This window comes from Pseudomonas sp. SDO5532_S415 (assembly GCF_054071155.1).
In genome coordinates, this window is the sequence record NZ_JBSVWS010000017.1 from 1 (window position 1) to 56,653 (window position 56,653).

Here is a 56,653-nt window from a genome sequence, read left to right on the forward strand (position 1 = left end):
TACAGGGAAATGCAATCTCATGTAGGAGCTGCCGAAGGCTGCGATCTTTTGCTTTTAGGTATTCAGACGCGCGTGCTGATCCAGGATACGAGCAGTGCCAAGCCAAGGCAGGCGAAGCCGAAGCGGTAGAAAAACCGGTTCATGCGCAGGGTCGCCCAATCCAGCGTGGGTTCTTCGCTGGGACGTTTCTGGCGTTGAGCCTGCAGACTGGCCATCGCCCGTTGTTCGCGACGACGGGTGGCGTGCAGCAGCCAGCCGCCCGGAAAGGCAAAGAACAAGGCCAGCAGGTTGATCAATTTGGCGGGATGGGCGGAAAACAGCGTCATCAAATGCAGCGACATCACGAGCCTCAAGCAAATCAGGTGTGGCAGACGCCGAACGGACGACCGCGGCGCGGATTCTACCGAAAGCCTTCATACCTGCCCTCCCTTTCCGACAAAAAACGAAGCAATTGACCAAAGGCTGTCCGGCGTCACGGCTTCGTCATCTGAATAGGCCAGTCTGTGCCCCCTCGAAACCGACACGGACTGCGTCATGCTCCACGCCGAAAACCAGGATCGCCTTTACCTCATCAGTCACAGTGAAGAACAACAAACCCTCGTCGGCAGTCTCGCCTTCAACGTTCAAGACCGTCATTGGCTGGTGTATTGCGCACTGGGCGGCCATCAGCATGCGGATTTGCCGGAAGCGGATCTGCTGACGGGTGTGAGCGTGCTGGACTTTTACTCGCAGGCCGCCTGACCCATGCGCCCCTTTGTAGGAGCGAGCTTGCTCGCGATGGACTTGAGAACACCGCGTGGCATCAGATGCCCCGCGCAATCGTTAACGACCATCGCGAGCAAGCTCGCTCCTACAGTCGAGTGCCAGCAGATAAGAAAAAGCCCGGGACCATCGCTGGCACCGGGCTTTTTTTTATCTTGCGAAAGGTTACTCGCCGAGAATCTGACCTACGGTCGGATCCTTGAACAGGCGGGTCAATGCGTCGCTCAACACGTCGCTGACCAGCTTGGTGTTGGTTTCCTGGTTCGGTGCCATGCCGAAGCGCTGGTCCAGAGATGCGCCGTAACGACCGCTGTAACGACGGTTGGCATTCTGCACATCGGAGCGGAATGTCGCGCCGATGGTGGCTTCGGTCACATACATGCCCTCTTTAGGCGACTGATATTTCAGCTCGGCCAGGGTCACGGTCAGTTGTGGAGCGTTCATCGCATTGGCCGTCGGGGTGAAACCCAACAGGCGCACGGCGGCTTCGGCCTGGGCCTGCAGCTTCGGCAGAATCTGCGCGCCCTGTACGGTAATCGCGCTGGTTTCCGGGTACAGACCACCACGGGTGCCCAGGGTTGGCGACGGACGACCGTCCACCACACGCACCACAACCGGCTGACCGCGTCCTACCGGTGCCAGTTGCGCCGTCAGCTTGGGTTCCGGGTTCAGTTGTTGCGGGCTGTGGGCGCAGCCGACCAGCGTCAAGCTGGTCACAGTGATCAAACCGAACAACAGGCGTTGCAACATGCTCTTCTCTCCAGAATCAGGCACAAACAGGCCGGCAGTATAGCGGTGCGCCACTGCGGCGAACTAGCGTCTCGCAACGATGACTGAAATATCTGACAAATCCTGTAGATCGGGGTTCGATGTCACAGATCGTTCACCCTCCTTTCACCTGCACGTCACGACTTGCTGACAACGTAAGCGGCAATTACCCACAAGGTCATTCGCCATGCGCCATCTCATCTCATTGTTCGCGCCACGCCCGCTGCATCGTTGCTTCGCCCTGCTCGACCGCAACGGCCATTGCCAGGCCTTCAAGCAATGCAGCCTCCAGCCCATGGGCGATGGCTGGGTCGAAATCGAGGAAATTCGCCTGAACTGGCTGCACCAGCCCCTGCCCGCCAGCGCCCGCGTCGCCCAACATCAACCCCACTCACGGGCGCAGCAAGTGTTGACCACCTGACCAGACGCCTAATAAAAGTCATTAAACACGACCAATTCCCCACGTTTCTTCGCTACAATCTCCCCCCGATTATAAGGACGTCTCCTGATCGGGCCTCGCAGCATCGTCAATGCCCTGGTATTGACACCCCGCACCGCCCACAGAGAGCCGCCCACACAGATCGAGTGAAGCTGGCGCGCTTGCTGTTTCTCAAGCAAAACCTCCACTTTTCGCGAATCTGCAGAGCTGTCATTACGCTCGGTCACTGAGCTGTTTGCCCGATTTGCCGCCTTGTATCTCCTGGCGGCAGACCATCCGGGCACGGTGCCAGGCTGTGACAGCCCTTTTTGAGGTTCACGTCTTCAAAAGAGCGTGAAAAAAACGGGTTTTCACAACTTCACAAGAGTGTGGCGAGCAAATGAATAGTTTTGCGTCTGAACATGCACCATTAGCGTCTACAACAGCCCGACGACACAGGACCGAGTACACCTCGAATACCGGAGCCTGAAGCCTGTCCGCTACGGATTTGGTTGCACAAACGGATGTATCGACCATAAGTCGAATTGCCAGCTGCTCGTTGAAATGAGTTCATGGGACTCTGATTAGACCCGGCAGGCAGCGTCCGTCGAAGTTGCGAAAAATTGCGAAGATTCGGACATGGCGATCCTGCCATGAGTTCGAGGGGCATCACTGACTCGCCCCGGAACGCCTGGCAGCCATGCCGTCAATTTGGTGCTGCAGATTTTGGAGACGCGTTAAATGGCGCATAACGAAGCAGTCGACGTAGTACTGGTTGGGGCCGGCATCATGAGTGCCACCCTCGCGGTACTGCTCAAAGAGCTCGACCCTGCGATCAAGCTGGAAGTCGTCGAGCTGATGGATTCCGGTGCCGCCGAGAGTTCCAACCCATGGAACAACGCCGGTACCGGTCACGCCGGCCTGTGCGAGCTGAACTACACGCCGCAGGCTGCCGATGGCACCGTCGACATCAAGAAAGCCGTGCACATCAACACCCAGTTCGAGGTGTCGAAGCAGTTCTGGTCGTACCTGACCAAAAAAGGCACCTTCGGTTCGTGCAAGTCCTTCATCAGCCCGGTGCCGCACCTGAGCTTCGTCCAAGGCGACAGCGGCGTGTCCTTCCTCAAGGAACGCTTCAAGGTGCTAAGCAAGCACCACGCCTTCGCGGACATGGAATACACCGAAGACAAGGCAAAGATGGCCGAGTGGATGCCATTGATGATGCCGGGGCGTGACGCTGGCGAAACCCTCGCCGCCACCCGCGTGATCAATGGCACCGACGTCAACTTCGGCGCCCTGACCAACCAGTTGCTCAAGCACCTGACCAGCGCTCCCGATGCCCAGGTCAAGTACTGCAAGCGCGTCACCGGCCTGAAGCGCAACAAGGGCGGCTGGACCGTCAGCATCAAGGACGTGAACAGCGGCAACACCCGTGACGTCGACGCCAAGTTCGTCTTCCTCGGCGCTGGCGGCGCGGCATTGCCGCTGCTGCAGGCTTCGGGCATCGAAGAGAGCAAAGGCTTCGGCGGTTTCCCGATCAGCGGCCAATGGCTGCGTTGCGACAACCCGGAAGTGGTCAAGCACCACCAGGCCAAGGTGTACAGCCAGGCTGCAGTGGGTTCGCCACCGATGTCCGTGCCGCACCTGGACACCCGCGTCGTCGACGGCAAGAAATCCCTGCTGTTCGGACCTTACGCCGGTTTCACCACCAAGTTCCTCAAGCACGGCTCCTTCATGGACCTGCCGATGTCGGTTCGCGCCGGCAACATCGGCCCGATGCTGGCCGTGGCGAAAAACAACATGGACCTGACCAAATACCTGGTCAGCGAAGTGATGCAATCGATGGAACAGCGCCTGGAATCCCTGCGTCGTTTCTACCCGGAAGCGAAAGCCGAAGACTGGCGCCTGGAAGTGGCCGGCCAGCGGGTGCAGATCATCAAGAAAGACCCGAAAAAAGGCGGCGTCCTGCAGTTCGGTACCGAACTGGTCGCGGCCAAGGACGGCTCACTGGCTGCCCTGCTCGGTGCTTCGCCAGGTGCCTCGGTGACCGTTTCGATCATGCTGGAACTGATCGAAAAATGCTTCCCGGGCAAAGCCAAAGGCGAATGGGCTGCCAAACTGGCGGAAATCTTCCCCGCCCGCGAGAAAGTCCTGGAAACCGACGCTGCGCTGTATCGCAAGATCAACACGCAGAACAACGTCGCCCTGGAACTGGTTGAAGCCAGCAGCGAAACCGAAAGCTACGCTTGATCCAGCCCCAATAAAAACGCCCCGCTCTCAATGAGAGCGGGGCGTTTTTATTGGCCGGAGATTAGCATTGCTTGAACACCGACCTCTGTGGCGAGGGAGCTTGCTCCCGTTGGACTGCGAAGCGGTCCCAAAAATCTTGTGAGCGCTGCGCACTCAAGCGGGAGCAAGCTCCCTCGCCACAGGTATGGTTATGCTCTCAAGAATGGATCAGCCGCGAGCCTTTTCGATCAGCTCGATGTAATCCGGTGCATTGCGCTGATCCTTGATCAGGGCAACGAAGTCATTGCCGTGCTCATCCTTGCCGTCCAGATCGTAGCCCGCCTCGACGAAGAACGTCAGGAAACGCTCGAAATCATCGATACGCAGACCACGGTAGGCCTTGATCAGTTTGTGCAACGAAGGCGAAGTGGCGTCGACCGGTTCGAAATCGAGGAACAACTTGATCTGCTCATCACCGATCTCGTCACCAATCACTTGTTTCTTATCTTTACGCATTGCCGACTCCAGCTCGCAGACATTTCACGGGCGGGCAGTTTACCCCTGCGCAGGCCCGGCACTCAACGCGGACGAATGCTGCCGGTGTGCAGATCGGCCCAGACATGGCCGTTGGCGTAACTGAGGAACTGGCAATACACCGTGTCATTGCGCAACAAGTCGATGACCACCCGGTACTGCGCCAATGGGTAAAAAAGCGTCAGGGTTTTGCTCTGCTCGTCGTAGACCGGCTTTTTCAGGCTTTTGCTTTCGCCATCGAAGTTGACCAGCACCTGAGTGATGGTTGCGCCCTTGTTCAAGGATTTACCCTTGAGGCGGATCAACAGCGGCGAAGTGACCGGGATCGGCTGCTGATTGGATTGACGCTGACTGCCGACCACCACCGAATACTCGGTGACCTGCAACAGTTGTTGCTGCTCGGGTTGCGCGTCACGCAGGGTCAAGTCATCCGGCGGCAGGAACTGGGCGTGCATCGGCGCCGGAGCGGCGGCCAGGGGCAGGCTGAGGGTCAGCAACAGGGCGGCGCAGCAGCGGATCAACAGGCTCATGACAGGCTCCGGAAACGGGGCCGAGCACTCTAGCATGGCTATCCGAAAGCACATGAAACCATTGTGGGAGCGAGCCTGCTCGCGAATGCGGTGTGCCAGCCCCATTAATCTGACTGACACGACGCCTTCGCGAGCAGGCTCGCTCCACAGGGACTTGCGGCGGGGGGTTACATGCCTTTAACGGCAAAAATCCCGTTGGCGTTGCGCCAGTAGCCTTTGTAATCCATGCCGTAACCGAAGATGTAACGGTCGATGCACGGCAGACCGACGAAATCGGCCTTCAGGTCAGGACGAGCCTTGCGGTCGTGATCTTTATCGATCAGCACGGCGGTATGCACTTTGCGCGCGCCGGCGTGTTTGCAGAAGTCGATGATCGCGCCCAGGGTGTGACCTTCGTCGAGGATGTCGTCGATGATCAGCACGTCACGGTCAATGAACGACACTTCCGGCTTGGCTTTCCAGAACAGCTCGCCGCCGCTGGTTTCGTTGCGATAGCGGGTGGCGTGCAGGTAGGACGCTTCCAGCGGGAAGTGCAGATGGGTCAGCAGTTTGCCGGAGAAAATCAGCCCGCCGTTCATCACACAGAACACCACCGGGTTGCTGTCCGCCAGTTGATCGTTGATTTGTGCACCGACGCGGGCGATGGCTGCCTCGACTTCAGCTTCGGTGTACAGGCAGTCAGCCTCTCGCATGATTTGACGGATATGCTCGAGATCAGCGGACATGGCGCTCTCCAGGGATGGCGGTTTCGGAAAAGCCGGCAAAGGTACGCATCAAGCGAGGCCAGATCAAGCGATTGTGGACTAACGTACTCTATGTCTATAGGACATCACCCTCGGATAGATTAATCTAGGCCGGTTTTTTTGCCCGCCGCCGGAGCCTTTCCCCATGCCCATCCTCGAGATCCGCCATCCGCTGATCCGTCACAAACTTGGCCTAATGCGCCGCGCAGACATCAGCACCAAGAATTTCCGTGAGCTCGCTCAGGAAGTCGGCGCCCTGCTGACCTATGAAGCCACCAAAGACCTGCCACTGGAAACCTACGATATCGAGGGTTGGTGCGGCACGGTGTCGGTCGAGAAAATCGCCGGCAAGAAGATTACCGTGGTGCCGATCCTGCGCGCCGGTATCGGCATGCTCGAAGGCGTGCTCAGCCTGATCCCGGGCGCCAAAGTCAGCGCTGTGGGCGTGGCCCGCAACGAGGAAACCCTCGAAGCCCACACCTATCTTGAGAAACTGGTACCGGAAATCGACGAGCGCCTGGCAATGATCATCGACCCGATGCTCGCCACCGGCGGTTCGATGGTCGCCACCATCGACCTGTTGAAGAAAGCCGGCTGCAAGGACATCCGCGCCATGGTGCTGGTCGCCGCGCCGGAAGGTATTGCCGTGGTCGAGAAGGCCCACCCGGACGTAATCATCTACACCGCTTCCATCGACCAGAAGCTCAACGAACACGGTTACATCATCCCGGGCCTGGGCGATGCTGGCGACAAGATCTTCGGCACCAAGCAGAAGGACGCGTGAGCATGCAGCAAGAGTTCAACGATCCGCTCTGGCGCACGGTGTTGTCTGGCGCCCAGATGCTGTTCGTGGCCTTCGGCGCCCTGGTATTGATGCCGCTGATCACGGGGCTCGACCCGAATGTGGCATTATTCACCGCGGGCCTGGGGACAATCCTGTTCCAGGTCGTCACCGGGCGTCAGGTGCCGGTGTTCCTGGCGTCGAGCTTCGCGTTCATCACCCCGATCATTCTCGCCAAGGGCCAGTTCGGCCTAGCCGCGACCATGGGCGGCGTGATGGCGGCCGGTTTCGTCTACACCTTCCTCGGCCTTGCCGTGAAGATCAAAGGCACCGGCTTCATCGACCGCCTGCTGCCACCGGTGGTGATCGGTCCGGTGATCATCTCCATTGGCCTGGCGATGGCGCCGATTGCCGCCAACATGGCGATGGGCAAGGCGGGTGACGGTTCCGAGCTGATTCATTACCAGACGGCGATGCTGATCTCGATGCCGGCCTTGCTGACCACCCTGATCGTCGCAGTGTTCGGCAAAGGCATTTTCCGCCTGGTGCCGATCATCTCCGGCGTGCTGGTGGGTTTTGGCATGTCGTTCTACTTCGGCGTGGTCGACACCGCCAAGATTGCCGCTGCACCGTGGTTCGCCCTGCCGAACTTCACAGCACCGGAATTCAACTGGCAAGCGATCCTGTTCATCGTTCCGGTAGCCCTGGCTCCGGCCATCGAGCATATCGGCGGCGTGATTGCCGTGGGTAGCGTGACCGGACGCGATTACCTGAAAAAACCGGGTCTGCACCGCACCTTGCTGGGCGACGGCATTGCCACCACCGCAGCCGGCCTGTTCGGCGGTCCGCCCAACACCACCTATGCCGAAGTTACCGGCGCGGTGATGCTGACCAAGAACTACAACCCGAAAATCATGACTTGGGCGGCGATTTTCGCCATCTGCCTGGCGTTCATCGGCAAATTCGGTGCGCTGCTGCAAAGCATTCCGGTGCCGGTGATGGGCGGGATTCTCTGCCTGTTGTTCGGTTCGATCGCAGCGGTAGGCATGAATACGCTGATTCGCCACAAGATCGATCTGGGCGAGGCACGCAATCTGGTGATCGTGTCGGTGACCCTGGTGTTCGGGATTGGCGGCGTACTGGTCGGCACCGGCACCGGTCCCGACGATTTCGGCCTCAAAGGCATCGCGCTGTGCGCGGTGGTGGCGATTGCGCTGAACCTGATCCTGCCGGGCAATGACAGCTGGAAACACAAGAAGGCGGATGAGCCGCTGTTATAAACAAGCGACTCAATTCCCTGTGGCGAGGGAGCTTGCTCCCGCTTGAGTGCGCAGCACTCACAAAATCTGCATCGACCGTGAGGATTTTGGGGCTGTTTCGCAACCCAACGGGAGCAAGCTCCCTCGCCACAATTTGTGTTTCTACAATGCCAACGGCGCTCGCTCACACAGCGTATTCAAGGCCTTCGCCCACTGCGGATCATCGTTGAGGCACGGCACCAGCACCAACTCCTCCCCTCCCGCTTCGCGGAACTGCTCCAGCCCGCGATCACCGATCTCTTCCAGCGTCTCGATGCAATCGGCAACGAATGCCGGGCACATCACCAGCACCTTCTTCACGCCACTTTTGGCCAATTCATCGAGGCGTGCTTCGGTGTAGGGTTCGATCCACTTGGCGCGGCCCAGACGCGACTGGAACGACACCGACCACTTGCCGTCCGGCAAGCCCATGCGCTTGGCAAACTCCTTGGCGGTGCGCAGGCACTGGCCGCGATAACAGGTGGCGACCACCTCCGGCGGCGCACCGGCGCAGCAATCACCGCCGCCTTCGAAGCTGTGGCCCGGGTTGAGTTTTTTCAGGTGTCGCTCCGGCAGACCGTGGAAGCTCAGCAACAAATGATCGTAGTCCTGTTGCAGATGCGGTTTGGCCGTGGCCACCAGCGCATCGAGATATTCCGGTTGATCGTAGAACGGCTGGAGCACCGACAGCTGCACATCGAGTTTCTTTTCGCGCACTACCCGCTTGGCCTCCTCGATCACCGTCGTGGTGGTGCTGTCGGCGAATTGTGGATAAAGCGGCGCCAGGGTGATCTTTTTGTGGCCCTGGGCTGACAGGCGCTGCAGCGTCGATTCAATGGACGGTTCGCCGTAACGCATCGCCAGTTCCACCGGACCGTGATGCCATTGGGCAGTCATGGCCTGTTGCAGACGGCGACTGAGCACCACCAGTGGCGAGCCCTCCTCCCACCAGATCGAGGCGTAGGCATGGGCCGACTGCTCGGGACGCTTGATCAGAATCAACGACACCAACAGACGTCGTACCGGCCATGGCAGGTCAATCACGTACGGGTCCATCAGAAACTGATTGAGGTAGCTGCGCACATCCGCCACCGAGGTGGAGGCAGGTGAGCCCAGGTTGACCAGAAGCAACGCGTGATCGGTCATGCAACGTCCTATTTCAGAGGCGGCTGGACAGATCGTCCAGGGCCGCGCGCAAATCAGTGAACTGGAAAGTGAAACCCGCTTTGAGCAAGCGCGCCGGCGTGGCCCGCTGGCCACCCAGCAACAATAACGACAATTCGCCCAGCCCGACCTTCAACACAAGGGCCGGCATCGGCATGAACGAGGGGCGGTGCAACACGCTGCCCAGGGTTTTGGCGAACTCGCGATTGCGCACCGGCTTCGGTGCGCAGGCATTATATGGACCGCTGGCTTCATTGCGATGCAGAAGAAAATCAATCAGGGCGATTTGATCGTTGATATGGATCCACGGCATCCATTGCCGACCATTGCCGATCGGCCCGCCCAACCCCAGTTTGAACGGCAGTAACAGCCGCGACAAAAAGCCGCCGTCGGCGGACAACACCAACCCGGTGCGGATGAGCACCACGCGGATACCCAAGGCTTCGGCGCGCTGGGCTGTCTCCTCCCAAGCGATGCACAGCTGGCTGGCAAAATCGTCGATAACCGGTGGCGAGTCCTCGGTCAACTCACGCTCACCGCCGTCGCCGTACCAGCCGACAGCGGAACCGGAAATCAATACCTGCGGTTTCTGCTCACGAGTTTCGAGCCAGGCCAGCAATTTTTCCGTCAGGGTGATGCGGCTGCTCCAGAGCAGCGCCTTGCGTTTGGTCGTCCAGGGGCGGTCGGCGATCGGCGCACCGGCGAGATTGATAATGGCGTCGACAGGCTCCTGCCCCACGTCCTCGAGTCGAGCGACACCACGCACTTGAGCACCACAGACTTTAGCTACCTTTGCAGGCGTCCGGCTCCAGACCGTCAGACGATGGCCTTGGCTCAACCAGTGACGGCAGAGCTGACGTCCTATCAAACCAGTACCGCCGGTCAGCAATATGTGCATGACTTCTTCCTCGCGTGGCGTTTTACCCTGATCACTAGTCTATTTTTATAAGCAAGGGATCTTTGATATCGGGCAGACTCTGTGTTTAACAATAGGCCAAGCTGTCGGAACGAGAACGCTAAAAGTTATACCGAAAAACATCATTGTACAGGTTTAAACCCCGGCGTAGTCTGTACAGAAAGGTAAACGAGGCCCTTATGACTGTACCTATCGCAATCATCGGCACCGGCATTGCCGGACTCTCAGCCGCACAAGCCCTGACAGACGCAGGGCATGTCGTGCAACTTTTCGATAAAAGCCGCGGCAGTGGCGGACGCATGTCGAGCAAGCGCAGCGATGCGGGTGCTCTGGATATGGGCGCGCAATATTTCACTGCCCGGGATCGCCGCTTCGTCACCGAAGTCCAGCGCTGGCAAGCCAACGGCTGGGTCGCTGAGTGGACACCGCAGCTGTACACCTACCATGGCGGCCAACTGAACCTGTCGCCGGACGAACAGACGCGCTGGGTGGGTACCCCACACATGAGCGCCATCACCCGCGCCTTGATCGGCGATCTTGAAGTGCATTTCGCCTGCCGGATCACCGAGGTCTATCGTGGTGAAGAACACTGGCATCTGCAGGATGCCGAAGGCTTTACCCACGGCCCGTTCAGCCACGTGGTGATCGCCACGCCGGCGCCGCAGGCAACGGCGTTGCTGGCTTCCGCGCCGAAGCTGGCCGGCGCTGCCGCGGGGGTAAAAATGGACCCTACCTGGGCCGTCGCACTGGCGTTCGAAACTCCGCTGGATACGCCCATGGAAGGCTGCTTCGTGCAAGACAGCCCACTGGACTGGCTGGCGCGCAACCGCAGCAAACCGGGGCGCGACAACACCCTCGACACCTGGGTGCTGCATGCCACCAGCGCCTGGAGCCGCCAGCACATCGATCTGCCAAAAGAAGCGGTGATCGAGCAGTTGCACGGTGCGTTTGCCGAATTGCTGCACGACGCCATGCCGGCGCCATCCTTCAGCCTTGCCCACCGCTGGCTCTACGCCCGCCCGGCCAGCAGCCATGAATGGGGCACCCTGGCCGATGCCGACCTGGGCCTGTACGCCTGTGGCGACTGGTGCCTGTCAGGACGTGTCGAAGGGGCTTGGCTCAGTGGCCAGGAAGCCGCTCGCCGTCTGCACGCGCATCTGCAGTGAATCCCGCGTCATTTGCTGCTGTCGACATGGACAGCAGCCCGCCCCTTAAACAACGAATACAGTGATGCCGGGCGATTGCGTTCACTACGCCCCGAAAAACCTATACAAAAAAATTGACTTGTACACCTTTGAATCTAAGATGAACTCATGCCGTACAGATTTTGTTTCTGTACAGGCTCTGATTCCGAGGTGCTTCAATGCTCGTTCCCGCCGCGAAACCGAAAATCGCCATCAGCGCCTGCCTGATGGGCGCCGAGGTGCGCTACAACGGCGGGCACAAGGCATCGCGACTGTGCAGCCGCATCCTCACCGATTACTTTGATTTCGTGCCGGTCTGCCCGGAAGTCGCCATTGGCCTGGGCATTCCTCGCGAGCCGATCCGGTTGGTGGGTGATCCGAATCAGCCCGAAGCCGTCGGCACGGTCGATCGCCAACTGAACGTTACCCGACTACTGGCCGAGTACGGTCAACAGATGGCGGCGGAACTGGGCGATATCTGCGGCTATATCTTCATGCAGAGGTCCCCCTCCTGTGGCATGGAACGGGTCAAGGTCTATCATGCCAACGGCGCACCGCAGGATAGCGGCGGCCAGGGTATCTATGCGCGGGCGTTCTGCGCCTTGCATCCTGACCTGCCGGTGGAAGAAGACGGTCGGCTCAACGATCCGGTACTGCGAGAAAACTTCCTTACCCGCGTATTCGCCTACAGCGCCTGGCAGCACCTGCTGAAAGAAGGCCTGAGCCGTCGCGGCCTGACGGACTTTCATTCGCGCTACAAATATTTGCTGATGGCCCACAACCCGGTGCAATACAAAATCCTGGGCAATCTGTTGGGCAATATGGGACACACCGATCCGCGAGAGCTTGGCCCACGCTACTTCAGTGAGCTGATGGCCGCGCTGAAAAAATGCGCCACGCGCCGCACCCACACCAATGTCTTGCAGCATCTGAGCGGCTATCTCAAACAGGCGATCAGCGCCGAGGACAAGCAGGAAGTGCAGCACGTCATCGGCCAGTATCGCCACGGCATCGTGCCTTTGGTGGTGCCATTGACGCTGCTCAAGCATCACTTTCGTCAACACCCCGATCCTTACATTGCGCAACAGGTTTACCTGCAACCGCACCCGGAAAACCTCAGTTTGCGAAACACCATCTGATGAAAGCCCCCCTCGACAGCAGCGCCAGCGAAGACCACGGCATGGACTTCAAGAAAGCCCTCGACGAAGGCTGGCTGCCGATTCGTGAAGTGGCCCGGCAGACCGGGGTCAACGCCATCACCTTACGTGCCTGGGAGCGGCGGTATGGCCTGATCGTGCCGCAACGCACGCCCAAAGGGCATCGACTGTTCTCCACCGAGCATGTGCAGCGCATCCTGATGATCCTCACCTGGCTCAACCGCGGTGTCGCTGTCAGCCAGGTCAAGCAATTGCTCGAAACCCCACAAGCCTTCAGCGAACCCGTGGAAAACGATTGGCACCTGCTGCGCCAGACCTTGCTGAACGCGGTTACGCAATTGAAAGAACGTACGCTGGACGACACCGTCAATCAGGCCATGGCGTTGTACCCGCCGCGCACCTTGTGCGAGCAACTGCTGATGCCTTTACTGGCGGAACTGGAGCAGCGCTGGCAGGGCCAGTTCGGCGCCCAGATGGAGCGCGTGTTTTTTTATTCCTGGTTACGCAGCAAATTCGGCGCGCGCATCTACCATAACAACCGTCAGCTAAACGCCGCCCCACTGCTGCTGATCAATCACTCGGATTTGCCACTGGAACCTCATCTGTGGCTCACCGCATGGTTGATCAGTAGCACCGATTGCCCGGTGGAGGTGTTCGACTGGCCGCTGCCTGTCGGCGAACTTTCGCTGGCGGTCGACCGTCTGCAAGCCCGAGGCGTACTGCTGTATTCCAGCAAAGCCATAAACCTTTCGCAGCTGACGAAACTTTTGAATGGCGTCAGTTGCCCAAAAATGATCGCCGGACCAACGGTGTGCATTCACCATACCGAGTTGTCCGTCAGAACTTTCGTAATCGCTGATCTGTACCTGGCCGAAGATCCGTTGTTGGCACACCAGGCACTCGTTCAGCGTGGGCTGATTTAATGGACACCTCCATGCAATTGATCTGGCTGCGCAGCGATTTGCGCATACACGACAACACCGCCCTCGCCACCGCTGCGGCGGTGGGGCCGAGTGTGGCGGTATATCTGCTGAGTCCGGAACAATGGCTGGCACACGACGATGCACCGTGCAAAGTGGACTTCTGGCTGCGCAACCTGGGTGAAATGAAACAGGCACTGGGCGAACTGAACATCCCCCTGCTGATCCGCAACGCTCCGCGCTGGAATGACGCGCCGCAGGTGTTGCTGGATATTTGCCAACGGCTGAACATCGGTGCCGTGCACCTCAATGAGGAATACGGCATTCATGAAACCCGCCGGGATGCGGCGGTAGCCGAGACGCTGAAATCCCAAGGCATCGATGTTCACAGCTATCTCGATCAGTTGCTGTTCAAGCCTGGCAGCGTATTGACCAAAACCGGGACCTACTTCCAGGTCTTCAGTCAGTTCCGCAAGGTCTGCTACGAACGCCTGCACCGGTCGCTGCCCCGCCTGGTCAGCGCTCCCATGGCGCAAACGCCGCTGAACATTGCCAGCGATGAGATTCCAACCCGCATCCCAGGGTTCACCCCACCCACCGAGCGCTTGCGTGCATTGTGGCCAGCCGGCGAAGCCGAGGCCCGACGCCGCCTCGACAGCTTCACCGATGCCCAGATCGACTACTACCAAAGCGAACGGGACTTCCCGGCGAAACCCGGTACCAGCCAACTGTCAGCCTATCTCGCCGCCGGGGTGATATCCCCGCGTCGATGCCTGCACGCTGCGCTGCAAAGCAATCAAGGCGAATTCGAAAGCGGCAAGGTCGGTGCCGTGACCTGGATCAATGAACTGCTGTGGCGCGAGTTCTATAAACACATATTGGTGGGTTACCCGAGGGTTTCGCGCCACCGTGCTTTCCGTCCGGAAACCGAGGCCCTGGCCTGGCGCGATGCACCGGAAGAACTCGTGGCCTGGCAACAGGCCCGCACAGGCTTGCCGATCATCGACGCGGCCATGCGACAGCTGTTGGAGACCGGCTGGATGCACAACCGCCTGCGCATGGTGGTAGCGATGTTCCTGACCAAAAACCTGTTGATCGATTGGCGCGAAGGCGAACGCTTTTTCATGCGTCACCTGATCGATGGTGATCTGGCTGCGAATAATGGCGGCTGGCAATGGAGCTCGTCGACCGGCACCGACTCGGCGCCCTACTTCCGGATTTTCAATCCGTTGAGCCAGTCGGAAAAATTCGACGCCGAAGGTGTATTCATCAAGCACTGGTTGCCGGAATTGGCAGGCTTGAACAAAAAGGAAGTGCACAACCCGGCGAGCCTCGTCGGACTGTTCGGGGTCGCGGATTATCCACCCCCGATTGTCGACTTGCACGCGTCCCGCACACGGGCCCTCGCTGCGTTCAAAAATCTGCCACAACGACAAGGCACAGGAGGCTACCATGAGTAGTTGGCTGGGCCGGACGATTTTCTGGCCAAAAAGGAGATGGGGATGAGTCTTACGCCGCCACGACGATATTGGCTGACCGGCGCCAGCAGCGGCATTGGCGCGGCGTTGGCCGAAGAAATACTGAAATCCGGTGCTCACCTGGCAGTCAGCTCACGTTCGGTAGCGCCGTTGAAAGTCTTGTCCCAGCGATATCCGGGCCAGGTACTGGTGCTGGCCGGCGACCTGACCAACAGTCAGACCGTGCGTGAAATCGGCGAGCAGATCGCTGAACAGTGGGGCTCGCTGGACACGGTGATCCTCAATGCTGGCACCTGTGAATATGTGGATGCCAAGCAGTTCGATGCCTCGATCGTCGAGCACGTGGTGCGGACCAATCTGCTCGCCAGCAGCTATTGCATCGAAGCTGCCTCGCCGTTATTGCGGGCCGGCATCGCCCCGCACTTGGTCGGCATGGCCAGTTCGGTAACCTATCTGCCGCTGCCCAGGGCTGAATCCTACGGCGCTTCGAAGGCGGGGATGCGAACGCTGTTTGAGTCCCAGCGCATTGCGCTGGCACCTGAGGGCATCGAAGTTACCGTGATCGGCCCCGGGTTTGTGGATACTCCGCTGAAAGTCAGACACGATCTCCCCATGCCATTGAGTTGGCCGGCGGATAAGGCCGCAAAGCACATTTTCGCCAAACTCAAGGATCGCCCGCTGGAAATCGCCTTCCCGGGATTGTTCATGGCAGCCCTCTGGCCGCTCTCGCCGATGCCCGAGCAGGTGAAGTTGGCCATCGGCAAGCGCATGGTGCGCAGCAGTCCGCCGATCAAGGACTAGACGCGCAGGTTGCCATTCCAGGCCGCACGACAAACCCTGTCGTCTGCGGCCGAGCGTCCGTCCGAGCTTTCACACAGTACCGGCCGACTGCCTTACACTGCGCGCCATGAATACCATTCCCCACCTTCAAATTGCCGAGCCGGCCGTGACGTGTTCGAGTTGTGCAGCTTGCTGCTGCCAGCTTGAAGTCATGTTGATCACCGACACAGGCGTGCCCGAGCGTTATATCGATACCGATGACTGGGGCGGGGAAGTCATGTTGCGCCTGGATGATGGCTGGTGCGCCGCGCTCGATCGCGACACGATGATGTGCACCATCTACGAAAAACGCCCGCTGATTTGCCGGGAATTCGAGATGGGCGCACCGGAATGCATTGATGAGCGACAGGGTATTTCGACGGCTTACCGCTAATTTCAAACTTCACCGAAGCCACATGTGGGAGCGAGCCTGCTCGCGAAAGCGGAGTGTCAGTCAACTCACATGTTGAATGTTAAACCGTTTTCGCGAGCAGGCTCGCTCCCACATTTGACTGTTTCACTGGCTACAACGGCATCGTGTAATGCAACGCGTAGCTTTCTATACCATTGTTCGGGCTGCTGATACCGGCATTGGAGTAATGCGTCGCACGAATGCCGACTTCATGACCACCGGTAAAACGCAGCCCCACTCCGAAGCGGTCTTCGAACTGAAAGGAACTGCCGAGATTGTTGTTTTCGATTTCAGTGTCGGAGAAAAACGCCACACCAACCCCCAGTTCGACGTATGGCTTGACGTTCTGGCCGGCAAACTCATAGACAAACACGGGAGAGAACGACAGGCTGTTGTTGCCGGAGGTTTTGTCACCTTCCCAGTAGGTGTAGGCACCGCTCCAGTAACCGGTCAGTCGACCCACGTCGCTCTGCCACCAGCTCTTGTCCCAATCGAATTGCATGCCCAGACGATAAGTCATGGTCGATTCGCCGGTCTGGCCAATCCCGAACTCCACGCCTGCCGCTTGTGCGGTAAAACTGTGCCCCATCAGTGCGGCCGCAATCGCGGCCAAGCAGAATAGTCGCTTCATAGAAACTTCCTTTTCCGAACGATTTCGTTTGGTTTTTTTGTTGCTCGACGCACACAGCTATAGAAGTCGGCGATTTATCAGAAGTTCACCCCAATGTTTACGACGCCCCAAAGCTTTCTTACTCCTCAAAGCTTCGCACAACGCCAGCGTTATTCCACAAGATCGGCAATATATTTGTGAAATGCTGCGGATCGGCACTGGTCCAGAACTGCGCAGTCCGTGCTGGACCATCGGCGAGCAACTCGCGTTCGCCCAACAAGCGTTGAAGTTGCCGTGCAACAGCGGCGCCAGTATCGATCAGGCTGATGTCGTCAGGAATCATCGGCTTGAGCAGTGGCTTGAGAAAGGGGTAATGGGTACAACCCAGGATGATGGTGTCCGCGCCCGCGCCAAGCAGCGGTCCAACATAACTTTCAAGCAGCTGGCGAAGGGCTGGACTGTGCAGATCGCCCTTCTCGATCAGCTCCACCAACCCGGGACAAGGTTGGGTGATCACCCGCACATCGGTGGCGAAACGGTCGAGCAACGCTGCAAATTTGGCGCTCTGCAGCGTGCCGGTCGTGGCCAGCACCCCGACCACTCCACTGCGGGTAGCGGCCGCTGCCGGTTTGACCGCGGGCTCCATGCCGACGATGGGCCATTCGGGGTAATCGCGGCGCAGGTCTGCAACGCCGGCGACGGTAGCGGTATTACAGGCCAGCACCAGGGCCTTGGCGCCCTGCTGCTGGAAAAAGCCGGCCATGACGCTGCAACGCTGTTGGATAAACTCAGGGGTTTTCTCGCCGTAGGGAATGTTCCCGCAATCGGCGACGTACAAAAGAGACTCATTGGGCAGTAGCCGCTGGATCTCGGCCAGCACCGAAAGCCCACCGACACCCGAGTCGAACACGCCAATCGGCGCGTCACGCATGCTTCGGCCCACAGACGCTGCAGCCCGGATCACGTTTGACCCGCAACTCACGGAAACGCGAGCCCAACGCATCGATCAACAACAGGCGTCCTACCAGCGGTTCGCCGAAGCCCGCCAGCAACTTCAGCGCTTCGAGCGCCTGCAAGCTACCGACCAGTCCCACCAACGGACCGACCACCCCGGCTTCACTGCAGGTCAATTCGGCCTCGCTGCCGTGCCCGTATAAACAGTGGTAGCACGGACTTTCCGGCCGACGTGGGTCGAACACCGACAATTGCCCTTCGAGACGAATCGCCGCGCCACTGACCAGCGGTTTGCCCGCCAACACGCACGCGGCATTGACCGCTTCGCGGGTGGAAAAATTGTCGGAACAGTCAAGGACCAGATCCACCCCGGCCACGGCAGCAGCCAAAGAGTCTTCATCCAGTGCCGTACGATGGGCGACCAGTTGAATCTCAGGATTGATGGCCGCCAGGCGCTTGATCGCCGAGTCGACTTTGCTCATGCCGACGCTGTCGGTGTCGTGGATGATCTGGCGTTGCAGATTGGTCAGATCGACCGTGTCAAAATCCGCCAGATGCAACTCACCGACGCCCGCAGCCGCGAGGTACAGCGCCACTGGCGCACCGAGACCGCCCAGACCGACGATCAGCACACGGCTGTCTTTGAGCCGCAATTGACCCTCGATGTCGATGTGAGCCAGCAGTATTTGCCGACTGTAACGCAGCAATTCCTGATCATTCAGCATGGCAAGCGCCCCAGACTGATGCGTTGGTGACCGCCCAGGTCAGTGCGGCTGTGGACGTCTTCAAAGCCACGGGTCAGCAGCAGATCGCGCACCGCTTCGGCTTGATCGTAACCGTGTTCGAGCATCAACCAGCCCCCGGCCTCCAGATGATCCGGTGCCTGGGCGACGATCAGGCGCAGATCGTCGAGCCCGTCGGCTCCGGCCACCAAGGCGCTGGCCGGCTCGAAGCGCACATCACCTTCCACCAGGTGCGGGTCGGTCGCGGCAATATAAGGCGGGTTGCTGATGATCAGCTCAAAGCGCTGGCCTTCCAGGGCGCTGAACCAATGACTGCTGAGCACCCTGGCGTTATTCAGATGCAAGCGCTGGCGATTGCGCTCGGCCAGGGCCACGGCTTCGAGCACGCGATCCACGGCGGTGACCTGCCATGCCGGACGCTCGCTGGCCAGGGCCAGTGCAATGGCGCCGCTGCCGGTACCAAGGTCGAGTACTTTCGCCGCAGTAGCCGGCAACAATTCGAGTGCGGTTTCCACCAGCAACTCGGTGTCCGGGCGCGGGATCAGCGTGTGCGGCGCCACTTCCAGGTCGAGCTTCCAGAAACCTTGTTGACCGAGAATGTAAGCCACCGGCTCACCACTGCGACGACGCTGCAAATAGTCGGCGAACGTCAACGCCGCTTCGCTCGGGACGATGCGCTCCGGCCAGGTGTGCAAAAAGCTGCGGGACTTGCCCAACGCCGCCGCCAGCAACAATTCGGCATCCAGACGTGCCGTAGGCGAGTCGGGCAAATCGGCGGCACGCAACAAACTGGCAATGATCGTCATTTACTCACCTATCGCTGCCAGTTGATCGGCCTGGTACTCGGCCAGCAGCGGCTCGATCACTGCATCGACGCCACCGGCAAGGATTTCGTCGAGGGAGTACAGCGTCAGGTTGACCCGGTGATCGGTCACCCGGCCCTGGGCAAAGTTGTACGTGCGGATGCGCTCGGAACGGTCGCCGGAACCCACCAGCAATTTACGCTCGCTGGCGATGGCATTGGCGGCGGCGCTGGTCTGCTGATCATTGAGCTTGGCCGACAGCCAGGCCATCGCCCGCGCGCGGTTCTTGTGTTGCGAACGCTCTTCCTGGCACTCAACGACAATGCCGGATGGCAAGTGAGTGATGCGGATCGCCGAGTCGGTCTTGTTGACGTGCTGACCGCCGGCACCGGAGGAGCGGTAGGTGTCGATCCGCAGGTCCGCCGGGTTGATTTCAATCGCTTCCTGTTCGTCCGGCTCGGGCAATACCGCCACGGTGCAGGCCGAGGTGTGGATGCGCCCTTGGGATTCTGTCGCCGGAACCCGTTGCACACGGTGGGCACCGGACTCGAATTTCAGCTTGCCGTAGACGTTATCGCCTTCGACCCGGGCGATCACTTCTTTGTAGCCGCCGTGCTCACCCTCGTTTTCCGAGAGGATCTCTACCCGCCAACCGCGACGTTCTGCATAACGCGAATACATGCGGAACAGGTCGCCGGAGAAGATCGCCGCCTCGTCACCACCGGTGCCGGCCCGGATCTCGAGGAACACGTTGCGCCCGTCGTTCGGGTCCTTGGGCAAAAGCATGCGTTGCAGACTGGCTTCCAGTTCGACCAGGCGCTCCTTGGCTTCGCGGACTTCTTCCACGGCCATTTCACGCATGTCCGGGTCGCTGTCCTTGAGCAACGCCTGGGCGCCTTCGAGGTCACCCTGCACTTTGAGCAACTGTTTATAGGTGTCGACAATCGGCTCGACTTCCGCGTACTCCTTGGAATAGGTGCGGAATTTGTTCTGATCGGAAATGACCTCGCCATCGCCGAGCAAGGCGGTCAGTTCTTCGAAACGGTCCTGGAGGATGTCCAGCTTATTGAGCAGTGACGCTTTCATTGCGGTTTCTTATCCGAAAAGCTTTCCGATGAGCCCTCATTGAGGGCAAAGAGTTCCTGGGCCATCGCCAGCGCATCGAGGCGACCTTCGGCAGAGAGCTTTTTCAACTGCACACTCGGTGCGTGCAACAGTTTATTGGTCAGGCCACGGGCCAACTGCACCAACACTTCTTCAGCGCTGCCACCATTGGCCAGCAGGCGTTGGGCCTTTTGCAGTTCTTCGTCGCGCAAGCGTTCGCTTTGTTGACGATAGGCCTTGAGTACATCGACTGCCGCCAACTCCCGCAGGCGGACCATGAAGTCCTCGGCACCGACCGACACCATCTCTTCCGCTGCCTGGGCAGCGCCCTGTCGACTCTTGAGGTTCTCGGCGACCACTTCGTGGAGATCGTCGACGCTATACAGGTAAACGTCGTCCAACTCGCCAACTTCAGGTTCGATATCGCGCGGAACGGCGATATCCACCATGAAAATAGGCTTGTGCTTGCGCAGCTTCAGGGCGCTTTCCACCGCCCCCTTGCCGAGGATCGGCAATTGGCTGGCGGTCGAACTGATCACGATGTCACTGCGCACCAGCTCGGCCGGAATGTCCGACAACAACACCGCATGGGCACCGAATTGCTCGGCCAAGGTGCTTGCACGCTCCAGCGTGCGGTTGGCCACCACGATGCGCTTGACCCCCAGATCATGCAGATGACGGGCGACCAGGGTAATGGTCTCGCCGGCGCCGATCAGCAAGGCCTGGCTGCGTTGCAGGTCGCTGAAAATCTGTTTCGCCAGGCTGACCGCGGCAAATGCCACGGACACCGGGTTCTCGCCGATGGCGGTGTCGGTGCGCACTTGCTTGGCCGCATTGAACGTGGCCTGGAACAGCCGCCCGAGCAACGGACCGATGGTGCCGGCCTCCCGGGCCACGGCGTAGGCCGATTTCATCTGACCGAGAATCTGCGGCTCGCCCAACACCAGCGAATCGAGCCCGGAAGCCACCCGCATCATGTGACGAACTGCCGCATCATCTTCGTGCACATAGGCGCTCTCGCGCAGCTCATCGAGACTCAAATGATGATATTCGGCCAGCCAGCGCAGCACGATATCCGCCGACAGGTGATCCTGTTCTATATAGAGTTCACTGCGATTGCAGGTGGAGAGGATCGCAGCTTCGCGGCTGTCGGTCAGTCGGCAGAGCTGCTGCAAGGCCTCAACCAGCTGCTCAGGGGTAAAGGCCACGCGCTCGCGGACGTCTACTGAAGCAGTCTTGTGGTTAATACCGAGTGCGAGGAAGGCCATTCAAAGTCGCTGATGGTGACGTGAAGCCGGCAATTGTCCTACTTCGTCAGATTCAGAACAACTACTCGATATCTATTGAGCCAGTAGGCGGCACCTGTGTTTGCGAGCAGTTCTCGTTTACACGGACTCGACCTCTGCCTGTACAGGAGCAGCGGGTAAATTGGCGGCCCGGTTATGTTTGCCCCAAGGCTTGTGTCATGATGATCCGACCGCAGGTTAGTCGTCCTCTTCCTATATGAATAGATCTTCCGCGTTGCTTCTCGCTTTAGTCTTCCTCAGCGGCTGCCAGGCCTTGGCACCGGTGTCGTCGGACGGTACGCCGCCGGCCGAAGACAGCACCCCGGCACCTGAAAAGCCCAAGGTTTACAGCTCGTTCAGTGAAGACACGATCTTCAGCCTGTTGAGCGCCGAACTGGCTGGCCAGCGCAATCGTTTCGACATTGCCCTGGACAACTACGTCACCCAGGCGATCAACACTCAGGATCCGGGCATCTCCGAACGGGCATTCCGCATCGCCGAATACCTGGGCGCCGATCAGGCGGCTCTGGATACCGCGCTGATCTGGGCGAAAAACGCCCCGGACGACCTCGAGGCGCAACGGGCCGCCGCCGTGCAACTGGCACGGGCCGGGCGCTACGACGACTCCATGGCCTATATGGAAAAAGTCCTGCAAGGCAAAGGCGACACCCATTTCGACTTCCTCGCCCTGTCCGCGGCCGATACCGACCAGGACACGCGCAACGGCTTGATGAAGAGTTTCGACCGTTTGCTGCAGCGCCACCCGAACAACAGCCAGCTGATTTTCGGCAAGGCCCTGCTGCTGCAACAGGACGGCGACTCCCGAGGCGCATTGACCCTGCTGGAAGACAACCCGCCGGACGATGGCGAAATCGCCCCGATCCTGCTGCGCGCGCGCCTGCTGCAATCCCTTGATCGCGGCGATGAGGCCTTGCCGCTGCTGCAAAAAAGCATCAAGAAATACCCGGACGACAAGCGCCTGCGCCTGACCTACGCGCGCATGCTGGTCGAACAGGACCGCATGGATGACGCCAAGGCCGAATTCTCGAGCCTGGTCCAGCAATACCCGGAAGATGACGAACTGCGTTATTCCCTGGCGCTGGTGTGCCTGGAAGCCAAGGCCTGGGACGAGGCCAAAGGCTATCTTGAGGACCTGATCGCCCGCGAAAGCCACGTCGATTCGGCGCACCTGAACCTCGGGCGCATCGCCGAAGAGCGCAACGATCCACAAGGTGCGCTGATCGAGTACGGTCAGGTCGGCCCGGGCAACGACTACCTGCCGGCTCAATTGCGTCAGGCCGATATCCTGATGAACAACGGCAAGACCGCCGAAGCCCAGAGCAAACTCGCCGCCGAGCGCGACGAGCAACCGGACTACGCAATTCAGCTGTACCTGATCGAAGCCGAAACCCTGTCTGCCAACAAACAGGGCGACAAAGCCTGGAATGTCCTGCAAAAAGCCCTGCAGCAGTACCCGGACGATCTGAACCTGCTTTACACCCGCGCCATGCAAGCGGAAAAACGCAATGACCTGGCGCAGATGGAAAAAGACCTGCGCCTAATCATCAAGCGTGACCCGGACAATGCGATGGCGCTGAACGCCCTCGGCTACACCTTGTCCGACCGCACCACGCGCTACGTCGAGGCCAAGGCCCTGATCGAACAGGCACACAAGATCAATCCGGAAGACCCGGCGGTCCTCGACAGCCTCGGCTGGGTGAATTTCCGCCTGGGTAATCTCGACGAAGCGGAACGCCTGCTGCGGCAAGCGCTGGAGCGCTTTCCCGACCAGGAAGTCGCCGCGCATCTGGGTGAAGTCCTGTGGGCCAATGGCAAGCAGCGTGAAGCCAAGCAAATCTGGGGCAAGTTCCTCAAGGAACAACCCGACAGCCCTATCCTGCGCAGCACCATCAAGCGCCTGACCGGATCAGAGACTCTTTAAGATTATGTTTTTGCGCCACATCATCGTTTTCAGCTTCATCGCCCTGCTCGCCGGTTGCGCGGGTTTCGGTGCCCGCGAATCGCTCGAGGGTCACGGCAACCCCGCCCAATGGCGCGAACACAAACAGCAACTGACGGGGCTTGATGGCTGGCAGATCGACGGCAAGATCGGCATTCGCGCACCAAAGGACTCGGGCAGCGGCACGCTGTTCTGGTTGCAGCGCCAGGATTACTACGACATCCGCCTTTCGGGCCCCTTGGGTCGCGGTGCGGCACGCCTGACCGGACGCCCCGGGAAGGTTTCCCTGGAAGTCGCCAACCAGGGACGCTACGAAGCGCCGAGCCCGGATGCATTGCTTGAAGAGCAAATGGGCTGGAAACTGCCTGTCTCCAATCTGGCCTGGTGGGTCCGCGGACTCCCGGCTCCGGACAGCAAAAGCCGCCTGACCCTCGACGGCGACAGTCGTCTGGCCAGTCTCGAACAGGACGGCTGGCAGGTGGAATACACCGCCTATACCGAACAAAACGGTTACTGGCTACCCGAGCGGATCAAACTGCATGGCACCGACCTTGATGTCACGCTGGTGATCAAGGCCTGGCAACCACGCAAGCTGGGGATATGACATGCCGGCCAATCGCCTGACGCTGCCCTCCCCGGCCAAGCTCAACCTGATGCTGCACATTCTCGGTCGCCGGGAAGACGGCTACCACGAACTGCAGACGCTGTTTCAGTTTCTCGATTACGGCGACGAAATCACTTTCGCCGTGCGCGATGACGGCGTCATTCGTCTGCACACCGAATTCGAAGGCGTCCCACACGACAGCAATCTGATCGTCAAAGCCGCCAGACAACTCCAGGCGCAGTCCGGCTGCTCGCTCGGCATCGATATCTGGATCGAAAAGATCCTGCCCATGGGTGGCGGGATCGGTGGCGGAAGCTCCAATGCCGCCACGACCCTGCTCGGCCTGAATCACCTGTGGCAACTGGGATGGGACGAGGATCGGCTGGCCAAACTGGGGTTGACGCTGGGCGCCGATGTCCCGGTTTTCGTACGCGGCCATGCCGCTTTTGCGGAGGGTGTGGGAGAGAAACTTACGCCCGTTGAGCCTGAAGAACCGTGGTACCTCGTACTGGTACCGCAAGTCTCTGTTAGCACAGCAGAAATTTTTTCAGATCCGTTGTTGACACGTAACTCGCCGCCCATTAAAGTGCGCCCCGTTCCCAAGGGAAACAGTCGAAATGACTGCTTGCCGGTGGTAGCAAGACGTTATCCAGAGGTACGTAACGCCTTGAATTTGCTAGGTAAATTTACCGAAGCAAAACTCACCGGAACTGGAAGTTGTGTGTTTGGGGGCTTCCCAAGCAAAGCTGAAGCTGATAAAGTCTCGGCCCTTCTGACAGAGACCCTTACAGGTTTTGTAGCAAAAGGAAGCAACGTTTCGATGTTGCATCGCAAGCTGCAAAGTCTGCTCTAAAGGAACCGAGTACAGGGTACTCGTTGCAACAGATACAGGGGCGTCGCCAAGCGGTAAGGCAGCAGGTTTTGATCCTGCCATGCGTTGGTTCGAATCCAGCCGCCCCTGCCATTTTCCTATACTCATCCAGGTATACCCTCAGCCTTCAGGTACTGCGCGTGTCCAAGATGATGGTCTTTACGGGGAACGCTAACCCCGATCTGGCTCGGCGTGTCGTACGTCAGCTGCATATCCCTCTCGGTGACATTTCTGTCGGTAAGTTTTCCGACGGCGAAATCACTGCCGAGATCAATGAAAACGTCCGCGGTAAAGATGTCTTCATTATTCAGCCGACTTGCGCTCCGACCAACGATAACCTGATGGAACTGGTAGTGATGGCTGATGCCTTCCGCCGCTCCTCGGCTACTCGTATCACTGCTGTTATTCCTTACTTTGGTTATGCCCGTCAGGATCGCCGTCCGCGTTCCGCACGTGTGGCTATCAGCGCGAAAGTCGTTGCTGACATGCTTACCGTAGTCGGCATCGACCGTGTTCTCACGGTTGATCTGCATGCTGACCAGATTCAGGGTTTCTTCGATATTCCGGTAGATAACATCTACGGCTCCCCGGTTCTGGTGGATGACATTGAAGATCAGCGCTTCGAAAACCTGATGATCGTGTCCCCGGACATTGGCGGCGTCGTGCGTGCACGTGCCGTTGCCAAATCCCTGGGCGTGGATCTCGGGATCATCGACAAACGCCGTGAGAAAGCCAATCACTCTGAAGTGATGCATATCATCGGTGATGTCGAAGGGCGTACCTGTATCCTGGTCGATGACATGGTCGATACCGCCGGCACCCTGTGCCACGCGGCCAAGGCCTTGAAAGAGCATGGCGCTGCCAAGGTTTTCGCCTACTGCACACACCCTGTGCTGTCGGGTCGGGCGATCGAAAACATCGAAAATTCCGTGCTGGACGAGCTGGTGGTGACCAACACCATCCCGCTGTCCGCTGCAGCACAAGCCTGTGCGCGTATCCGTCAACTGGATATCGCACCGGTAGTTGCCGAGGCGGTTCGCCGCATCAGCAATGAAGAATCGATCAGCGCGATGTTCCGCTAAGGGCCCTGCCCTTTTCGAACATTTCGTTGACGAAAAGCGCCCCGCCCCGGCATTCCTGTCGGGGCGGGGCTTTTTTGCCCATATCGCCTTTAGCGCTGGTCGCAAACGCTGGGGCGAATGTGGTTATTTTGGAGATACAACATGAACGATTTTACTCTGAATGCTGAAGTGCGTTCCGACCTGGGGAAAGGTGCGAGCCGCCGCCTGCGTCGTCTCGCAAGCCTGGTTCCAGCTGTAGTTTACGGTGGCGACAAAGCCCCTGAATCCATCAGCATGCTGGCCAAAGAAGTTGCCAAACTGCTCGAAAACGAAGCGGCTTACAGCCACATCATCGAGCTGAACGTTGGTGGCACCAAGCAAAACGTCGTTATCAAAGCTCTGCAACGTCACCCGGCCAAAGGCCACGTGATGCACGCTGACTTCGTACGCGTAGTAGCCGGCCAGAAACTGACCGCTATCGTTCCAGTGCACTTCATCAACGAAGAAGCACCGATCAAGAAAGGCGGCGAAATCTCGCACGTAACTTCGGAAATCGAAGTGTCCTGCCTGCCGAAAGACCTGCCTGAATTCATCGAAGTCGACCTGGCTAACGCCGAGATCGGTTCGATCATTCACCTGTCCGACCTCAAAGCCCCTAAAGGCGTTGAGTTCGTTGCTCTGGCACACGGTGATGACAAGGCTGTTGCCAACGTCCACGCTCCACGTGTTGCTCCAGAAGCTACCGAAGGCGCTGCAGAGTAATTTCACTCTGTACGCCGGAGTGACCGGAAACATCGCGGACTAGAGCGTAGCGAGAAAGCGGGCGAGAACGCGAAGTTTACATCATGGTAAATGAGCAATTTTCGTCCACTTTCGCCGCTTCCCCTGGTTGCGGCGATGTTATCCACCACTCCTAGGAAGGGCCCCTATCGTGACTGCCATCAAACTGATCGTTGGCCTGGGAAATCCAGGCGCTGAATACGAACAGACCCGGCATAACGCAGGGGCCCTTTTTGTTGAGCGCGTCGCGCACGCACAAGGCGTAAACCTTGTGGCCGATCGCAAGTATTTCGGCCTGACCGGGCGCTATTCGCACCAGGGTCAGGATGTTCGTCTGCTGATTCCCACCACCTACATGAACCGTAGCGGCCAGGCCGTAGCGGCACTCGCCGGTTTCTTCCGCATCAAGCCTGAAGAAATCCTGGTGGCGCACGACGAACTCGACCTGCCTCCGGGCGTTGCCAAACTCAAGCAGGGCGGCGGCCATGGCGGTCATAACGGGTTGCGCGACATCATTGCGCAGCTGGGCAATCAGAATACCTTTCACCGCCTGCGGCTTGGCATTGGCCACCCAGGCGTTGCCAGTATGGTTTCAAATTTCGTCCTGGGTCGTGCGCCACGCGCCGAACAGGAAAAACTCGATGCCAGCATCGACTTTGCCCTCGGCGTGCTGCCGGATATCCTCGCCGGGGAATGGAACCGCGCGATGAAAAACCTGCACAGCCAGAAGGCCTGACTTTTACCCGAGGGGAAACACCATGGGATTCAATTGCGGCATCGTCGGCTTGCCTAACGTCGGCAAGTCCACCCTGTTCAACGCCCTGACCAAATCCGGTATCGCGGCCGAAAACTTCCCCTTCTGCACCATCGAGCCCAACAGCGGTATCGTGCCGATGCCGGATCCGCGTCTGGATGCCCTGGCAGCCATCGTCAATCCAAAGCGCATCCTGCCGACCACCATGGAATTCGTCGACATCGCCGGCCTGGTAGCCGGTGCTTCGAAAGGTGAAGGCCTGGGCAACAAGTTCCTGGCCAACATCCGCGAAACCGATGCCATCGCCCACGTGGTCCGCTGCTTCGAAGACGAAAACGTGATTCACGTCTCCAACAGCGTCGACCCGAAACGCGACATCGAAATCATCGACCTGGAACTGATCTTCGCCGACCTCGACAGCTGCGAGAAGCAACTGCAGAAAGTCGCGCGCAACGCCAAGGGCGGTGACAAGGACGCCGTGGTTCAGAAAGGCCTGCTGGAGCAACTGATCGCTCACTTCACCGAAGGCAAGCCTGCGCGCAGCCTGATGAAGAACATGAGCACTGACGAGAAGCAGGTGATCAAGGGCTTCCACCTGCTGACCACCAAGCCGGTCATGTATATCGCCAACGTGGCGGAAGACGGCTTCGAGAACAACCCGCACCTGGACGTGGTCAAGGCCATCGCCGAAGAAGAAGGCGCAGTGGTTGTACCAGTGTGCAACAAGATCGAAGCTGAAATCGCCGAACTCGACGATGGCGAAGAAAAGGACATGTTCCTGGAGGCCCTGGGCCTTGAAGAACCTGGCCTGAACCGCGTGATCCGTGCCGGCTACGAGATGCTGCACCTGCAGACCTACTTCACCGCCGGTGTCGAAGAAGTCCGCGCCTGGACCGTTCGCGTCGGTGCCACCGCACCACAAGCTGCCGGCGTGATCCATACCGACTTCGAAAAAGGCTTCATCCGCGCCGAAGTCATCGCCTACAACGACTTCATCCAGTACAAGGGTGAAGCCGGTACCAAGGAAGCCGGCAAATGGCGCCTGGAAGGCAAGGACTACATCGTTAAAGACGGCGACGTGATGCACTTCCGCTTCAACGTCTAAGTTTTGTAAAGCGAAGCACCCGTCCAAGAAAAAGCCGCGTTTGATACGCGGCTTTTTTGTGCCTGCAATTCCACCCGCCATACCGCCAAACAACTGTGGGAGCGAGCCTGCTCGCGAAGAGGGCGTGTCAGTCGACACATGTCCAACTGACAGTCCGCCTTCGCGAGCAGGCTCGCTCCCACAAGGGAGATGCGTGAGACTCAGGCCTTTCTGGTGCGAGGCAAAAAGATCGCCAGCACGCCCAGCAACGGCAAGAACGAGCACAGAAAATACACGTACTCGATGCCGTGAATATCCGCCAGATGTCCCAGCAGCGCCGCGCCGATCCCGCCGAAGCCGAACATCAGGCCGAAGAACACTCCAGCGATCATCCCGACATTACCCGGCACCAGTTCCTGGGCGTACACCACGATGGCCGAGAACGCCGACGCCAGGATGAAACCGATGACCACGCTGAGAATGCTCGTCCAGAACAGGTCAACGTGTGGCAGGATCAGGGTGAATGGCGCAACGCCGAGGATCGAGAACCAGATCACCGCCTTACGTCCGATTTTGTCGCCGATCGGCCCGCCAAAGAAGGTCCCCGCCGCTACCGCGCCGAGAAACAGGAACAGGTGCAACTGCGAACTGGCCACCGAGAGATCGAATTTCTCGATCAGGTAAAAGGTGAAGTAACTGGTGATACTGGACATGTAAAAGTACTTGGAAAACACCAATAGCCCGAGAACCACCAGTGCGCTGATCACCCGCCCCTTGGACAAGCCGTGAGTCGCCGCCTGGCCTTGTTTGAGCTTGAACAGGTTCAAGTGATTGGCGTACCAGCGACTGATCCGGTACAGCACGAACAGCGCGAACACCGCAAACAATCCGAACCAGGCCACGTGCCCCTGGCCGTAGGGAATGACGATCGCCGCCGCCAGCAACGGACCAAAGGCCGAACCCGCGTTGCCGCCGACCTGAAAGGTCGATTGTGCCAGCCCGAAACGCCCGCCCGAGGCCAGTCGCGCCACGCGAGAGGCTTCCGGGTGAAATGTCGACGAACCGATACCGATCAGCCCCGCCGCCAACAGAATCAGCGGAAAGCTCCCCACCACCGACATCATCAGAATCCCGATCAAGGTGCAGACCGTGCCTGCGGGTAACAACCAAGGCTTGGGATGGCGATCCGTGTGATAACCGACCCAGGGTTGCAGCAACGAGGCCGTCAGTTGAAAGGTCAGGGTGATCAGGCCGACCTGGGTGAACGTCAGGCCATAGCTGGCCTTGAGCATCGGATAGATCGACGGCAGCACTGATTGAATCAGGTCGTTGATCAAGTGCGCCAGCGCCACCGCGCCGATGATGCGCATGACCAGCGGACTGCTTTGCGAAGGAGCGGACGCCGACGTAGCGGCAGACTGAACGTTGCTGAGAGCCATGAGGAATTCCGGACAACAGAGAGGTGCACACGGGCAGGTGCGCCAATGTGCCATTTTTCGGTGCGGCAGCGCTATCCCCTTAGCCTGCTAACGACCTCGATTTTCATCGCCGAACAGGTGATAGCGCATAGCCATGGTCTGAATCTTGCCTTGCTTATCCGCTTCAACGCGGCCGCCTTACAAAGGGGACCGAGAATGGGAAGTTTCGCTACAGAGTCGGCCTACAGAGCTGGCAAAGGTGAACTTTCGAGGCCTTTTAAAGGGCACAAGTCGAGGTCGCAGCACCTCGACGCACGCCGATGGTGCGTGGTGTCCAAAGGAGTCATGGGGCATGCAGGCTTTTTTATCACCGGGGATCGGACTGCTGGGGCGTTTTGGCTTTGCGCGTAAATTCCAGCTGTTGTTTCTGCTGTTTATCCTGCCGCTGGCCGGCAGCCTGTGGATGATTAGTCAGGACTATCGCGACAAATTGAACCTGATCTCCGGCGAACGTGCAGGGGTTCGTCAACTGCTCGCCCTCGATGCGCTCGACAACCTGTTGGCGGCACAGCGTGATCGTGCAGCGCGTTGGCGCGCGACCGAAACCAATCGCCAGCCAACCCCGGCAACCCTTGCCGCCATGGCCGCGTTCGATGCGGTCCAGCCTGCTGTCGCCCAGGCCACTTCGGATCTGAACAACGCACTGCAAAAGGAAGGCGCCGAGGGCGAAACCCTGGCCCGCTATCAAGCGCTACAAAATGCCCTCAACGGTCTGGACTCAAAGAGTCTGAGCAGCGTCGGCTGGTGGCCGGACGGCTATGACCGCTTCACAAGCGCCTTGAGCGCCGTACAAGCCTTGCGCGAACAGATCGCCATGGACAACCGCCTGACGCTGGCACCGTGGCTGGAGACTTATTTGCTGACGCAAATCTCCACCCAGCACGCGCCCGATTTGATTGAACGGGTCGGCCGCCTGGCGAGTGTCGGCCAAGCCTCGGTGGTATCCGGGCAATTCACGCTGCAAAGCCGTCTGCAATTGCGTGACTTGCGCAGCCGGATCGGCGACGCGCGGGAGCAGTTGGTGAAAACCGCGGGGCTGCTCGAAGCGCGATTGCCCAGCGCTTTGCAAGCCTGGGCCGGGCAGTACCATGACAGCCTCAAGCACCTTGATGCCGGTTTGAAAGTCCTCGATGACGGCGTGTTCGGCGGCAGCATCAACCTCAAGCCGGAAGACTTCGAGCGTAGCCTGGACGCCCTGCTCGCCGACCTCGCCGCACTGCGCCAGCAATCACTGGTGTCGCTGGATCAGCGCCTGGATTACTACCATGACTCGGCGATTCGCCAGTTCATCATCGTGGCGAGTATTTTCAGTGTCCTGCTGCTGGCCGCGCTGTATCTGTTCATCTGTTTGCAGGCGTCGATCCGCCGCAGTGCCAGCGGTATCACCTTGCTCGCAGAAGCCCTGCGCGACGGCAATCTCGGCCTTCAAGTGCCGGTGCAAGGGCGGGACGAACTGGCGGCCATCAGCACCGCCCTCAATGTCGCCGTCCTGCAACTGCGCACCAGCCTGCTGGGTGTCGATCACGAAACCTTGCAACTGAGCAATGCGGTGCAAACCCTCAATCACCACTCCAGCGACGCCCTTGGCGAAGTTGAAGCGCAGCAACTGCAGATCAGTCAGATCGCCGCGGCGGCAACGCAATTGGCCGCCACCTCCCAAGGGGTAGCCGCGAGCTGTGAACGGGCCTCTGGCAGCGCTCAGCACACCCAGCGCATTGCCGCCGACAGCAGCCGTGACAGCCAACGTACGACAGCGAGCATTCAGCAGCTCAATCAGCGCTTGAACGACACTGCTGCGGCCCTGGGCCGGGTCAGTGAACAAGGGCAACAGATTCAACTGGTAGTCGACACCATTCGCGGCGTCGCGGAGCAGACCAATCTGTTGGCACTCAATGCCGCCATCGAGGCCGCTCGCGCGGGGGAACAGGGTCGCGGTTTTGCGGTGGTCGCCGACGAGGTGCGCAGCCTGTCGCAACGCACCCAGTCCTCGACCGCGCAGATCGCTGGCACGGTCGATAGCCTGCGCAGCACCGTGAACGAAGCGGTGAGCTTGATGCAAGCGGCTTGCGGCCAGGCACAATCCGATGCACAAGCTGTCACCGGCCTCGGTGAACGCCTGGGTGAAATTGCCAGCGCCGTTCAGGGCGTCACCGACACCCTGGCGCAGATCGCCACGGCGGTCGACGAACAGGCGAGCACCGCCGACGAAGTCAGCGGCAACATCCAGCAAGTCGATCAGGCGGCGCTCCGCTTGCTCGAAGGCGCACGGGCAGTGAACCTTGCAGCCGACACCTTGAGCCAGGGCAGCAAGGCCTTGAGTGCCAATACCGGCAGGTTTCAGCTCAATTGACGCCCTCCCCTGAGCCGTTTTTTCGGCTCAGGGTGATAAGCGGTTGAAAGTGTAGAGAAATATTTTAGATTTACGCTTGACGCATCTGCATTACCGGTGAATAATGCGCGCCACTTGGCTACATAGCTCAGTTGGTTAGAGCATAGCATTCATAATGCTGGGGTCCGGGGTTCAAGTCCCTGTGTAGCCACCAAGTACTAAAAACGGCTTACCGAAAGGTAGGCCGTTTTTTTATGCCTCGAGAAAAGCGACTGCTCGCTCCTGCACGAAACGGCCTCAGCCACGAATCGTCGGCAACGCCGACAACGCCCGCTCCCAGATCTGCCAGGTCCGCAGCCAGACCATGGCCTGCCAATCGCTATCGGCCGGGTAGAACTGCTCAAACAGATTCAGTTTGATTTCACGCCCTGCGGCATCATTTGGGTTGCCATGCAAATGCAGCCAGTGGTCGTCACGCAAATGACGATGCACATCCGCCCCCGGATAGGTCCCGCACTCAATGACGAACGGCATCAACCGCACTTGCGGCAACGCATTGATCAACGCCTGCGAGGTATAACCGGTGGCGGTGGCTGCAACGCCGGTCTCGCTCAGGGTGTCGGCACCGGTGTGTAAGGTGTAGAGCCACGGGCCATAAATGGCCTGGGCATCGGCCAGCGCCGGATACGCCGCTTCGGTGATCGTCAGCAACATGGGATGACCGTACTCGCCGGCACCGGTGTGCAGGTCAAAGCACATGGCGACATCGGCATGCGCTACATGCGTTTGAATGATCCGGTGCAAGGTGCGATTCGACCAACTCGGCGCCAGCCCGCCGTAAAACAATCCATCGGGATGTGCATGCTGCCCGCCCTCGACAATCGACATCACCGCCGGCCAGCCATGCTCGCGGATCTGCGCATCAAGCAAGGCATCGGCGCGATCACGCTCAGGACCGTGCAATTGTGCGCACGCATAGATTTCGTGCAGTGCGTCATAGGCCTGATTGTCCGGCAATGGACCGTCGAAGTTCAGATGATTGCGGTTCAGGTCGATGTTGTCTTCGTTGACCCGGCGCAACCAGGCCATGCCCCAGGGATTGATCGAATGGATTATCACCACGGCGACATCGGCCGGCAGCGAGCGCTTGCCCAATTCCTGCAGCCACTTGATCTGGCAACCCGAGCCATAGAAGCCCTCGACACCATGGGTGCCGCTCAACGCAACCAGCAAGCGTTTGGCGGCAGGATCGCCAAGCACCGCCACATCAGTGCTCAAGTGCTCGCCGAATGGCCCCCTGAGCGGGTGCGGATACTCGGTCAGCGTCGCCCCGGCCGCAGTCGCCGCCACAAGGAATTGTTCGCGCTGGGAACGGTAGCTTGGCTGAGTCGGAAACTCGGTCTGCATGGTTGCCTCTTGTTGGTTTTCTGACCTGACTATTGGCAACGACCCTACAGAAATTCCACCCATTCATGAAGGACAAAAGCGTCTTTTAACGGGACCCGGTTTGCGTCACCCCGTAGGGGTCGATAAAGTCCGCTGACCCTTTATCCAACGGACGGAGTGCCCAACGTGCTTTCAGCCTTCCACTTGAGCCGCTTTCGCCTGACAGCACTGTCGCTGATCGCCACTGCTTTAGCCTTGGCTGCCTGCAGCGCCCCGCCCTCCTCGCCATCGTCGACGCTGCCGCTCGCACCGGAAAGCGCTTCTGGCTATCGCACCGATCTGCAGACCCGACACGCCACGCATCACATGGCGGCAGCGGCCAACCCGCTCGCGGCCGAAGCCGGACGGGAGATGCTGCGTCGCGGTGGTTCGGCCATCGATGCGGCGATTGCGATGCAGGCGGTTCTTACGCTGGTCGAGCCGCAATCGTCAGGTATCGGCGGTGGCGCATTGATCGTGCTCTGGGATGGCAAGACCGTACGCACTTACGATGGTCGCGAAACGGCGCCGGCGGGCGCTACCGAGAAACTGTTCCTGCAAGCCGACGGGCAACCGATGCCGTTCACCCAGGCGCAGATCGGCGGGCGTTCGGTGGGTACGCCAGGGGTATTGCGCGCACTCGAACTGGCCCATCAAAAACACGGACGCTTGCCATGGGCGCAGCTGTTTGAACCGGCCATCGAACTCGCCGAGCAAGGTTTCGCCATCTCGCCGCGCCTTCACTTACTGATCGCCTCAGACTCGAAGTTGCGCAATTCACCCGAGATGGCGGCGTACTTCCTGAATACCGATGGCAGCCCGAAAGCCATAGGCACACGTCTGAAAAACCCGGCTTTGGCCGTCGTGTTCCAGCGCATTGCCAAAGAAGGCGCGGATGCCTTGTACAAAGGCGCTATCGCCCAAGAGATCGTGGCCAAGGTTCAGGGCCATGCCAACCCGGGCAGTCTGTCGCTGAACGACCTTCAACACTACCGCGCCAAGGAGCGCGCCCCTCTGTGCACCGACTACAAACGCTGGCAGGTTTGCGGCATGTCGCCGCCGTCATCGGGGGGGATTGCCGTGGCGCAGATACTCGGCACGCTGCAAGCCCTGGAGACACGCGACAAACGCTTTGCCCTGGCGCCCATGAAACCGGTCAAGTCCAATGCTCCCGCCGGCATCGAACCTGCCGCCCAAGCAGTGCACCTGATATCGGAAGCCGAGCGGCTGGCCTATGCCGATCGCGCCCAATACGTGGCCGATACAGACTTTGTGCCGGTGCCCGTCAAGGGTCTGGTCGACCCGACGTATCTGGCGAGTCGCGCCGCTCTGATCGGTGAACGCAGCATGGGCACGGCTCAACCGGGTACGCCACCGGGCATTCAGGTGGCTTACGCGCCGGATCGGTCGCCGCTGCGAATCTCCACCTCGCAAGTGGTGGCCGTCGATGACCAGGGTGGCGCCGTCTCCATGACCACCACCATCGAATCCGCCTTCGGCTCCCACCTGATGGTTCAAGGCTTCCTGCTCAATAACGAGATGACCGACTTTTCGTTCATCCCCGAAGAGAATGGGCAAAAAGTGGCCAACCGCGTCGAACCGGGCAAGCGCCCTCGTTCGTCCATGGCCCCCACGTTAATTTTCGACCGCCAGAGCGGTGAATTCGTCGCCAGCGTCGGCTCACCCGGCGGCTCGCAAATCATCGAATACGTCGCCAAAACCACCGTCGGCCTGCTCGACTGGAACCTTGATGCACAAGCGGCCATCAACCTGCCCAACTTCGGCAGCCGCAACGGCCCCACCGAACTGGAACGCGGGCAGTTCAGCCCGGCACTGATCCGGGAGTTGAAAGACAAAGGCCACAGCGTGAGCGAGATCGACATGACCAGCGGCACCCAGGCGATCGTTCGAGTCAAGGATGCGCAGGGCAAAGCATCACTGGCAGGAGGCGCCGACCCTCGGCGCGAGGGTGAAGCGTTGGGGGATTGAGCGGTCAATGTAAGGGCTTGCAGCGTGGCAAGCCCTCTTATCAATAACCCGAAATCACACAGCCTTTAACGACTGATTTTCAGCGTCCGTCGAGCCTGATGTTTTTCCAAGGCCAGTTCGATCAACCGTGTGACCAATTCACTGTAGGTCATTCCAGTGGCTTGCCACAGTTTCGGGTACATGCTGATGCGGGTGAAGCCCGGCAGCGAATTGATTTCGTTGATCAGCACTTCGCCGTTGTCGGTCAGAAACACATCGACCCGCGCCAGCCCGGAGCATCCCAGCACCTGAAACGCCTCGACGGCCATGGCACGGATGCGCTCGCTGGCCTCTGCGCTGATATTGGCCGGGACCACCACCTCAGCGGCCTTGTCGTCGATGTACTTGCTGTCGTAGGAATAGAACCCGCCATGCACCACGATCTCGCCGCAACCGCTGGCGATGGCGTCGTCATTGCCGAGCACAGCACATTCGATCTCGCGGCCACTGACGGCTGACTCGACCAGCACTTTTTCATCAAAGCCCAGTGCCAGTGCGACAGCCGCCGTGTATTCGGCTTCGTCGGTGACCTTGCTCACGCCAACGGATGAGCCCTGGTTTGCCGGTTTGACGAACAGTGGCAGGCCTAATTTGCCCACTACCTCATCGAATCGGCTGCGCGCTGCGGTGGTGCGGGTCAGGGTAACGAACGGCGTGACGGCCAGTCCGGCGTCCCTTAGCAGGCGCTTGCTGATGTCCTTGTCCATGCACACTGCCGAACCCAGCACATCGGAACCGACAAATGGTAGATCAGCCATACGCAGCAGACCTTGCAGGCAACCGTCCTCACCCAGGGTGCCGTGGACAATCGGGAAAATCACATCGACGTGTCCCAACAGCTCCTGACTGGAAGTATCCACCAGCTGCTGACTTGCCTTGCCCGGTACGACCGCCAATTCGCGGTTCGATTGATTGAGGGCAATCAAGGCCGGATTTTCCTGGTTCAGAAGGAAGTTCGAAGGGTCGTTGAGGTGCCAATGCCCCTGTTTGTCGATGCCGATCAACACCGGTTCGAAACGCGAACGATCCAGGGCATCGACGATATTTTTCGCCGACTGCAGCGACACTTCATGCTCTGCCGAGCGGCCGCCAAAGATAATGCCTACACGCAATTTACTCATTGCCAAACCTCGATGTGATTGTGCAAACGGCTCTCGTCTTCGCCACCTTACGGTTGCATCGTCTTGCCGTCCACCGGCTCGCCAATGGTCAAAAAGTGCCCACCCGCCACATGGTGCAAGGTGCGCAACGCGTCTTGCCCTTCGAAGTGCCACCGCCCGTCACTGAACACGCGCTCGTCGGCCTGAGCGGCAATCACTTCGGCCAGGAACAGATCATATTGTTGATGGTTATCCGGCTCCGGCAGCAGTCGGCATTCCAGCCAGGCGACGCAGCCATCGAGCATCGGCGCGTCGATCAAGTCGGCATTGAAGGTCTGCAAGGCATAGGTCTGGAACTTGTCACGTCCCTGATCCCGAGTCAGCTCCAGACCGGACGTCGAACCGACTGTTTGCACGATATCGGCCTGTGCGGCGCAGGGAACGTTCAGCACGAAGGTGCCCGAGGCCTCCAGCAATCGGCGGGTCCAGGTGGACTTGTCCAGCACCACGGCGATTTTCGGTGGTTCGAAATCCAGCGGCATGGCCCAGGCCGCCGCCATGATATTGCGCTCCCCTCCATGAGCTGCGCTGACCAGCACGGTTGGCCCGTGGTTGAGCAAACGATAAGCCTTGGGCAAAGGGACCGGGCGGCGGTGGGAAACGCTCATGGATGTCTGCTCCTTGGGAAAAAAGCCGATTGTAGCGGCATAAAAACCCAAAAAACCTGTAGGAGCGATGCTTGCTCCGGGCGGCGTTCCGACGATGGACGTCAACGACAACGCGTGCTGCTTGAATGCTCGCGCTGACCAGACGATCTTCGCGAGCAAGCATCGCTCCTACAGGGAAATGCAGCGCTGACTCAAGTCGACAACTGATTGGCGAACTGTCCTACCGCATTCACGACTTTCTGGGCGCCGTCCTGGATCTCGACAATCACCGTGCCCGCTTCTGCTGCCAGCGCCAGCCCCTGTTCCGCCTGAAGCTTGCCGTCGGTCATCAGGGCCACGGCGTTGCGGGCCATGTCCTGGTTTTGACGCACCACCAGCACAATCTCATCGGTGGCCTGGCTGGTGCGCGAGGCCAGTTGCCGAACCTCGTCCGCCACCACCGCAAAACCTCGCCCTTGCTCACCGGCGCGCGCGGCTTCGATAGCGGCATTGAGCGCCAGCAGGTTGGTTTGTTCGGCGATGCCGCTGATGGTTTTGACGATGGTGCCGATCACCAGCGACTGTTCGTTCAGGGCTTCGATACCGTCGCCAGCGGTTTGCATATGCTTGGCCAGGTCACGCATCACGTCCACCGCCTGCGTCACCACGGCGTTGCCACGCTGGGCGCTCTGGTCAGTTTGCTGCGACGTGCTGTAGGCAATGTTCGCGGCGTCGGCGACGGCTTGTTCCTGATTGACCTGATCGGTAATCACTGTGGCGAACTTCACTACTTTGTAGAGTTTGTTGTTGGCATCGACCACTGGGTTGTAGGACGCCTCCAGCCAAACCGTACGACCATGGCTGTCGATACGCTTGAACCGGCCTGCCACGTACTCACCCGCATTCAGGCGACGCCAGAAATTCTGGTATTCCGAACTGTTGTACTCCTCCGGCAGACAGAAGGTACGGTGATGCTTGCCTTTGATCTGCGCCAGGCCGTAACCCATGCCGGAGAGAAACCGGTCGTTGGCTGTCAACACGTTGCCATTGAGGTCGAACTCAATCACTGCGGTCGAACGCACCAACGCACCGATCAGGTTTTCATGTTCACGGGAGGCTTCGATGGTGCGGGTCAGGTCGCTGGAGAAAATCGAGAAATGCTTGATCCGGCCATCTGCCGAGCGCACGGGCTGCAGGATCGAACGCAACCACGCCTCCTGACCCGTCCCGCGCAACAGGCGCACGGCACCGGCGAAGTGTTCGCCACGGTTCATTGCAGTTTTGAAGCGCTGCTGGAATTCGTCGGTTTTCACATGATCCGGAACGAGGTCTTCGATGTGTCTTCCGATCAGCTCGTTGCTCTTGTAGTGCATCTCACTGAGAAAGTTCTGGTTGACCGATTGCACCCGCCCATCTGGATCGAGAGTCAGCACGAGCATCTCGCTTTCCAGGCTTTCCTTCACTTGCTGAAGGCTGGAGAGTTCTTCACGGAGAGCCGACAGCTCCTGCTTCAAGCGTTTATTGAACATGGGACGCACCGATGGACTGGGAAAGAAAGCGATATGCAGCCTAGCCATCGGCACTGTGAGTCGTTTCTGAAGAGCGCTTCAGCTTTGTCCTACAAAAATAGTTACGGCGTACCAGCCGCCACTGTTGCTCACATGGCGCCAGCAGTCGAACAACTGGACACTCTGGGCATCCGCGCGCCGAAATACACTGCACTGCTCACGCCGACCGCGCCCATCACCGCGCAGAAAATCACACAGATCCACGGGCTCCACGGCATCAGACCGATCAACAGCAACGGCGTGATGCTCGCCCAAGCGGCATAGGCGATGTTGTAGGTAAAGGAAATGCCCGAAACACGAATCCGCGCCGGGAACAGGCTGACCATCACTGACGGCACCGCACCGACCACTCCGCAACAGAGGCCGGCGACCGCGTAGGCCAGACCGACCCAGTTACCACCGCTGATCAGGCAGGTGTAGAGCACGCCAATGCCCAGCGGCAGCAGCAGGCTATAGAGCATGACGGTGCGCCAGGCGCCGATGCGGTCGACCAGTAACCCGGCAAGCACGCAACCGATGTTCAGGAATACGATGCCCAAGGCGCTCAAGGCGAACGTGTGGCTGGCGGTCATGCCGAAGGTTTTCTGCATCATGGTCGGGGTGATGACCACGAACACCACCACCGCCGAGGTCAGCACGCAGGTCAGTATCATCGCCGGCAACATGGCCAGCCGATGCTCGCGCAGAACCGCACGCAGCGGCAGCTCGACCCTTTCTTCGCGCCGGGCCTGCATGGCCATGAACACCGGGGTTTCGCTGAGCCAGCGGCGCAGCCAGACGCCGATCACGCCGAACACGCCGCCCAGCAGGAACGGGAGGCGCCAGGCGTAATCGAGGATTTCCGTCGGGGTGAAGGCCTGGGCCAGGAACGTCGCCGTCAAGGCGCCGAGCAAATAGCCAAAGGTCAATCCCGCCTGCAGGAAGCCCAAGGCGTAACCGCGATGGCCAACCGGCGCATGCTCGGCAACGAATACCCAGGCGCTCGGCACTTCACCGCCCACCGCCGCCCCCTGCAAGACTCGCAGCAGCAACAGCAACAACGGTGCGAAATAGCCGATCTGCGCGTAAGTCGGCATGATCCCGATCAGCAGACACGGCAGCGCCATCATCAGAATGCTCAGGCTGAACACCTTCTTGCGCCCCAGCCGGTCAGCGAAATGCGCCATCAGGATTCCGCCCAGAGGGCGCGCCAGGTAACCGGTGACAAAGATCCCGAAGCTTTGCAGCAACCTCAGCCACTCGGGCATTTCCGGCGGAAAGAACAGTTGGCTCAAGGTCAGCGCGAAAAATACGAAAATGATGAAATCGTAGATTTCCAGCGCCCCGCCGAGCGCCGCAAGGCCGAGGGTCTTGTAGTCCGAGCGGCTGAACGGCACCGGGCGCGAATCGATAATGACAGTCATGGAAAGAACTCTGGCACAGGCAAAAACCAAGGCGCCCATGGTCTACGCAAATGCGCCTGTGGACAACCCGTTAGACCAAAGTCCCATTGCCGCAAAACAGCCCCGCAAAAAACCTCCGCTTGTTTTACTGTTAGCGCCTGTCCAGACGGGCCGTCCTGCCGCCCCGAAGACCACAACAAACATAAAAATCCGAGGTACTCCCGTGGCCGCTAATATCGAAGATAGCCGCTCCGCCCGCTTTGCCCTGCGCTGCTCAAGCTTTGCCGAACGCTGGTTCCCCGACTCTTGGGTGTTTGCCGCCCTGGCGGTGATTATCGTCGCCGTGGCCACCATGGTCATGGGCGCCAAACCCACCGACGCCGCCATGGCGTTTGGCGACGGTTTCTGGAGCCTGATCCCCTTCACCATGCAGATGGCTTTCGTGGTGATTGGCGGGTACGTGGTCGCCAGTTCACCACCGGCGGTGAAGCTGATTGACCGGCTGGCGAAGCTGCCGAAAAACGGCCGCTCCGCCGTGGCCTGGGTCGCCTTGATTTCCATGGTCGCATCGCTGCTTAACTGGGGGCTGTCACTGGTTTTCGGCGGCCTGCTGGTGCGTGCCCTCGCCCGCCGTACCGATCTGAAAATGGACTACCGCGCCGCCGGTGCCGCAGCTTACCTCGGGCTCGGCGCGGTATGGGCTCTGGGCCTGTCGTCGTCTGCGGCACAATTGCAGGCCAACCCGGCGAGCCTGCCACCGTCGATTCTGTCGATCACCGGGGTGATTCCATTCACCCAGACGATCTTTCTCTGGCAGTCCGGTGTGATGTTGCTGGCACTGATGGTCATTTCGCTGATCATTGCCTACGCCACCGCCCCAGGCGCGCACTCGGCACGTGACGCCAAGGCATGCGGTGTCGACCCGAGTTTCAACCTGCCCCCCCTGCAACCGCGCACCCGTCCGGGCGAATGGCTGGAGCACAGTCCATTGCTGACGATCCTCCTGGTGCTGCTGGCCGCCGGATGGCTGTTCCACGAGTTCTCGACCAAACCGGCGATCAGCGCGATTTCCGGCCTGAACACTTACAACTTCCTGTTCATCATGCTCGGTGCCCTGCTGCACTGGCGCCCGCGCAGCTTCCTCGATGCTGTGGCGCGTGCGGTGCCGACCACCACGGGCGTGCTGATCCAGTTCCCGTTGTATGGCTCGATCGCTGCGTTGATGACCACGGTCAAAGGTACCGACGCGCAGACCCTGGCCCACCACATCTCGACCTTTTTCGTCAGCATCGCCTCCCACGACACCTATGCGGTGCTGATGGGTGTGTATTCGGCAATTCTTGGCTTCTTCATCCCCTCCGGCGGCGGCAAGTGGATCATCGAAGCGCCGTACGTGATGCAGGTGGCCAATGACCTGAACTACCACCTCGGCTGGGCCGTGCAGATCTACAACGCCGCCGAAGCCCTGCCCAACCTGATCAACCCGTTCTACATGCTGCCGCTGCTGGGCGTGCTGGGGTTGAAGGCGCGGGACCTGATCGGATTCTCGTTCGTGCAGTTGCTGGTGCACACGCCGTTGGTGCTGGTGTTGCTGTGGGCATTGGGTACGACGCTGGCGTATACGGCGCCGGTGATGCCGTAGAAACCAGGTTTCGTTGACTTGCCGGATCCTCGATCAAGCCCATCGGGGATCCGGCAGCGCTCATTCCTCGCCCCGAGCACAAGCAAAACCGACAAGCTGCATTCACCCTTCTTACGTTACCTGTGGTGTTGTCCCACTCGATTGATAGGCAAGCCCCGACTTCTCCTGCCCGTGTCCCGAATTAACCTGTCCCGGATGACCGATCACATAACCCCGAGGAACATCCGATGACACCGATATCCAAAACACTGGAAGAGCTGATCAATGACATTTATCAGGACGGCAACGTCTCAGTGGTTGAATACAGAACGTTGCGAGACGATGCCGATCGCCGCATGGACGCCGTTATCCAGGCGTTCGGCCTGCACAACAATGTAACCGCCTTCCAAAAAGCAATGGATGTCGCCATGCAATTAATGCAGACCGCCATTATCGATGCCAAAAAAGCCAGACTGATCGATACGGGTGAGGCCATCGTCAAGGATGCGGTGGCGGCTCAAGTGGAATACTTGCGCGCCGGCAGCCAATTGGCGCTGCGCCTTCTGTGATCAACTGACCGAGTGCCAGCTCGCAAATACTTTTCGCGAGCTGGATTTCTTTCCCTCGAAAAATCCTCGATCACTGCTTTTCTACACGATTGTGCTAATCCAGTATGAAGTGCCCCCATTTTGGAATCGCGCTGAAAAGGATCTGAGCATGTTCAAACTCGCAGGACTCACCCTCGCGGCACTTACCCTGAGTGCCGCCGCCCATGCCGACATCGGCCTGAAACTGGGCAGCACCGAACGCGTCACCCGCCTGTTTGCCTACCCCAACAACTGCAACGTGATTTGCTTTCGCAACTGGACGCTGGAGCAAACCGTCGAGCATTACCTGACTCAAAGCGTTCAGCGCGATGGCTACAGCGAGGCGAAGGTCCAGGTCAAAACCGATAACGGCCAGCTTTTCGCTGAAATCATCGGAGTGCCCAGAAGCTATGAAAAACCGTTGACCGCACTGCTCGATGCTGGCGATCTGGCCTATAACGGCGCCAGCAAACTGAATGCCGACGGAAAATGGGCGTATAGCTGGTACTTTTTCCTGCCGTTGGGCATGGCGCTGGAAAACCGCAGAAGCGTCGAACTGCTGCACTTCCCGCCAGACTATTCGTTGACTCAGGCCCAGGACTACCTGAGGTCTGCCACGACCGATCGTTGGGCCTCGCTGCTGACCCTGAACGGCATCCCCGCCGAGCAGACGCCGGGGTTCCAGACCATCATCGACATCGCTCCCATTGCTGCGCCGTCCAACGCCGGCAAGGACCTGGTAGGGGTCTACGACTACTTCAAGGATTACCAGACCACCATGGTCAAGAATGTCAGCAAGACCGCCAGTGGCGAGGCATTGCCGATGGTCGCATTCGGGACACCGGTGCGTAACTGGATCAAGCAGCAATACGGGCCGACCGTGAACGTGCTGAGCCTGGCCACCATCAGCCCCGTCGATGGGGTGAAGGTGCCGGTGCTGGGTGCCAATCACCCGAGTTATATCTGGTATGCCGCCGACCCCGACAACTACACCGGCACCGACGCCAAGGCCAAGGCTGATGTCGCGGGTCTGAAAGTCATGGGCCAGGATTTGAGTGCCGCGTGCTGGCAGGCCGCGATGGGTAGCCAGCCGGACAGCAATCCCGACATTGAACTCAGAAGTTGCACCCAGACCTGGCAAGTGGCCCAGAAAGAAAAAACCTGCGAACTGTTCTACACCTCGATCCGCAGCCTGACGACCGCACAGGCCGTGGCCAAGTGTGCCTCAGCGACAATCGCGCCCCAGCTCAAACAACTCAAGGCGCCAGCGCCTGCCACTGCGAAGCCCGCTCCGCCGCTGTAAACCGATGAGCGGTGGTCGACCTGTCAGTAATGACAGTAGACCGCCCGCGTTATCTGCGAGAGGCTTGCACTGTATCCATGTTGCAGCGCTGACAGGATCGTCAGCGGATGGATGTCACAGTACTCAACCGACAAGGATCGTTATGAAAGCCAATGCATGGCGCAAGCCTCTCGCACCACCACCTGCGGGTGTCTACCCCTTTCCCGAGCTCCCCCCCGAGCTCGGATTCCCCTCTCTCGCCGACTTCCAGATTCTCAAAAACAACACTGGCAAGCCAGTGGCCATTGTGGCGTTACGCGAGTTTCCCCGCATGAGCCGAATCTGTCGGGTGTCGGGACATTTGCTGCCCTATCCCTGCCAACATACCCGACAACTGTCTCCCGGCGTGCACGTCTACGACCCACGTTTCTGCGGACTGCTGCGACACTCCTGCAATCCCAATGTCTATCTTGAACTGACCGATCTGTGGGTATGGGCGTTGCAGGACATCCAGAAAGGCGACCGGCTGACGATGGATTACACCGTCAGCGAAGAAAATCTGCTTCGTCAGTTCGCCTGTCGCTGTGGCTCGCACAACTGCCGGGGCTGGATTACAGGCTACGGTGAAACGCCGAATGCCGACGGCCTGCGTTTTTTACAACACTGGCGTCGGCCGTAGGAGCAACGCTTGCTCGCGATGGCTGACTTGCAATCACCCTTGCAGTGAACGTCCGGCCCCTATCGCGAGCAAGCCAGGCGCCTCCGGGTTTTACAGTGGCTCGAACGGACGCAGGCGATACTGCGGCGGTAATTGTTCGAAGCCGCTGATCGTGGTGTTCAAGCTCTTCCAGCGGCCATCCTTGATTCCGTAAATGCAGCCGTGGATCGACAAGCTCTGCCCGCGATGCCAGGCGTTTTGCACAATGCTGGTGTGGCCGACGTTAGCCACTTGCTGGATCACGTTGAGCTCACAGAGGCGATCGACCTGCTCCTCTTCGGTGGCCAATTGCGCGAGCTCTTCGCGCTTCTCGTAGTAAAGGTCTCGAATCGAACGCAGCCAGCCGTCAATCAGCCCGAACTGGCGATCCTGCATCGAGGCGCGCACGCCGCCACAGCCATAGTGGCCAGTGACGAGGATGTGTTTGACCTTGAGCACGTCGACCGCGTACTGGATCACTGACAGGCAGTTAAGGTCAGTGTGCAGCACCACGTTGGCCACATTGCGGTGTACGAACAGGTCGCCCGGCAGCATGCCGACGATTTCGTTGGCCGGCACTCGCGCATCGGAACAGCCGATCCACAGGTACTCCGGCGTCTGTTGGCGGGCCAGCTTGGCAAAAAAGTCCGGATCTTCCTTGGTGATCGCGTCAGCCCAACGCTCGTTGTTATCAATCAGGTCTTGTAAGTCGTGCATGCTGGGAGCCTCAAGAATGATTTGCTGCTTTGACAGACAACCGCCCGTCGGGGTCACGGAAAGATCGCAGGTGTTTTCCCTGGAATTCTCATGTGTCCAGTGAGTCAACTGTAGTAAGGCCCACAGTATGAGGATTGGCCATGACTGATTCACGACGTCCGTACGATGCGGTGCAACCGGAGCCCATTGATGATAACGAAGACCGCATGGGTTCGGTGCACGAGCTGGATTTCGATGAGGAAGAACCCGGCGCCAAAATCGGTGACGAACTGACGGACAGGGAGCGCGAGCAACAGATGCGGCGCCGACGCGTACGTGTAGACGACCATGAACCCACTGATGACGATATGAGCCCGGAAACCCTGATTCGGGAAGACGGCGCCCGGGATGCTCATGAACCCGGTTCAGACAATCAGGCTGATTGGGATTTGAGCATTGTCGATGAAGAGGACATCGGAGGTGGCAAGGGATTGGACGAAGCCGAGCTGGCGCGGCGTGATCCGCTCGACAGAAAGCGTTGAGAGTGTCACCAGTGAAGACGCCTTCGCGGGCAAGCCTCGTTCCTACGAGGTTTCGTCGTGTCCGAATAAGTCCTGTAGGAGCGAGGCTTGCCCGCGAAGCTTTTAGAGCTTAATCGACCAAGGTGCAGGCCATGACCACCGCATCTTCACGCCCACCCACCGCCGGGTAGTAATCCCGCCGCCGGCCGATCTCATTGAAGCCATAGCGCTCATACAACTTGAACGCCGCTGTGTTGCTGTCGCGCACCTCCAGAAAACACTCCCGAGCATCGGCCTTGTAGGCAATCGACATCAAATGCTCCAGCAGCGTCAAACCCAGGCCACGTCCCTGGTTTTCCGGTTTGACGGTGATGTTCAGCAAATGGGCTTCGTCGAGAATGATCTGCACCACGCCGTGACCGACCTGCTGCTGACCTTCAAACATCAGCCAGATCTGGTACTTGCCCAGGCCATCGAGAAAAATCCCGCGCGTCCACGGGTGGCTATAAGCGGCGTATTCGATTTTCAGTACGGTTTCCAGGTCCGCCTCGTTCATCGGGCGGAACGATACAGCGTCACTCATTCGATTCTTTCCAGCGCGCCATCAGCCGACGCATGGCTTGCCAGACATCAGCCTTACGCTGTGGCTCTTCCATTAATGATTCCAGGCCCGGCAGGGCCCAGACCGAACCCAGGCCTTCGACCTGAAGTTCGCGGTTGTAGGATTCGGCGTTCGCCTCACCGGCAAAGCGCACCGCCGGCAGGCCGATCAGCCACAGGCAGACGCACGGTGCCTCTTCCAGGCGGGCCGAGAGAAATCCCTGCACGAAGTCGCGAGCGGCTTCCGGACCTTGATCCATGGTGCCTCGCACCAGCAGCGGCCAGCGCACCGGTTCGCCGACAATCTGCGGGCTGTCCGGCAGACCGGCGGCGCGCAGCATGTCCTTGAGCAGCAGATACGCAGGATCGCGACTCTGGAAGGCTTCGCCTGTGGGTAACTCCACCAGTAGCAGGCAGCGCCCGGCACGCAGCAATTGCAGGGCGAAACGCGGTGGTGGTACGGGTGCGACCTTGGCGACGACCGGTGCTTCTTCGACCTCTTCCACCGGTTTTGCCCCGGTGCGCGTACTCGCCAACGACGGCCGCGGCACCTCGATTTTCACCCGTTCGGCCGGTTTGACCACAGGTTCCACGGGAGCATCGGCCACAGGGGCTGGTGCTTGCGGGGCGACGACCAATGGTTCAAGCGGCTCCAGCAATTCGGGCCGCGACGGCGCAGCAAAGGGCAATTCGGTGCGCGGCAGCCAGTTGACCACCTGCATGGCGCTCAGATAGGCGCGGCGACGGGACTCGATAAGCAAAGGTCAGCCACTTGTGGATAACTAAAGTGCGGAGATTCTACCGCCCTTCGCTCAAGATCGCCCGCTGTTGATCGATAGAAAACTAACAGCCCGTCCCGAGAGTGAATCGCATCGCCCGCGATGCAGTACAATCGCGGCTTTTAATCGCCAACCAGCCGGCCATTCCGATGATCGAACCCAAGCGCGTCTTGCGCGCCCTCGCTGAACACTGGGCACTTCTGGAGCCACTGTGCGAGCACTTCGACCAGGGCACCCTGAGCCTCAACGAATTGCGTTCACAGTTGGCCGCCCAGCAACTGGACAGCACGCCGCAGGACATCACCAGCCTGCTGGACGTGTGGATTCGCCTCGACATCCTGGTTCCCGTGGCAAAAAGCCCGAACCGTTTCGAGCTCAACGCGCAGATTCACGACTTTCTTGCTTACCTGCGCCGTGAACACCGCCTGGGTCTGTGCCTGGAAATCGAAGCCTACCTGCGCCATCTCGAACGCCTGGCCGGTTACATCCAGGACGCCTTCGACATCCGCGATGGCAACGACCTGGCTCGCCAATTGCGCCTGCTCGACATGCGCGTGCGCGACGTACTGAAAAAACTCGCCAATGATGAACAGGCCCTGGTGGCCGTCGCCGAGCGGGCCAAGACCAGCGACCGACAGATCCCGTTGCGCCAGCGTTATGCAGAAGTGCTGGCAACCTGGGACGAATACGTCGAGCCGATGATCCAGCTGGTGAATGCCGACGGCGCTTTCGAACAAGGTGTGCGCAAGGTCGAAAACGTCCTGTTAAAGATGCTCACCGAACAGCAACGCCTCGGCCATCTGGTCGACGACGACATGCTGCTGCGCACCCACGCACGCATTCTCGAAATGCAGACCAGCGCCCAGCTGACCCTGCGTCACGCCCGTGAACTGCTGCTGCCGCTGCGTGAAGAAGCGCGCCGACACAACGCCGTGACCCGTGGCGCCGCGCTGGCCCTGTCGATGATTCGTCGCAAAGGCATCGACGCTGTGCCACAAGCGGCCATGCCGATGTTCACCCGCCCTCAGAGCACCTTTCTCGGCAGCGCCAGTCAGGTCGAGGCCTACGTTTACGCCTTGTCCCGTTTCGAACCGAAACCCGCGCGATTTCCCAAGGCCCACAAGACGCACAAGGGCGGCGACGTACCCCGTGCGCCACGCACGGTCCGGGAGATGCTCGACCGTTGCGAAGACGCCCTGCCGATGCCGGACCTGATGACCTGGCTGCTGGAGCAGGAGCCGGACGGCGCCACCGACGAATTGCTGTACTGGTTCTCGCGCCTGTCCCGGGAAAAACGCTTCAAGCGCGAACGCCTGGAACGCCGCGATTACTACACACACGAGCACCAGGTCAGCCTGCGCTCCTTCGCCCTGCTCTCGGCCGGCGATGATGCCTCCGAGAATTCCGCGAGCACTCCACATGCATCTTGATCTATCCGAACTGTCCCAACTGGCACCGATCTTTCGCGAGCTGTTCAAGGGTTACCACGTCAGCCGCCGCGATCCGGAGCTGTACGCACAACTGTCGAACTTTCAAGACCAGTACCGCACGCTGTTCAAAGCCCTGGGATTTGAACTGGTGTGCGACACCCGTGGTTTCTACTACTTCGTGCCGGACCTCGCCGCCGCGGCGGTGAACAAGACTGCGCAGCGCCTGGCGCTGTTCACCTTCATTCTCGTCGAACACCTGGCCGACCAGGGCCGAGACCCGATCGCCGTGCTCGACGGTGGCAGCCTCGGTCGCGATGAATTGCCGTCGCTGCTGGAAAAGTACCGCGACCTGTTTATCCAGGCCGAAGTGCAGACCCAGGACGAGCTGGAAGAAAAAATCATGCGCCGCATGACCCAACTCGGTTTTGCCAGCGAAGAAAACGGCGTCTACCGCTTTCTGCCGCCGATGCACCGTTTCCTCGACGTCTGCCTGTCGGTTCAGCAGGACCGCGACCTGGCCGCCAGCCTGCACAGCGTGCTGCCATTGCCGGCACCGGTGCTGATCGACGAAGACAGTGACGAAAAACTGCTGCAGACCGACGATCCGCTTGATCTGAGCGAATTCGAAGGCGAAAGCGAAAGCGAAGAAGACGCTCTGGCCCGTGCCATTGCCGAAGAACAGGAGCTCGACGCATGAGCAAGGAACGCTACGGCATCCGCCGCTTTGCCCTCTTGAACACCGCCGGCTACAGCCTCGGCCTGTTTCCGCTGGAAGAGCCGCTGTCGGTTTACGGCGCGAACAACCTCGGTAAATCCGCATCGATCAACGCGCTGCAGTTCCCGATCCTGGCGCGTATGTCCGACATGAGTTTCGGCAAGTACAGCCTGGAACAATCCCGGCGCTTCTACTTCGCGTCGGACACCAGTTACATCCTGGTGGAAGTCTCGCTACCCCACGGCCCGCATGTGATTGGCGTGGTCGGCCGCGGCCCTGGCGGCGGTTTCGGTCACCAGTTCTTTGCCTACGCCGGCAAGCTGGACCTGGCCCATTACCAGAAGAACGATACCTGTCTGCGCCAGAAAGAACTGTTCACCAACCTCGAGCGCGAAGGCCTGAAAGCCTACGAGCTCAAGCCGGACGAACTGCGTCGCCTGCTGGTCGGCGGTCACACTTCGATCCCGCTGGACCTGACCCTGATCCCGCTGCGCTCCACCAGCGAACAGAGCCTGAAAACCTTCCGCGCACTGTTCATCAACCTGCTGCACATGCGCGAAATCACCGCGGCCAAGCTCAAGCAGCTGTTCCTCGATGCCTTCGAGCACAGCCTGCGTTCCGGCAGCGTGGATTACATCGCTGCGTGCGAAGAAGCCTTCCGCGATGTACGACGTATGGAACAGGACTACAACTCGCTGGTCGCCGCCGGCCCCTTGGTCGAAGCCCTGGCCAACGGCGTGAAGCAACGCGATGTGCTGCGCGGCAAACTGCATCGGCTGTCTCCGCTGCTCGACTCCCTGCTCGGCACCTGGTCGGACTACGCCAGTGCACGCAAGGAAGAGCTGACTATCCAGGCCGAGCACTACCGTCGCGAGCAGGATGACCTGCAAAACGACCAGCGTGGCGGCACCCAGGAACTGATGCGTCTGGAGCGGGAAATCAGCGGCATCCAGCGCTGGCTCGGGGAATTGTCGGTACTCAAGCATCGCTTTGCCCTGGTCGATGACGTCAAGGTGCTGGAACAGCAACTGCTCGCGGCCAAGGATGCTCACGACGAATTGGCCGGTGCGTTGGCGCAATCCCGTCAGTTCAGCGCCGAAGACCTGGAAGAGCGCCTGCGGGATCTGGAAAAACGCCTGAAGTCGGTCAAGCAGCAACTCGATCACGCCGACAACAACAGTTATGCCCGTTTGCGCGAAGAGTTTTCGCAGCAGGATGTCGAGCGTCTGATGCGTCTGTTCAACAGCGCGCTGTTCAGCCTGCCCCTGGGTGAGCACGGGATTGCGCTGGATGACAACGGCGACTGGGTCAAATCCGTGGAGCTGATTCTCGACGGTTTCAAAGGCGAGCGCTTCGAAGTGCCGGGCCTGTCGATCGACCTCTCGCACATCGAGCCGCCAGCCCTGCAAGCCTTGGCCGACCGTGCGGCACTGCGCGATCAGAAAGAGCGTCTGGACAAAGAACTCAAGCAACTGAAAACCCAGCAAGCCGTAGCCGCCGACCGCGCCGCGAGCAAGACCCAGACTGAAGCGCTGTACCAGCAAGTGCTGGATGCGCAGAAGGCGCTGGAAGACTTCCGTCGCGCTCAGACCTTGAGCGCCGAGGAAGGCGACAAGCTGGAACAGCTGGCGCAAATGGAAGCCGCGCAGGACGAATTGAAGCGCTCCAGCGACGCCTTCACCGAGCGCGTCCAGCAACTGTCGGCCAAGCTGCAACTGGTCGGCCGGCAGATCGCCGACATGGAAGCCAAGCAACGCACCCTCGACGATGCCTTGCGCCGCCGTCAATTGCTCCCGGCGGACCTGCCATTCGGCACGCCATTCATGGACCCGGTCGACGATTCCATGGACAACCTGCTGCCGCTGCTCAACGACTATCAGGACAGCTGGCAAGGCCTGCTGCGTGCCGACGGCCAGATCGAAGCGCTGTACGCACAGGTTCGCCTCAAGGGCGTAGCCAAATTCGACAGCGAAGACGATATGGAGCGTCGCCTGCAACTGCTGATCAACGCTTACGCGCACCGCACCGATGAAGCCCTGACCCTGGGCAAGGCCCGCCGTGCAGCCGTGACCGACATCGCGCGGACGCTGCGTAATATTCGCAGCGACTACGATAGCCTCGAGCATCAACTGGCGCTGTTCAACCGCGAGATCAACAAGCGCCAGGTCTCCAACCTGCAAAGCTTCCGCATCGTGCTCGCGCCTAACAAGGAAGCGCTCAAGCACATCGACCAGATCATCCACAGCGCCGGCCAGTACGAAGAAGGCGAGACGCTGTCGGTGTTCGACCTGAGCCAGAGCGCGGAACAGGACAACAAGAACGAAGAAGCCAAGGAATACCTGGCACGGCTGGTAGCCGCCAACCACAACCAGCTCGGCCTCAAGGACTTGTTCGAACTGGCGTTCGAGATCACCAAGGTCAACGGTCAGCCGGTGATCCACACCGATATCGACGGCGCCGCGTCCAACGGCACCACCATGACCATCAAGGCGCTGACCAACATGTATCTGTTGCTGCACTTGATGGATCGTGACCTGGCCGGGCGTGTGCGCTTGCCGTACTACCTCGACGAGGCAGCGGACATCGACGAGAAGAACCAGGCAGCGCTGCTGGAAACCAGTCTGCAACTGGGCTTCGTGCCGATCCTGGCCAGTGTGAAGCCGCAAGTCTGCGCCAGTGTCGCCATCGACCTGGAAGGCGGCAGCGGCCCGGCCGGCATCTATATCGACGAAGCGGACTGGAAGTACATTCGCCGTCACGATCAGGTGAAGGCGGCGGTCAATGTCGAAGCGGATGAGCCGGAGCTGGATGCGGTTTGATTTGCTTTAACTGATGGCAACAAAAAGGCCGCGATCCGATAGGGATCGCGGCCTTTTTTGTGGGGGTTCTTTTAGCTTTTCTTTGTGTTTGACGGCCCCTTCGCGGGCGAGCCCGCTCCCACAGGAGATTGCAGCTTACATAGAATCTGTGAGCAACCGAAAACCCTTTGGGAGTGGGTTTGTCCGCGAAGGCGTCATTACAGGCAACCTATCAAACCCTGCTATTTACCGAGGGAAATCTTCGGCGCCCAGGTCAGCCATTCCTCTTCAAACTTATCGAACAGCGGGAATGTCTGCTCCGGCTGCGCTGCACCGCCCATGCGTTCGCCGTCCGGAGTGGCAAACGCGACGCCCCCCTGAATCATGGTTTCCAGCGACTCAGTACGCATCGTCGCGCCTTTGAACAGACCGACATCAAAATCAAAACCACTGGTATTCCAGAAGCGGGTACCGCTACGCACCAACGGCGCATATTTCGGTTCGATCAGAATGTGGATCAACACCCGATCCGCGGTCTGCCCCAGTTCATACCCGGTCACCTTGCCCACCGTGATCTCACGATACGTTACCGGCACTCCGGCCTTCAAAGAACCACGACGGGCAGCACTCAAGACAAGACTCAGCCCGGCTTCGGCCTTGGCGGTCTCGGGGGGAGTTGCCAGTGCGACAAAGTTTTTCTGCGGGCCAAGGTTCTTCAGTGCAGGCTGTACTTCGATGTACTGCCCTGTCACCAACGTCTCCAGATTCGACGTTTTGATCAGTCCCAGCTCCGGTTTGACCACCCAGAATTCGCTTCCGACCCGCGCAATACGTTCAGGCACTTCAGTGATGCGTGCAGTCAGCAGTACAGATTGCAGATCATCGCTGAGGTCGACGTCTTCGACCTTGCCGACATCCAGCCCTTTGTAGCGGATTGGTGTCCCGACGCGCAGGCCATCGGCACGGTCAACCTTCAGCGTGATCACCGCGCCTTTTTGCGTGGCGTCTTCATGGCTGGCGAACAACCGGAACCGTGGTATGCGCCTCTGCAACGGCGCCTTGGCCTCCGGTGTTTCGAAGGCAATGCCGCCGGCCATCAGGCTCTGCAACGACTCACTCTTGACTTGAATCCCGCCGGTCAGCCCGCCCGTCAGCGTTATGCCGCTGGCGTTCCAGAACCGGGTCGACGCGTTGACCAGATTTTCGTATTCCTTCTCGATGTGAACACCGATGACCAATTGGTTTTTCTTGCGCGAAAACTGATAGCTCTGAACCGACCCCACCTTGACCTGTTTGTAGAGAACCGGACTGCCGACTTCCAGCGAGCCGAGGTTTTCGGTGAACAGCACCAGGTGCAGGCCCGGCGAACGTAGATCCAGCGGCGGCGCTTTTGGCCGTGCCACGAACTCACGTTGCGGCGCAGCACCTTTGTCTCCGGGACGCACGGCGATGTAATTGCCTTTGACCAACGCCTCAAGGCCGGTAATGCCGGCAAGGGAGATCGAAGGTTTGACTACCCAGAACTGAGTGCCGTCGACCAGGTAGTCCTCGGCCAACGGGTCCAGCGTCAATTCGGCACTGGCGGTGGATAGATCCGGATCGACCTTGAGCGCCTTGAGCGTGCCGACCTGGATACCTTTGTACATGACCGGTGTCCGACCGGCCTGCAGGCCTTCGAAGTCACTGAGTTTGACCTTCACCTTGATCCCGGCCGCAGCCGCATCGAAGTCTTCGTAAAGACGGAATGGCAGGCTCGGGTCGGTGGGTGGACTGTCCTTGCGGTTTTCCGGTGTGGCGAAGGCAATACCGCCGGCAACGATGCTCGCCAGAGACTCGCTACGGACTTTCACACCGGACAGATTGGCGTCGATGCTGATACCGCTGGCGTTCCAGAAACGCGTGTGTTTACGCACCAGCTTGGCATAAGTCGGCTCGATGAAAACCTTGAGCTCAACGGTGCTCTGGTCCTCGGACAGCACAAAGCTTTTAATCTGACCGACCTTGATTTGCTTGTAGAACACCGGACTGCCGCGATTCAGCGAACCCAATCGATCGGCCTTGATTGTCAGGTGCAGACCCGGCTGCGCATCGGATAGCGGCGGCTCTTCAGCCAGCGCCTTGAACTTGCGGGTAGGCTCACCCTCACCCGGGCTGATCGCGACGTAGTTGCCCGAAACCAGCGTCTCCAAACCCGTAATCCCGGCCAGGGTCACGCTCGGCTTGACCAGCCAGAAGCGCGTGCTCGTACGCAGGTATTGCTCCACGTCCTTGTTCATCTCGACAGTGGCGATCACACCTTTGGAGCTGCCTTCATCATCGAGCTTGAGTGTCTTCACCTTGCCGACCGACATGCCTTTGTAGACCACTTCAGTCTTGTTGGCCTGGATGCCTTCACCGCTTTCGAAGCGCACCTGAATCTCGATGCCGGTTTCAGTATAGGCACGCCAGCCAAGCCAGCCGCCGATGATCAAGGCGATCAGGGGCAATACCCAGATCGCAGACCAGTTGGAGGCCGGTCGGGTTTTCGCTACAGGCAAATCAGTCATGGTCGTCGTCCGACTCCGTGTTATCCCAAATCAGTCGGGGATCGAAAGTTACTGCGGCAAGCATTGTCAGAATCACCACACTGGCAAACGCGATAGCGCCGAGATCCGCCTCGACACTGGCAAGCCGTCCAAAATTCACGACCGCCACCAGGATGGCGATCACAAAGATATCGAGCATCGACCAACGACCGATGAACTCGATAAAGCGATACATCCAGATGCGCTGCCGAGCCGAGAGTGGCTGGTGGCGTTGGACGGAGTACAGCAGCAGAGCGATACCTACCAGTTTGAAGGTAGGCACCAGGATGCTGGCAATAAACACCACAGCGGCAATGGGAATCATGCCGTGTTGAACCAGTTGAATTACACCGGACATGATGGTGCTGGGATCGCCTTTGCCCAGAGAACTCACCGTCATGATGGGTAATACATTGGCCGGTATGTAGAGAATTGCCGCGGTAATCAGCAATGCCCAAGTGCGCACCAGACTGTTCGGGCGCCGGGCATGAACCAGCGCACCGCAACGAGTACAGGTCTGCTCGTCGGTATCAGCTTCCTGCCTGTTCAATTCATGGCATTCCGCGCAAATCAGAATACCTGCATCAATCGCCCGCATGGGCATCCTCTCCTGACAGTGCCTGCCAGATCTGGTGAGGCGACATCACGACCTCCAACCAGACCTGAACCAATAACAAACCGATGAAGCAAGCCAGCCCGAGACCTACGGTCATGGCCGCCATATCTGCCAATTTGACGATCGCCACCAGTACGCCCATGAGGTAAACCTCGAGCATCCCCCAGTCTCGTAAATGGTGATAAATACGGTAGAGCAGCAAGCCGTAGCTGCGTCCAATATCGAAACGGATACTCAGCAGGACGACCAGTTGGCAAAGCAACTTGAGCAGCGGAATGCCCATGCTGCACAGGAACACAATCACGGAAACGCCTTGCATGTCCGTGTTGAAAAGGCCGACAACACCGCTCCAGACAGTATCTTGCGATGACTGCCCGAGTAGATTGAGCTGCATGATGGGTAAAAAGTTCGCCGGGACGAATAACAAAAGTGCCGCAATCACCAAGGCCAGACTGCGCTGCACGACGTTGTATCGATGGGCGTAAAGCTCGTAACCGCAGCGCGGGCACAGCGCTTTCTCGCCATGGGCGAGCTCGGGCTTGCGCATCAGCAAGTCGCACTCATGACATGCCACCAAATCGTCCAGCGGTAATTCTGACAGCCCGGAGGCGTCAACCGGATCTGGCATAAAGGCTCTGGCTCCGAAATAGTTGGACCTATTCTAGTGTCCCGAATAGAAAATAACTGTGCAAATTTGTGCGCGGGCTACCGTGCTTTTCTTGCACGCAAAACAAAACCCCTACCTGCATACGCAGATAGGGGTTTCGGAATTTAATCTTGACGATGACCTACTCTCACATGGGGAAACCCCACACTACCATCGGCGATGCATCGTTTCACTTCTGAGTTCGGGATGGGATCAGGTGGTTCCAATGCTCTATGGTCGTCAAGAAATTCTTGAGCTGACGCGTCTTGCGACGTTCCAGCGAATTGGGTATGCGATAGTTTGTGTGTTGTGCGAACTTTCGGTTCATTGCGTCTTCACACACCGCAATCTGGCCTTTCGACTCAAATTGCTTGGGTGTTATATGGTCAAGCCTCACGGGCAATTAGTATCGGTTAG

General features: G+C 59.4%; 53 protein-coding genes, 2 tRNA genes, 1 rRNA gene and 1 pseudogene. 30 read left to right on the forward strand and 27 right to left on the reverse strand.

Annotated features, from left to right (window positions below):
- Positions 1-62 precede the first annotated feature (62 nt).
- The gene (locus ACW9HW_RS07300; RefSeq protein ID WP_457399166.1) at positions 63-341 is read right to left on the reverse strand and encodes a hypothetical protein; all 279 of its coding nucleotides are present in this window, start codon (positions 339-341) and stop codon (positions 63-65) included.
- Between the two features lie 193 nt (positions 342-534).
- On the opposite strand from ACW9HW_RS07300, the gene ACW9HW_RS07305 reads away from it, so the two are divergent.
- A complete protein-coding gene (locus ACW9HW_RS07305) occupies positions 535-741 on the forward strand; it encodes a hypothetical protein (protein ID WP_095192943.1) in 207 nt (68 codons plus the stop codon).
- 186 nt (positions 742-927) lie between these two features.
- Here the strand turns inward: ACW9HW_RS07305 and ACW9HW_RS07310 are convergent, their stop codons facing one another.
- A complete protein-coding gene (locus ACW9HW_RS07310; RefSeq protein ID WP_095192942.1) occupies positions 928-1,512 on the reverse strand; it encodes a YajG family lipoprotein in 585 nt (194 codons plus the stop codon).
- Between the two features lie 205 nt (positions 1,513-1,717).
- Between ACW9HW_RS07310 and ACW9HW_RS07315 the strand changes: the two genes are divergently transcribed.
- Positions 1,718-1,951: a hypothetical protein gene (locus ACW9HW_RS07315; protein ID WP_457399168.1), complete on the forward strand. Its 234-nt coding sequence runs from the start codon at positions 1,718-1,720 to the stop codon at positions 1,949-1,951.
- A gap of 738 nt (positions 1,952-2,689) precedes the next feature.
- The gene (mqo, locus tag ACW9HW_RS07320; protein WP_095192940.1) at positions 2,690-4,198 is read left to right on the forward strand and encodes a malate dehydrogenase (quinone); all 1,509 of its coding nucleotides are present in this window, start codon (positions 2,690-2,692) and stop codon (positions 4,196-4,198) included.
- A 207-nt stretch (positions 4,199-4,405) separates the two neighbouring features.
- On the opposite strand, the gene ACW9HW_RS07325 is transcribed toward mqo, so the two are convergent.
- The 3 genes from ACW9HW_RS07325 to ACW9HW_RS07335 all read right to left on the reverse strand — a co-directional run bounded on the left by ACW9HW_RS07325 (position 4,406) and on the right by ACW9HW_RS07335 (position 5,966).
- Positions 4,406-4,693: a PA4642 family protein gene (locus ACW9HW_RS07325; RefSeq protein WP_095192939.1), complete on the reverse strand. Its 288-nt coding sequence runs from the start codon at positions 4,691-4,693 to the stop codon at positions 4,406-4,408.
- Between the two features lie 62 nt (positions 4,694-4,755).
- The gene (locus ACW9HW_RS07330; protein ID WP_095192938.1) at positions 4,756-5,241 is read right to left on the reverse strand and encodes a hypothetical protein; all 486 of its coding nucleotides are present in this window, start codon (positions 5,239-5,241) and stop codon (positions 4,756-4,758) included.
- A gap of 167 nt (positions 5,242-5,408) precedes the next feature.
- Positions 5,409-5,966, reverse strand: a complete 558-nt coding sequence (locus tag ACW9HW_RS07335) for a hypoxanthine-guanine phosphoribosyltransferase (RefSeq protein ID WP_095192937.1) — start codon at positions 5,964-5,966, stop codon at positions 5,409-5,411.
- Positions 5,967-6,129: 163 nt separating this feature from the next.
- Between ACW9HW_RS07335 and upp the strand changes: the two genes are divergently transcribed.
- Positions 6,130-6,768, forward strand: coding sequence for a uracil phosphoribosyltransferase (upp, locus tag ACW9HW_RS07340; RefSeq protein ID WP_008060213.1), 639 nt, complete (start codon positions 6,130-6,132; stop codon positions 6,766-6,768).
- 2 nt (positions 6,769-6,770) lie between these two features.
- Positions 6,771-8,045 (forward strand): uracil-xanthine permease family protein, encoded by a 1,275-nt coding sequence (locus ACW9HW_RS07345; RefSeq protein WP_457399171.1) that lies wholly within the window; start codon positions 6,771-6,773, stop codon positions 8,043-8,045.
- Positions 8,046-8,186: 141 nt separating this feature from the next.
- Here the strand turns inward: ACW9HW_RS07345 and hemH are convergent, their stop codons facing one another.
- The gene (gene hemH, locus ACW9HW_RS07350) at positions 8,187-9,209 is read right to left on the reverse strand and encodes a ferrochelatase (RefSeq protein WP_095192935.1); all 1,023 of its coding nucleotides are present in this window, start codon (positions 9,207-9,209) and stop codon (positions 8,187-8,189) included.
- Between the two features lie 13 nt (positions 9,210-9,222).
- Complete coding sequence (locus tag ACW9HW_RS07355; protein WP_095192934.1) at positions 9,223-10,125, reverse strand: TIGR01777 family oxidoreductase; 903 nt, start codon at positions 10,123-10,125, stop codon at positions 9,223-9,225.
- Between the two features lie 197 nt (positions 10,126-10,322).
- On the opposite strand from ACW9HW_RS07355, the gene ACW9HW_RS07360 reads away from it, so the two are divergent.
- The 6 genes from ACW9HW_RS07360 to ACW9HW_RS07385 all read left to right on the forward strand — a co-directional run bounded on the left by ACW9HW_RS07360 (position 10,323) and on the right by ACW9HW_RS07385 (position 16,095).
- The gene (locus tag ACW9HW_RS07360) at positions 10,323-11,309 is read left to right on the forward strand and encodes an NAD(P)/FAD-dependent oxidoreductase (protein ID WP_095192933.1); all 987 of its coding nucleotides are present in this window, start codon (positions 10,323-10,325) and stop codon (positions 11,307-11,309) included.
- 197 nt (positions 11,310-11,506) lie between these two features.
- The gene (locus ACW9HW_RS07365) at positions 11,507-12,466 is read left to right on the forward strand and encodes a YbgA family protein (RefSeq protein ID WP_457399174.1); all 960 of its coding nucleotides are present in this window, start codon (positions 11,507-11,509) and stop codon (positions 12,464-12,466) included.
- Entirely contained in the window at positions 12,466-13,407 is a 942-nt protein-coding gene (locus tag ACW9HW_RS07370) for a MerR family transcriptional regulator (RefSeq protein ID WP_457399175.1), read from the forward strand. The genes ACW9HW_RS07365 and ACW9HW_RS07370 overlap by 1 nt, the downstream gene beginning before the upstream one ends.
- An 11-nt stretch (positions 13,408-13,418) precedes the next feature.
- On the forward strand, positions 13,419-14,864 hold the full coding sequence (gene phrB, locus ACW9HW_RS07375) for a deoxyribodipyrimidine photo-lyase (RefSeq protein WP_457399177.1): 1,446 nt from the start codon (positions 13,419-13,421) through the stop codon (positions 14,862-14,864).
- Between the two features lie 42 nt (positions 14,865-14,906).
- The gene (locus ACW9HW_RS07380) at positions 14,907-15,683 is read left to right on the forward strand and encodes an SDR family NAD(P)-dependent oxidoreductase (protein ID WP_095192929.1); all 777 of its coding nucleotides are present in this window, start codon (positions 14,907-14,909) and stop codon (positions 15,681-15,683) included.
- A 106-nt stretch (positions 15,684-15,789) separates the two neighbouring features.
- The gene (locus ACW9HW_RS07385; RefSeq protein ID WP_095192928.1) at positions 15,790-16,095 is read left to right on the forward strand and encodes a YkgJ family cysteine cluster protein; all 306 of its coding nucleotides are present in this window, start codon (positions 15,790-15,792) and stop codon (positions 16,093-16,095) included.
- Positions 16,096-16,225: 130 nt separating this feature from the next.
- On the opposite strand, the gene ACW9HW_RS07390 is transcribed toward ACW9HW_RS07385, so the two are convergent.
- The 6 genes from ACW9HW_RS07390 to hemA form a co-directional block, all read right to left on the reverse strand.
- Complete coding sequence (locus ACW9HW_RS07390; protein ID WP_095192927.1) at positions 16,226-16,744, reverse strand: acyloxyacyl hydrolase; 519 nt, start codon at positions 16,742-16,744, stop codon at positions 16,226-16,228.
- A 118-nt stretch (positions 16,745-16,862) separates the two neighbouring features.
- Positions 16,863-17,654 carry a glutamate racemase gene (murI, locus tag ACW9HW_RS07395; RefSeq protein WP_095192926.1) on the reverse strand — a complete coding sequence of 264 codons (792 nt, stop codon included), beginning with the start codon at positions 17,652-17,654 and terminating at the stop codon, positions 16,863-16,865.
- Complete coding sequence (locus ACW9HW_RS07400; protein WP_095192925.1) at positions 17,647-18,402, reverse strand: molybdopterin-synthase adenylyltransferase MoeB; 756 nt, start codon at positions 18,400-18,402, stop codon at positions 17,647-17,649. Before ACW9HW_RS07400 ends, murI begins: the two co-directional genes overlap by 8 nt.
- A complete protein-coding gene (prmC, locus tag ACW9HW_RS07405; protein ID WP_095192924.1) occupies positions 18,396-19,226 on the reverse strand; it encodes a peptide chain release factor N(5)-glutamine methyltransferase in 831 nt (276 codons plus the stop codon). The genes ACW9HW_RS07400 and prmC overlap by 7 nt, the downstream gene beginning before the upstream one ends.
- Entirely contained in the window at positions 19,227-20,309 is a 1,083-nt protein-coding gene (gene prfA / locus ACW9HW_RS07410) for a peptide chain release factor 1 (protein WP_095192923.1), read from the reverse strand.
- Complete coding sequence (hemA, locus tag ACW9HW_RS07415; protein ID WP_095192922.1) at positions 20,306-21,595, reverse strand: glutamyl-tRNA reductase; 1,290 nt, start codon at positions 21,593-21,595, stop codon at positions 20,306-20,308. Before hemA ends, prfA begins: the two co-directional genes overlap by 4 nt.
- A gap of 235 nt (positions 21,596-21,830) precedes the next feature.
- Here hemA and ACW9HW_RS07420 point away from each other — a divergent pair, with 235 nt between their 5' ends.
- The 8 genes from ACW9HW_RS07420 to ychF all read left to right on the forward strand — a co-directional run bounded on the left by ACW9HW_RS07420 (position 21,831) and on the right by ychF (position 28,748).
- Positions 21,831-23,555, forward strand: a complete 1,725-nt coding sequence (locus tag ACW9HW_RS07420; RefSeq protein ID WP_095192921.1) for a tetratricopeptide repeat protein — start codon at positions 21,831-21,833, stop codon at positions 23,553-23,555.
- Positions 23,556-23,559: 4 nt separating this feature from the next.
- Positions 23,560-24,177 carry a lipoprotein insertase outer membrane protein LolB gene (lolB, locus tag ACW9HW_RS07425; protein WP_095192920.1) on the forward strand — a complete coding sequence of 206 codons (618 nt, stop codon included), beginning with the start codon at positions 23,560-23,562 and terminating at the stop codon, positions 24,175-24,177.
- 1 nt (position 24,178) lies between these two features.
- On the forward strand, positions 24,179-25,030 hold the full coding sequence (gene ispE / locus ACW9HW_RS07430) for a 4-(cytidine 5'-diphospho)-2-C-methyl-D-erythritol kinase (RefSeq protein WP_095192919.1): 852 nt from the start codon (positions 24,179-24,181) through the stop codon (positions 25,028-25,030).
- Positions 25,031-25,066: 36 nt separating this feature from the next.
- Positions 25,067-25,141 (forward strand) — tRNA-Gln (locus tag ACW9HW_RS07435).
- Between the two features lie 47 nt (positions 25,142-25,188).
- Complete coding sequence (locus tag ACW9HW_RS07440; RefSeq protein WP_003171603.1) at positions 25,189-26,130, forward strand: ribose-phosphate pyrophosphokinase; 942 nt, start codon at positions 25,189-25,191, stop codon at positions 26,128-26,130.
- A gap of 141 nt (positions 26,131-26,271) precedes the next feature.
- Positions 26,272-26,871 (forward strand): 50S ribosomal protein L25/general stress protein Ctc, encoded by a 600-nt coding sequence (locus ACW9HW_RS07445; RefSeq protein ID WP_095192918.1) that lies wholly within the window; start codon positions 26,272-26,274, stop codon positions 26,869-26,871.
- Between the two features lie 169 nt (positions 26,872-27,040).
- A complete protein-coding gene (gene pth / locus ACW9HW_RS07450; protein ID WP_095192917.1) occupies positions 27,041-27,625 on the forward strand; it encodes an aminoacyl-tRNA hydrolase in 585 nt (194 codons plus the stop codon).
- A 22-nt stretch (positions 27,626-27,647) separates the two neighbouring features.
- The gene (ychF, locus tag ACW9HW_RS07455) at positions 27,648-28,748 is read left to right on the forward strand and encodes a redox-regulated ATPase YchF (RefSeq protein ID WP_095192916.1); all 1,101 of its coding nucleotides are present in this window, start codon (positions 27,648-27,650) and stop codon (positions 28,746-28,748) included.
- Between the two features lie 200 nt (positions 28,749-28,948).
- On the opposite strand, the gene ACW9HW_RS07460 is transcribed toward ychF, so the two are convergent.
- Positions 28,949-30,166 carry an MFS transporter gene (locus ACW9HW_RS07460; RefSeq protein ID WP_095192915.1) on the reverse strand — a complete coding sequence of 406 codons (1,218 nt, stop codon included), beginning with the start codon at positions 30,164-30,166 and terminating at the stop codon, positions 28,949-28,951.
- An 853-nt stretch (positions 30,167-31,019) separates the two neighbouring features.
- Here ACW9HW_RS07460 and ACW9HW_RS07465 point away from each other — a divergent pair.
- Positions 31,020-32,555 (forward strand): methyl-accepting chemotaxis protein, encoded by a 1,536-nt coding sequence (locus tag ACW9HW_RS07465; RefSeq protein WP_457399197.1) that lies wholly within the window; start codon positions 31,020-31,022, stop codon positions 32,553-32,555.
- A gap of 116 nt (positions 32,556-32,671) precedes the next feature.
- Positions 32,672-32,748: transfer RNA gene (locus ACW9HW_RS07470), tRNA-Met, on the forward strand.
- 83 nt (positions 32,749-32,831) lie between these two features.
- Here ACW9HW_RS07470 and ACW9HW_RS07475 read toward each other — a convergent pair.
- The gene (locus ACW9HW_RS07475; RefSeq protein ID WP_457399180.1) at positions 32,832-33,941 is read right to left on the reverse strand and encodes a DUF2817 domain-containing protein; all 1,110 of its coding nucleotides are present in this window, start codon (positions 33,939-33,941) and stop codon (positions 32,832-32,834) included.
- A 165-nt stretch (positions 33,942-34,106) separates the two neighbouring features.
- Between ACW9HW_RS07475 and ggt the strand changes: the two genes are divergently transcribed.
- Complete coding sequence (gene ggt / locus ACW9HW_RS07480; protein ID WP_457399181.1) at positions 34,107-35,948, forward strand: gamma-glutamyltransferase; 1,842 nt, start codon at positions 34,107-34,109, stop codon at positions 35,946-35,948.
- Positions 35,949-36,013: 65 nt separating this feature from the next.
- Here the strand turns inward: ggt and ddlA are convergent, their stop codons facing one another.
- The 5 genes and pseudogenes from ddlA to ACW9HW_RS07505 all read right to left on the reverse strand — a co-directional run bounded on the left by ddlA (position 36,014) and on the right by ACW9HW_RS07505 (position 40,705).
- Positions 36,014-37,108 (reverse strand): D-alanine--D-alanine ligase, encoded by a 1,095-nt coding sequence (gene ddlA, locus ACW9HW_RS07485; RefSeq protein WP_457399183.1) that lies wholly within the window; start codon positions 37,106-37,108, stop codon positions 36,014-36,016.
- 47 nt (positions 37,109-37,155) lie between these two features.
- A complete protein-coding gene (locus tag ACW9HW_RS07490) occupies positions 37,156-37,755 on the reverse strand; it encodes a flavin reductase family protein (protein ID WP_095192910.1) in 600 nt (199 codons plus the stop codon).
- 191 nt (positions 37,756-37,946) lie between these two features.
- A complete protein-coding gene (locus tag ACW9HW_RS07495; protein WP_457399199.1) occupies positions 37,947-38,507 on the reverse strand; it encodes a methyl-accepting chemotaxis protein in 561 nt (186 codons plus the stop codon).
- A pseudogene (locus ACW9HW_RS07500) lies at positions 38,487-39,311 on the reverse strand (PAS domain-containing protein); the annotation flags it as partial. The gene ACW9HW_RS07495 and the pseudogene ACW9HW_RS07500, both read right to left, overlap by 21 nt.
- Positions 39,312-39,391: 80 nt before the next feature.
- Positions 39,392-40,705 carry an MFS transporter gene (locus ACW9HW_RS07505; RefSeq protein WP_457399184.1) on the reverse strand — a complete coding sequence of 438 codons (1,314 nt, stop codon included), beginning with the start codon at positions 40,703-40,705 and terminating at the stop codon, positions 39,392-39,394.
- Positions 40,706-40,907: 202 nt separating this feature from the next.
- Between ACW9HW_RS07505 and ACW9HW_RS07510 the strand changes: the two genes are divergently transcribed.
- The 4 genes from ACW9HW_RS07510 to ACW9HW_RS07525 all read left to right on the forward strand — a co-directional run bounded on the left by ACW9HW_RS07510 (position 40,908) and on the right by ACW9HW_RS07525 (position 44,853).
- Entirely contained in the window at positions 40,908-42,326 is a 1,419-nt protein-coding gene (locus ACW9HW_RS07510; RefSeq protein WP_457399186.1) for a short-chain fatty acid transporter, read from the forward strand.
- Positions 42,327-42,553: 227 nt separating this feature from the next.
- On the forward strand, positions 42,554-42,874 hold the full coding sequence (locus tag ACW9HW_RS07515) for a hypothetical protein (RefSeq protein WP_457399188.1): 321 nt from the start codon (positions 42,554-42,556) through the stop codon (positions 42,872-42,874).
- Between the two features lie 148 nt (positions 42,875-43,022).
- Complete coding sequence (locus tag ACW9HW_RS07520; RefSeq protein ID WP_457399189.1) at positions 43,023-44,195, forward strand: hypothetical protein; 1,173 nt, start codon at positions 43,023-43,025, stop codon at positions 44,193-44,195.
- 142 nt (positions 44,196-44,337) lie between these two features.
- On the forward strand, positions 44,338-44,853 hold the full coding sequence (locus ACW9HW_RS07525; protein ID WP_457399191.1) for an SET domain-containing protein-lysine N-methyltransferase: 516 nt from the start codon (positions 44,338-44,340) through the stop codon (positions 44,851-44,853).
- A 90-nt stretch (positions 44,854-44,943) separates the two neighbouring features.
- Here ACW9HW_RS07525 and can read toward each other — a convergent pair whose 3' ends face one another.
- A complete protein-coding gene (gene can / locus ACW9HW_RS07530) occupies positions 44,944-45,588 on the reverse strand; it encodes a carbonate dehydratase (protein WP_095192903.1) in 645 nt (214 codons plus the stop codon).
- Positions 45,589-45,728: 140 nt separating this feature from the next.
- Between can and ACW9HW_RS07535 the strand changes: the two genes are divergently transcribed.
- Complete coding sequence (locus ACW9HW_RS07535; protein WP_095192902.1) at positions 45,729-46,109, forward strand: serine kinase/phosphatase; 381 nt, start codon at positions 45,729-45,731, stop codon at positions 46,107-46,109.
- 109 nt (positions 46,110-46,218) lie between these two features.
- Here the strand turns inward: ACW9HW_RS07535 and rimI are convergent, their stop codons facing one another.
- Both rimI and ACW9HW_RS07545 read right to left on the reverse strand, forming a co-directional pair.
- Entirely contained in the window at positions 46,219-46,671 is a 453-nt protein-coding gene (gene rimI / locus ACW9HW_RS07540) for a ribosomal protein S18-alanine N-acetyltransferase (protein ID WP_108214833.1), read from the reverse strand.
- Entirely contained in the window at positions 46,664-47,410 is a 747-nt protein-coding gene (locus ACW9HW_RS07545; protein WP_457399201.1) for an energy transducer TonB, read from the reverse strand. The genes rimI and ACW9HW_RS07545 overlap by 8 nt, the downstream gene beginning before the upstream one ends.
- Before the next feature lie 206 nt (positions 47,411-47,616).
- On the opposite strand from ACW9HW_RS07545, the gene mksB reads away from it, so the two are divergent.
- From mksB to mksF, 3 genes are read left to right on the forward strand one after another with little or no spacing between them, the layout of a single operon-like run.
- Entirely contained in the window at positions 47,617-48,897 is a 1,281-nt protein-coding gene (gene mksB, locus ACW9HW_RS07550; protein WP_457399193.1) for an Mks condensin complex protein MksB, read from the forward strand.
- Entirely contained in the window at positions 48,887-49,594 is a 708-nt protein-coding gene (gene mksE, locus ACW9HW_RS07555; protein ID WP_095192899.1) for an Mks condensin complex protein MksE, read from the forward strand. Before mksB ends, mksE begins: the two co-directional genes overlap by 11 nt.
- Entirely contained in the window at positions 49,591-52,431 is a 2,841-nt protein-coding gene (gene mksF / locus ACW9HW_RS07560; RefSeq protein ID WP_095192898.1) for an Mks condensin complex protein MksF, read from the forward strand. The genes mksE and mksF overlap by 4 nt, the downstream gene beginning before the upstream one ends.
- A 221-nt stretch (positions 52,432-52,652) precedes the next feature.
- Here the strand turns inward: mksF and ACW9HW_RS07565 are convergent, their stop codons facing one another.
- The 4 genes from ACW9HW_RS07565 to rrf form a co-directional block, all read right to left on the reverse strand.
- Positions 52,653-54,956, reverse strand: a complete 2,304-nt coding sequence (locus ACW9HW_RS07565; RefSeq protein WP_095192897.1) for a PqiB family protein — start codon at positions 54,954-54,956, stop codon at positions 52,653-52,655.
- Complete coding sequence (locus ACW9HW_RS07570) at positions 54,949-55,572, reverse strand: paraquat-inducible protein A (RefSeq protein ID WP_095192896.1); 624 nt, start codon at positions 55,570-55,572, stop codon at positions 54,949-54,951. Before ACW9HW_RS07570 ends, ACW9HW_RS07565 begins: the two co-directional genes overlap by 8 nt.
- Positions 55,559-56,218: a paraquat-inducible protein A gene (locus ACW9HW_RS07575; protein WP_095192895.1), complete on the reverse strand. Its 660-nt coding sequence runs from the start codon at positions 56,216-56,218 to the stop codon at positions 55,559-55,561. Before ACW9HW_RS07575 ends, ACW9HW_RS07570 begins: the two co-directional genes overlap by 14 nt.
- Before the next feature lie 147 nt (positions 56,219-56,365).
- A 5S ribosomal RNA gene (rrf, locus tag ACW9HW_RS07580) occupies positions 56,366-56,481 on the reverse strand.
- Between the last annotated feature and the right edge of the window lie 172 nt (positions 56,482-56,653).

Coding starts and splice junctions, on each gene's coding strand:
- ACW9HW_RS07300 (WP_457399166.1), bottom strand. CDS start 341: ATGTCGCTGCATTTGATGACGCTGTTTTCCGCCCATCCCGCCAAATTG.
- ACW9HW_RS07305 (WP_095192943.1), top strand. CDS start 535: ATGCTCCACGCCGAAAACCAGGATCGCCTTTACCTCATCAGTCACAGT.
- ACW9HW_RS07310 (WP_095192942.1), bottom strand. CDS start 1,512: ATGTTGCAACGCCTGTTGTTCGGTTTGATCACTGTGACCAGCTTGACG.
- ACW9HW_RS07315 (WP_457399168.1), top strand. CDS start 1,718: ATGCGCCATCTCATCTCATTGTTCGCGCCACGCCCGCTGCATCGTTGC.
- mqo (WP_095192940.1), top strand. CDS start 2,690: ATGGCGCATAACGAAGCAGTCGACGTAGTACTGGTTGGGGCCGGCATC.
- ACW9HW_RS07325 (WP_095192939.1), bottom strand. CDS start 4,693: ATGCGTAAAGATAAGAAACAAGTGATTGGTGACGAGATCGGTGATGAG.
- ACW9HW_RS07330 (WP_095192938.1), bottom strand. CDS start 5,241: ATGAGCCTGTTGATCCGCTGCTGCGCCGCCCTGTTGCTGACCCTCAGC.
- ACW9HW_RS07335 (WP_095192937.1), bottom strand. CDS start 5,966: ATGTCCGCTGATCTCGAGCATATCCGTCAAATCATGCGAGAGGCTGAC.
- upp (WP_008060213.1), top strand. CDS start 6,130: ATGCCCATCCTCGAGATCCGCCATCCGCTGATCCGTCACAAACTTGGC.
- ACW9HW_RS07345 (WP_457399171.1), top strand. CDS start 6,771: ATGCAGCAAGAGTTCAACGATCCGCTCTGGCGCACGGTGTTGTCTGGC.
- hemH (WP_095192935.1), bottom strand. CDS start 9,209: ATGACCGATCACGCGTTGCTTCTGGTCAACCTGGGCTCACCTGCCTCC.
- ACW9HW_RS07355 (WP_095192934.1), bottom strand. CDS start 10,125: ATGCACATATTGCTGACCGGCGGTACTGGTTTGATAGGACGTCAGCTC.
- ACW9HW_RS07360 (WP_095192933.1), top strand. CDS start 10,323: ATGACTGTACCTATCGCAATCATCGGCACCGGCATTGCCGGACTCTCA.
- ACW9HW_RS07365 (WP_457399174.1), top strand. CDS start 11,507: ATGCTCGTTCCCGCCGCGAAACCGAAAATCGCCATCAGCGCCTGCCTG.
- ACW9HW_RS07370 (WP_457399175.1), top strand. CDS start 12,466: ATGAAAGCCCCCCTCGACAGCAGCGCCAGCGAAGACCACGGCATGGAC.
- phrB (WP_457399177.1), top strand. CDS start 13,419: ATGCAATTGATCTGGCTGCGCAGCGATTTGCGCATACACGACAACACC.
- ACW9HW_RS07380 (WP_095192929.1), top strand. CDS start 14,907: ATGAGTCTTACGCCGCCACGACGATATTGGCTGACCGGCGCCAGCAGC.
- ACW9HW_RS07385 (WP_095192928.1), top strand. CDS start 15,790: ATGAATACCATTCCCCACCTTCAAATTGCCGAGCCGGCCGTGACGTGT.
- ACW9HW_RS07390 (WP_095192927.1), bottom strand. CDS start 16,744: ATGAAGCGACTATTCTGCTTGGCCGCGATTGCGGCCGCACTGATGGGG.
- murI (WP_095192926.1), bottom strand. CDS start 17,654: ATGCGTGACGCGCCGATTGGCGTGTTCGACTCGGGTGTCGGTGGGCTT.
- ACW9HW_RS07400 (WP_095192925.1), bottom strand. CDS start 18,402: ATGCTGAATGATCAGGAATTGCTGCGTTACAGTCGGCAAATACTGCTG.
- prmC (WP_095192924.1), bottom strand. CDS start 19,226: ATGACGATCATTGCCAGTTTGTTGCGTGCCGCCGATTTGCCCGACTCG.
- prfA (WP_095192923.1), bottom strand. CDS start 20,309: ATGAAAGCGTCACTGCTCAATAAGCTGGACATCCTCCAGGACCGTTTC.
- hemA (WP_095192922.1), bottom strand. CDS start 21,595: ATGGCCTTCCTCGCACTCGGTATTAACCACAAGACTGCTTCAGTAGAC.
- ACW9HW_RS07420 (WP_095192921.1), top strand. CDS start 21,831: ATGAATAGATCTTCCGCGTTGCTTCTCGCTTTAGTCTTCCTCAGCGGC.
- lolB (WP_095192920.1), top strand. CDS start 23,560: ATGTTTTTGCGCCACATCATCGTTTTCAGCTTCATCGCCCTGCTCGCC.
- ispE (WP_095192919.1), top strand. CDS start 24,179: ATGCCGGCCAATCGCCTGACGCTGCCCTCCCCGGCCAAGCTCAACCTG.
- ACW9HW_RS07445 (WP_095192918.1), top strand. CDS start 26,272: ATGAACGATTTTACTCTGAATGCTGAAGTGCGTTCCGACCTGGGGAAA.
- ychF (WP_095192916.1), top strand. CDS start 27,648: ATGGGATTCAATTGCGGCATCGTCGGCTTGCCTAACGTCGGCAAGTCC.
- ACW9HW_RS07460 (WP_095192915.1), bottom strand. CDS start 30,166: ATGGCTCTCAGCAACGTTCAGTCTGCCGCTACGTCGGCGTCCGCTCCT.
- ACW9HW_RS07465 (WP_457399197.1), top strand. CDS start 31,020: ATGGACAACCGCCTGACGCTGGCACCGTGGCTGGAGACTTATTTGCTG.
- ACW9HW_RS07475 (WP_457399180.1), bottom strand. CDS start 33,941: ATGCAGACCGAGTTTCCGACTCAGCCAAGCTACCGTTCCCAGCGCGAA.
- ddlA (WP_457399183.1), bottom strand. CDS start 37,108: ATGAGTAAATTGCGTGTAGGCATTATCTTTGGCGGCCGCTCGGCAGAG.
- ACW9HW_RS07490 (WP_095192910.1), bottom strand. CDS start 37,755: ATGAGCGTTTCCCACCGCCGCCCGGTCCCTTTGCCCAAGGCTTATCGT.
- ACW9HW_RS07505 (WP_457399184.1), bottom strand. CDS start 40,705: ATGACTGTCATTATCGATTCGCGCCCGGTGCCGTTCAGCCGCTCGGAC.
- ACW9HW_RS07515 (WP_457399188.1), top strand. CDS start 42,554: ATGACACCGATATCCAAAACACTGGAAGAGCTGATCAATGACATTTAT.
- ACW9HW_RS07520 (WP_457399189.1), top strand. CDS start 43,023: ATGTTCAAACTCGCAGGACTCACCCTCGCGGCACTTACCCTGAGTGCC.
- ACW9HW_RS07525 (WP_457399191.1), top strand. CDS start 44,338: ATGAAAGCCAATGCATGGCGCAAGCCTCTCGCACCACCACCTGCGGGT.
- can (WP_095192903.1), bottom strand. CDS start 45,588: ATGCACGACTTACAAGACCTGATTGATAACAACGAGCGTTGGGCTGAC.
- ACW9HW_RS07535 (WP_095192902.1), top strand. CDS start 45,729: ATGACTGATTCACGACGTCCGTACGATGCGGTGCAACCGGAGCCCATT.
- rimI (WP_108214833.1), bottom strand. CDS start 46,671: ATGAGTGACGCTGTATCGTTCCGCCCGATGAACGAGGCGGACCTGGAA.
- ACW9HW_RS07545 (WP_457399201.1), bottom strand. CDS start 47,410: ATGCAGGTGGTCAACTGGCTGCCGCGCACCGAATTGCCCTTTGCTGCG.
- mksB (WP_457399193.1), top strand. CDS start 47,617: ATGATCGAACCCAAGCGCGTCTTGCGCGCCCTCGCTGAACACTGGGCA.
- mksE (WP_095192899.1), top strand. CDS start 48,887: ATGCATCTTGATCTATCCGAACTGTCCCAACTGGCACCGATCTTTCGC.
- mksF (WP_095192898.1), top strand. CDS start 49,591: ATGAGCAAGGAACGCTACGGCATCCGCCGCTTTGCCCTCTTGAACACC.
- ACW9HW_RS07565 (WP_095192897.1), bottom strand. CDS start 54,956: ATGACTGATTTGCCTGTAGCGAAAACCCGACCGGCCTCCAACTGGTCT.
- ACW9HW_RS07570 (WP_095192896.1), bottom strand. CDS start 55,572: ATGCGGGCGATTGATGCAGGTATTCTGATTTGCGCGGAATGCCATGAA.
- ACW9HW_RS07575 (WP_095192895.1), bottom strand. CDS start 56,218: ATGCCAGATCCGGTTGACGCCTCCGGGCTGTCAGAATTACCGCTGGAC.